This is a genomic window from Vibrio sp. SBT000027 (assembly GCF_963894355.1).
In the GTDB taxonomy this organism is placed as follows: Bacteria; Pseudomonadota; Gammaproteobacteria; order Enterobacterales; family Vibrionaceae; genus Vibrio; species Vibrio splendidus.
In genome coordinates this window covers 2,479,751-2,537,421 of the sequence record NZ_CAWQGD010000004.1, presented here as the reverse complement: position 1 = coordinate 2,537,421, position 57,671 = coordinate 2,479,751, and the positions used below count along the sequence as shown (strand labels likewise).

The 57,671-nt window shown below is 44.8% G+C and carries 50 protein-coding genes and 1 riboswitch (2 of these 51 running past the window's edge); of the genes, 25 read left to right on the top strand and 25 right to left on the bottom strand.

The window, feature by feature from the left end:
- Both purL and AACU28_RS21255 read left to right on the top strand, forming a co-directional pair.
- A protein-coding gene (gene purL, locus AACU28_RS21260; RefSeq protein WP_121603557.1) for a phosphoribosylformylglycinamidine synthase crosses the window boundary here: on the top strand, positions 1–1,845 show its end. The gene continues 2,070 nt to the left of window position 1, outside the view; 1,845 of the gene's 3,915 nt are visible here — the last part of the coding sequence; its start codon lies off the left edge, out of view; the stop codon is at positions 1,843–1,845.
- Positions 1,846–2,109: 264 nt separating this feature from the next.
- The gene (locus AACU28_RS21255) at positions 2,110–2,643 is read left to right on the top strand and encodes a DUF3332 domain-containing protein (protein WP_004735180.1); all 534 of its coding nucleotides are present in this window, start codon (positions 2,110–2,112) and stop codon (positions 2,641–2,643) included.
- Between the two features lie 83 nt (positions 2,644–2,726).
- Here the strand turns inward: AACU28_RS21255 and dapD are convergent, their stop codons facing one another.
- The 6 genes from dapD to AACU28_RS21225 all read right to left on the bottom strand — a co-directional run bounded on the left by dapD (position 2,727) and on the right by AACU28_RS21225 (position 8,275).
- The gene (dapD, locus tag AACU28_RS21250; RefSeq protein ID WP_121603556.1) at positions 2,727–3,758 is read right to left on the bottom strand and encodes a 2,3,4,5-tetrahydropyridine-2,6-dicarboxylate N-succinyltransferase; all 1,032 of its coding nucleotides are present in this window, start codon (positions 3,756–3,758) and stop codon (positions 2,727–2,729) included.
- A gap of 228 nt (positions 3,759–3,986) precedes the next feature.
- The gene (locus AACU28_RS21245; RefSeq protein WP_017079911.1) at positions 3,987–4,628 is read right to left on the bottom strand and encodes a MarC family protein; all 642 of its coding nucleotides are present in this window, start codon (positions 4,626–4,628) and stop codon (positions 3,987–3,989) included.
- Between the two features lie 228 nt (positions 4,629–4,856).
- The gene (locus AACU28_RS21240) at positions 4,857–5,846 is read right to left on the bottom strand and encodes a GGGtGRT protein (protein ID WP_102540266.1); all 990 of its coding nucleotides are present in this window, start codon (positions 5,844–5,846) and stop codon (positions 4,857–4,859) included.
- A 24-nt stretch (positions 5,847–5,870) separates the two neighbouring features.
- Positions 5,871–6,563: an iron-sulfur cluster assembly scaffold protein gene (locus AACU28_RS21235; RefSeq protein ID WP_065206889.1), complete on the bottom strand. Its 693-nt coding sequence runs from the start codon at positions 6,561–6,563 to the stop codon at positions 5,871–5,873.
- Positions 6,564–6,757: 194 nt separating this feature from the next.
- A riboswitch (Fluoride riboswitch) is annotated at positions 6,758–6,841 on the bottom strand.
- A gap of 155 nt (positions 6,842–6,996) precedes the next feature.
- Complete coding sequence (locus tag AACU28_RS21230) at positions 6,997–7,290, bottom strand: YebG family protein (protein ID WP_004735185.1); 294 nt, start codon at positions 7,288–7,290, stop codon at positions 6,997–6,999.
- An 88-nt stretch (positions 7,291–7,378) separates the two neighbouring features.
- On the bottom strand, positions 7,379–8,275 hold the full coding sequence (locus AACU28_RS21225; protein ID WP_076677890.1) for a LysR family transcriptional regulator: 897 nt from the start codon (positions 8,273–8,275) through the stop codon (positions 7,379–7,381).
- A gap of 163 nt (positions 8,276–8,438) precedes the next feature.
- Between AACU28_RS21225 and AACU28_RS21220 the strand changes: the two genes are divergently transcribed.
- The 5 genes from AACU28_RS21220 to recD all read left to right on the top strand — a co-directional run bounded on the left by AACU28_RS21220 (position 8,439) and on the right by recD (position 19,331).
- The gene (locus tag AACU28_RS21220; protein ID WP_183091205.1) at positions 8,439–9,434 is read left to right on the top strand and encodes a TDT family transporter; all 996 of its coding nucleotides are present in this window, start codon (positions 8,439–8,441) and stop codon (positions 9,432–9,434) included.
- Positions 9,435–9,561: 127 nt separating this feature from the next.
- Positions 9,562–13,038: an exodeoxyribonuclease V subunit gamma gene (recC, locus tag AACU28_RS21215; RefSeq protein ID WP_121603554.1), complete on the top strand. Its 3,477-nt coding sequence runs from the start codon at positions 9,562–9,564 to the stop codon at positions 13,036–13,038.
- A gap of 6 nt (positions 13,039–13,044) precedes the next feature.
- Positions 13,045–13,191, top strand: coding sequence for a hypothetical protein (locus AACU28_RS21210; RefSeq protein ID WP_175400154.1), 147 nt, complete (start codon positions 13,045–13,047; stop codon positions 13,189–13,191).
- A 240-nt stretch (positions 13,192–13,431) separates the two neighbouring features.
- On the top strand, positions 13,432–17,106 hold the full coding sequence (gene recB, locus AACU28_RS21205; protein WP_121603553.1) for an exodeoxyribonuclease V subunit beta: 3,675 nt from the start codon (positions 13,432–13,434) through the stop codon (positions 17,104–17,106).
- Positions 17,106–19,331, top strand: coding sequence for an exodeoxyribonuclease V subunit alpha (recD, locus tag AACU28_RS21200; RefSeq protein ID WP_121603552.1), 2,226 nt, complete (start codon positions 17,106–17,108; stop codon positions 19,329–19,331). The genes recB and recD overlap by 1 nt, the downstream gene beginning before the upstream one ends.
- An 81-nt stretch (positions 19,332–19,412) precedes the next feature.
- Here recD and AACU28_RS21195 read toward each other — a convergent pair whose 3' ends face one another.
- Positions 19,413–19,604 carry a hypothetical protein gene (locus AACU28_RS21195; protein WP_004735192.1) on the bottom strand — a complete coding sequence of 64 codons (192 nt, stop codon included), beginning with the start codon at positions 19,602–19,604 and terminating at the stop codon, positions 19,413–19,415.
- 283 nt (positions 19,605–19,887) lie between these two features.
- Positions 19,888–21,225, bottom strand: a complete 1,338-nt coding sequence (gene argA / locus AACU28_RS21190) for an amino-acid N-acetyltransferase (RefSeq protein ID WP_121603551.1) — start codon at positions 21,223–21,225, stop codon at positions 19,888–19,890.
- 163 nt (positions 21,226–21,388) lie between these two features.
- On the opposite strand from argA, the gene AACU28_RS21185 reads away from it, so the two are divergent.
- The 4 genes from AACU28_RS21185 to csdE all read left to right on the top strand — a co-directional run bounded on the left by AACU28_RS21185 (position 21,389) and on the right by csdE (position 24,481).
- The gene (locus AACU28_RS21185) at positions 21,389–21,862 is read left to right on the top strand and encodes a DUF2850 domain-containing protein (protein ID WP_004735194.1); all 474 of its coding nucleotides are present in this window, start codon (positions 21,389–21,391) and stop codon (positions 21,860–21,862) included.
- A gap of 81 nt (positions 21,863–21,943) precedes the next feature.
- Positions 21,944–23,056, top strand: coding sequence for a murein transglycosylase A (gene mltA / locus AACU28_RS21180; protein WP_017093429.1), 1,113 nt, complete (start codon positions 21,944–21,946; stop codon positions 23,054–23,056).
- 113 nt (positions 23,057–23,169) lie between these two features.
- Positions 23,170–23,979, top strand: coding sequence for a tRNA cyclic N6-threonylcarbamoyladenosine(37) synthase TcdA (tcdA, locus tag AACU28_RS21175; protein WP_004735196.1), 810 nt, complete (start codon positions 23,170–23,172; stop codon positions 23,977–23,979).
- Positions 23,980–24,052: 73 nt separating this feature from the next.
- Positions 24,053–24,481, top strand: a complete 429-nt coding sequence (csdE, locus tag AACU28_RS21170) for a cysteine desulfurase sulfur acceptor subunit CsdE (RefSeq protein ID WP_121603550.1) — start codon at positions 24,053–24,055, stop codon at positions 24,479–24,481.
- Positions 24,482–24,606: 125 nt separating this feature from the next.
- Here csdE and csdA read toward each other — a convergent pair whose 3' ends face one another.
- The 3 genes from csdA to AACU28_RS21155 form a co-directional block, all read right to left on the bottom strand.
- Positions 24,607–25,818, bottom strand: a complete 1,212-nt coding sequence (gene csdA, locus AACU28_RS21165; protein WP_121603549.1) for a cysteine desulfurase CsdA — start codon at positions 25,816–25,818, stop codon at positions 24,607–24,609.
- Between the two features lie 87 nt (positions 25,819–25,905).
- Positions 25,906–26,799 carry a 2-dehydropantoate 2-reductase gene (gene panE / locus AACU28_RS21160; RefSeq protein WP_121603548.1) on the bottom strand — a complete coding sequence of 298 codons (894 nt, stop codon included), beginning with the start codon at positions 26,797–26,799 and terminating at the stop codon, positions 25,906–25,908.
- Between the two features lie 110 nt (positions 26,800–26,909).
- The gene (locus AACU28_RS21155) at positions 26,910–27,710 is read right to left on the bottom strand and encodes a nucleoside-specific channel-forming Tsx family protein (protein WP_004735200.1); all 801 of its coding nucleotides are present in this window, start codon (positions 27,708–27,710) and stop codon (positions 26,910–26,912) included.
- A gap of 586 nt (positions 27,711–28,296) precedes the next feature.
- Here AACU28_RS21155 and AACU28_RS21150 point away from each other — a divergent pair.
- Positions 28,297–29,643: a DUF4397 domain-containing protein gene (locus tag AACU28_RS21150; protein ID WP_121603547.1), complete on the top strand. Its 1,347-nt coding sequence runs from the start codon at positions 28,297–28,299 to the stop codon at positions 29,641–29,643.
- A 76-nt stretch (positions 29,644–29,719) separates the two neighbouring features.
- On the opposite strand, the gene AACU28_RS21145 is transcribed toward AACU28_RS21150, so the two are convergent.
- The 4 genes from AACU28_RS21145 to AACU28_RS21130 all read right to left on the bottom strand — a co-directional run bounded on the left by AACU28_RS21145 (position 29,720) and on the right by AACU28_RS21130 (position 33,468).
- The gene (locus AACU28_RS21145; protein ID WP_121603546.1) at positions 29,720–31,078 is read right to left on the bottom strand and encodes an AmpG family muropeptide MFS transporter; all 1,359 of its coding nucleotides are present in this window, start codon (positions 31,076–31,078) and stop codon (positions 29,720–29,722) included.
- Between the two features lie 54 nt (positions 31,079–31,132).
- Entirely contained in the window at positions 31,133–31,681 is a 549-nt protein-coding gene (locus AACU28_RS21140; protein WP_017079928.1) for a peptidylprolyl isomerase, read from the bottom strand.
- On the bottom strand, positions 31,681–32,250 hold the full coding sequence (locus AACU28_RS21135) for a YajG family lipoprotein (RefSeq protein WP_004735204.1): 570 nt from the start codon (positions 32,248–32,250) through the stop codon (positions 31,681–31,683). Before AACU28_RS21135 ends, AACU28_RS21140 begins: the two co-directional genes overlap by 1 nt.
- Before the next feature lie 66 nt (positions 32,251–32,316).
- Positions 32,317–33,468, bottom strand: a complete 1,152-nt coding sequence (locus tag AACU28_RS21130) for a methyltransferase (RefSeq protein WP_121603545.1) — start codon at positions 33,466–33,468, stop codon at positions 32,317–32,319.
- A gap of 175 nt (positions 33,469–33,643) precedes the next feature.
- On the opposite strand from AACU28_RS21130, the gene bolA reads away from it, so the two are divergent.
- From bolA to nqrM, 9 genes are all read left to right on the top strand, one after another.
- Complete coding sequence (gene bolA / locus AACU28_RS21125; RefSeq protein ID WP_017079929.1) at positions 33,644–33,952, top strand: transcriptional regulator BolA; 309 nt, start codon at positions 33,644–33,646, stop codon at positions 33,950–33,952.
- 521 nt (positions 33,953–34,473) lie between these two features.
- Positions 34,474–35,814: a Na(+)-translocating NADH-quinone reductase subunit A gene (locus AACU28_RS21120; protein WP_017080319.1), complete on the top strand. Its 1,341-nt coding sequence runs from the start codon at positions 34,474–34,476 to the stop codon at positions 35,812–35,814.
- Positions 35,815–35,819: 5 nt separating this feature from the next.
- On the top strand, positions 35,820–37,064 hold the full coding sequence (locus tag AACU28_RS21115; protein ID WP_004735208.1) for an NADH:ubiquinone reductase (Na(+)-transporting) subunit B: 1,245 nt from the start codon (positions 35,820–35,822) through the stop codon (positions 37,062–37,064).
- Positions 37,054–37,821: a Na(+)-translocating NADH-quinone reductase subunit C gene (locus AACU28_RS21110; RefSeq protein WP_004735209.1), complete on the top strand. Its 768-nt coding sequence runs from the start codon at positions 37,054–37,056 to the stop codon at positions 37,819–37,821. Before AACU28_RS21115 ends, AACU28_RS21110 begins: the two co-directional genes overlap by 11 nt.
- Positions 37,821–38,453: an NADH:ubiquinone reductase (Na(+)-transporting) subunit D gene (locus AACU28_RS21105; protein ID WP_004735210.1), complete on the top strand. Its 633-nt coding sequence runs from the start codon at positions 37,821–37,823 to the stop codon at positions 38,451–38,453. Before AACU28_RS21110 ends, AACU28_RS21105 begins: the two co-directional genes overlap by 1 nt.
- Before the next feature lie 7 nt (positions 38,454–38,460).
- On the top strand, positions 38,461–39,057 hold the full coding sequence (gene nqrE, locus AACU28_RS21100; protein WP_004735211.1) for an NADH:ubiquinone reductase (Na(+)-transporting) subunit E: 597 nt from the start codon (positions 38,461–38,463) through the stop codon (positions 39,055–39,057).
- A 29-nt stretch (positions 39,058–39,086) separates the two neighbouring features.
- Positions 39,087–40,313 (top strand): NADH:ubiquinone reductase (Na(+)-transporting) subunit F, encoded by a 1,227-nt coding sequence (gene nqrF, locus AACU28_RS21095; protein ID WP_004735212.1) that lies wholly within the window; start codon positions 39,087–39,089, stop codon positions 40,311–40,313.
- Positions 40,314–40,487: 174 nt separating this feature from the next.
- Positions 40,488–41,492 (top strand): FAD:protein FMN transferase, encoded by a 1,005-nt coding sequence (locus tag AACU28_RS21090; RefSeq protein WP_004735213.1) that lies wholly within the window; start codon positions 40,488–40,490, stop codon positions 41,490–41,492.
- Between the two features lie 16 nt (positions 41,493–41,508).
- Positions 41,509–41,763, top strand: a complete 255-nt coding sequence (gene nqrM / locus AACU28_RS21085; protein ID WP_004735214.1) for a (Na+)-NQR maturation NqrM — start codon at positions 41,509–41,511, stop codon at positions 41,761–41,763.
- A 127-nt stretch (positions 41,764–41,890) separates the two neighbouring features.
- On the opposite strand, the gene AACU28_RS21080 is transcribed toward nqrM, so the two are convergent.
- Complete coding sequence (locus AACU28_RS21080) at positions 41,891–43,132, bottom strand: diguanylate cyclase (protein WP_017079932.1); 1,242 nt, start codon at positions 43,130–43,132, stop codon at positions 41,891–41,893.
- A gap of 163 nt (positions 43,133–43,295) precedes the next feature.
- On the opposite strand from AACU28_RS21080, the gene dinB reads away from it, so the two are divergent.
- Complete coding sequence (gene dinB, locus AACU28_RS21075; RefSeq protein ID WP_121603544.1) at positions 43,296–44,372, top strand: DNA polymerase IV; 1,077 nt, start codon at positions 43,296–43,298, stop codon at positions 44,370–44,372.
- Positions 44,373–44,516: 144 nt separating this feature from the next.
- Here the strand turns inward: dinB and AACU28_RS21070 are convergent, their stop codons facing one another.
- The gene (locus AACU28_RS21070) at positions 44,517–46,451 is read right to left on the bottom strand and encodes a RecQ family ATP-dependent DNA helicase (RefSeq protein WP_121603543.1); all 1,935 of its coding nucleotides are present in this window, start codon (positions 46,449–46,451) and stop codon (positions 44,517–44,519) included.
- A 145-nt stretch (positions 46,452–46,596) separates the two neighbouring features.
- On the opposite strand from AACU28_RS21070, the gene AACU28_RS21065 reads away from it, so the two are divergent.
- From AACU28_RS21065 to AACU28_RS21055, 3 genes are all read left to right on the top strand, one after another.
- Positions 46,597–47,070, top strand: a complete 474-nt coding sequence (locus tag AACU28_RS21065) for a GreA/GreB family elongation factor (RefSeq protein ID WP_017079935.1) — start codon at positions 46,597–46,599, stop codon at positions 47,068–47,070.
- 88 nt (positions 47,071–47,158) lie between these two features.
- A complete protein-coding gene (locus AACU28_RS21060) occupies positions 47,159–47,953 on the top strand; it encodes a YggN family protein (protein WP_121603542.1) in 795 nt (264 codons plus the stop codon).
- A gap of 346 nt (positions 47,954–48,299) precedes the next feature.
- Entirely contained in the window at positions 48,300–49,661 is a 1,362-nt protein-coding gene (locus tag AACU28_RS21055; RefSeq protein ID WP_121603541.1) for a sodium-dependent transporter, read from the top strand.
- 208 nt (positions 49,662–49,869) lie between these two features.
- Here the strand turns inward: AACU28_RS21055 and lipA are convergent, their stop codons facing one another.
- The 8 genes from lipA to rlmH all read right to left on the bottom strand — a co-directional run.
- The gene (lipA, locus tag AACU28_RS21050) at positions 49,870–50,835 is read right to left on the bottom strand and encodes a lipoyl synthase (protein ID WP_004735240.1); all 966 of its coding nucleotides are present in this window, start codon (positions 50,833–50,835) and stop codon (positions 49,870–49,872) included.
- Between the two features lie 4 nt (positions 50,836–50,839).
- The gene (gene lipB, locus AACU28_RS21045) at positions 50,840–51,499 is read right to left on the bottom strand and encodes a lipoyl(octanoyl) transferase LipB (protein WP_017079937.1); all 660 of its coding nucleotides are present in this window, start codon (positions 51,497–51,499) and stop codon (positions 50,840–50,842) included.
- Between the two features lie 195 nt (positions 51,500–51,694).
- On the bottom strand, positions 51,695–51,970 hold the full coding sequence (gene ybeD / locus AACU28_RS21040; RefSeq protein ID WP_017079938.1) for a DUF493 family protein YbeD: 276 nt from the start codon (positions 51,968–51,970) through the stop codon (positions 51,695–51,697).
- Between the two features lie 235 nt (positions 51,971–52,205).
- Complete coding sequence (locus AACU28_RS21035; protein ID WP_017079939.1) at positions 52,206–53,387, bottom strand: serine hydrolase; 1,182 nt, start codon at positions 53,385–53,387, stop codon at positions 52,206–52,208.
- A gap of 93 nt (positions 53,388–53,480) precedes the next feature.
- Positions 53,481–54,320 (bottom strand): septal ring lytic transglycosylase RlpA family protein, encoded by an 840-nt coding sequence (locus tag AACU28_RS21030; RefSeq protein WP_121603540.1) that lies wholly within the window; start codon positions 54,318–54,320, stop codon positions 53,481–53,483.
- A 3-nt stretch (positions 54,321–54,323) separates the two neighbouring features.
- Positions 54,324–55,445 (bottom strand): rod shape-determining protein RodA, encoded by a 1,122-nt coding sequence (gene rodA, locus AACU28_RS21025; protein ID WP_121603539.1) that lies wholly within the window; start codon positions 55,443–55,445, stop codon positions 54,324–54,326.
- A complete protein-coding gene (gene mrdA / locus AACU28_RS21020) occupies positions 55,445–57,337 on the bottom strand; it encodes a penicillin-binding protein 2 (protein ID WP_121603538.1) in 1,893 nt (630 codons plus the stop codon). The genes rodA and mrdA overlap by 1 nt, the downstream gene beginning before the upstream one ends.
- Positions 57,338–57,343: 6 nt before the next feature.
- Positions 57,344–57,671, bottom strand: the 3' portion of a protein-coding gene (gene rlmH, locus AACU28_RS21015) for a 23S rRNA (pseudouridine(1915)-N(3))-methyltransferase RlmH (protein ID WP_004735246.1). The gene runs 143 nt beyond the window's last position; the window shows 328 of its 471 coding nt (coding positions 144–471); its start codon lies off the right edge, out of view — the gene reads right to left on this strand; the stop codon is at positions 57,344–57,346.

Sequence of the window (57,671 nt, the reverse complement as noted above, 5' to 3'; positions counted from 1 at the left end):
TACCACGGTGAGGCAATGTCTCTTGGTGAGCGTACGCCAGTGGCACTACTAGACTTCGGAGCGTCAGCTCGTCTAGCGGTTGGTGAAGCAATTACTAACATCGCAGCGACTAACATCGGCGATATCAAACACATTAAACTGTCGGCTAACTGGATGTCTCCAGCAGGTCACCCTGGTGAAGACGCTGGTCTTTACGAAGCGGTTAAAGCGGTTGGTGAAGAACTATGTCCGGCACTTGGTCTTACTATCCCAGTAGGTAAAGACTCAATGTCGATGAAGACTAAGTGGGAAGAGAATGGCGAGCAGAAAGAAGTAACGTCTCCACTATCTCTTGTTATCACTGCGTTCGCACGTGTTGAAGATGTTCGTAAGACAATCACTCCTCAATTGCGCACTGACAAAGGTAATACAAGCCTAGTTCTTATCGACCTAGGTAACGGCAAAAACCGTATGGGTGCTACAGCGCTAGCGCAAGTTTACAAGCAGCTTGGTGACAAGCCAGCAGACGTAGACAATGCAGCACAACTAAAAGGTTTCTACGAAGGCGTTCAAGCGCTAGTAGCAAACGACCAAGTTGTCGCTTACCACGATAAAGGCGATGGCGGTCTATTCGTAACGCTAGCTGAAATGGCGTTCGCAGGTCACTGTGGTGTTAACGCTGATATTGCAGCGCTTTTATCTGCATCAGAGAACAGCGAAGATACGCTAGCAGCACTCTTCAACGAAGAGCTAGGTGCAGTTATCCAAGTTCGTAACGACGACCTAGACGCAGTTCTTTCTACTCTTGCAGCAAATGGCCTAGAAGCGTGTTCACACGTAATTGGTTCTGTTGAAGCATCAGATGAAGTCGTGATTAAGTCAGGCGCAGACGTTGTAATCCAGCGTAACCGTACTGAACTACGTACTATCTGGGCTGAGACGACGCACAAGATGCAAGGTCTACGTGATAACCCAATCTGTGCAGATCAAGAACATGAAGCGAAGAAAGACAACTCAGACCCTGGTCTGAACGTGAAACTAAGCTTCGACGTAAATGAAGACATTGCTGCTCCTTACATCAACACGGGCGCTAAGCCTAAGATGGCGATTCTACGTGAGCAGGGTGTTAACTCTCACGTTGAAATGGCAGCGGCATTTGACCGCGCAGGCTTCGAAGCGACTGATATTCACATGAGCGACATCCTAACGGGTCAAGCGGTACTAGAAGAGTACAACGGCCTTGTGGCATGTGGTGGCTTCTCTTACGGTGATGTACTGGGCGCTGGTGAAGGTTGGGCTAAGTCGGTTCTATTTAACGACTCTACGCGTGACCAATTTGAAAACTTCTTCAAGCGTGAAGATACTTTCTCTCTAGGTGTGTGTAACGGTTGTCAGATGCTGTCTAACTTACGTGAACTCATCCCTGGAGCTGAATACTGGCCGCGTTTCGTTCGCAACGAATCTGAGCGCTTTGAAGCACGTTTCAGCTTAGTTGAAGTTCAGAAGTCTGACTCAGTATTCTTCAACGGCATGGAAGGTTCTCGTATGCCAATCGCTGTTTCTCACGGTGAAGGCCGCGTAGAAGTACGTGATAACGACCACCTAAACGCGATTGAAAACTCAGGTACGGTTGCTCTACGTTACGTTGATAACAACGGTAACCAAACGCAGCAATACCCGAATAACCCGAACGGTTCGCCAAACGCTATCACAGGTCTAACAACGACCGATGGCCGCGTGACTATCATGATGCCGCACCCAGAGCGTGTATTCCGCACGGTTGCAAACTCTTGGTCTCCAGAAGGTTGGGGCGAGAACGGCGCTTGGATGCGTATGTTCCAAAACGCACGTAAGAATGTGGGTTAATCACTTTCTTACAGGTCGCGTTAATCTAGGCTAGGTTAAGCAAAAACGAAAAGCGCAGATCGAAAGGTCTGCGCTTTTTTATTGGCAACTCTTCAGGAACCAGAGCGAAACAAATTAGGTTTGCAGTTTGCTGTTCTAAAAATCTCCACTACGCTAAATGTTATGGAATCAATTTGTTAGGCCATCATTTCTTGTGTTCATACAAGAACAATTCAATTTGGCCGTTCAAAAACTGAATCAATCATCGTGGCATAAGAGGGATCTATGAAAACAACAATTACAAAAGCAGTTGCAGTGGCAGCGATTGTCATGTCGTTAGCTGGGTGTGTCGGTAGTAACGCCGTTACTGGGAAATTAATGAAGTTCAACGTTGAGGTTGTAGATAACCGTTACGCTCGTGCTGGGGTCAACTTCTTGCTTGCTCCAGTTTACGCTTTAACATTCGCAGCCGATTACATCGTATTTAACTCGATCGAATTCTGGGCAGGAAAAAACCCACTGACTGGCGCACCTCATATATTCGATAGTAAAGTCGATACTATGATTGATGTGAACGATAGCCTTGACGACTCACTGAAAGATGCCCCACTTGGGTTCAATAATCGCCATATTGAATGGGGTGAGATGCAACAGATCGATGAGAACACCATTCAAATGGATATCACCTATAACGATGGCCAGAAGGCTGTTCTGACGGGGGTTCGTGATGGTGACAAGGTCAGTTACTACATGGATGGAACATTGGTTTCAGAGACTTCGATTCAAGCTCTTGAACAGCTAGCAGCAGAAAAAGCATAACCTTCTCTGCTTTACCGCTATAAAAGAAAAGCCGCTGGATTTAACCCCAGCGGCTTCGTAGCATTTAGCATCTAGCGCGTAGATTAGTTGTTGCTGTGTAGCTCGCTGTTCAGTTCAACAGCTGACTTGTTCGCAAGACATTCAATTTGGCCAGTAATCGAGTTACGACGGAATAGAAGATCAGAAACACCAGCAAGGTCACGAGCTTTAATGATTTCTACTTCGTTGCCTTCTTTATCTAACATGCGAACCTTAGTACCCGCAGTCACGTAAAGACCAGACTCAACCGTACAACGGTCGCCCATTGGGAAGCCAAGACCAGCGTTTGCGCCTAGTAGGCAGTTTTCGCCGATAGAGATAACCATAGTACCGCCACCAGACAGAGTACCCATGATAGAAGCGCCGCCGCCGATGTCTGAACCGTTACCCACAACAACACCCGCAGAGATACGACCTTCAACCATGCTCACGCCAGTAGTACCCGCATTGAAGTTGATGAAACCTTCGTGCATTACCGTTGTGCCTTCGCCTACGTGTGCGCCAAGACGAACACGAGAAGTATCAGCAATACGAATACCTGTTGGTACTACGTAATCCACCATTTTAGGGAACTTGTCTACGCAATCTACAGACAGAGCGCGACCCGCAAGGCGAGCTTCGATTTGATGCTCTGGTAGCTCAGGAAGGTCGATTGGGCCTTCGTTAGTCCATGCGATGTTGTGCAGTAGACCGAAGATGCCGTCTAGTACTGTACCGTGTGGTTGTACTAGGCGGTTAGAGATAAGTTGTAGCTTTAGGAAGCCTTCAGCAACTGATGCTGGCTTCTCGTCAGTTGCAAGAACAACAAGAACAAGTGGCTGTTCAGACGCTGCCGCTTTTTCTGCGAAAGATGCGTTTGCTGCATCGTCGTTTGCTGCGAATGCTTTCGCTAGTTCTGCGCTTTGTGCAGCAGAGATTTCTATAGCTTGGTTGCCTTCAGCGTAACCTGACACTTCAGCTACAGCTGCTACAAGAGCGTCGCTTGGGTTTAGAAGTGGGTTAGGGAAGAACGCTTCAATGATTTTATTGTCGCGGTTTTTGGTTGCCGTACCGAAGGCTAGTGAAAAGTAAGCCATGTTGAATCTCCATGTGTTGAGTCTTGATTTTGCTATTCCATAACAGCGACTCGAATAACAAGCGCTGCCGTTAGCAAAGTTAATTTAATTGCGTTCATCATAAAGAGAGCGCCCTCGTTATGAAAGGGCGTATCGGGATAAAGTCTGTAAAATGATATTGCTTGTCTTTTGAGAGATAGTTTTCTGCAATGAGAAAATGATGCAGTTCAACGCAATTATGGTCGTACTCTAGATAAACAACGCCTTATAAGCCTGCTCAATCCCTTCAATCAACATCTGCATACCGATAACGGCGAGTATCAAGCCCATCATTCGAGTAATCACGTTTAGTGCACTTGGTCCGACAGCTTTAACGAAGCGTTCGCCGAATACAAATAAGACATAGGTTAGGGTGCAGAGGAGGCCAAATGCCACAATGGTAATGATGGTCTCGTAAATACCTTCGGTACTGGCGAAGTTCATCGCAGTGGCAATGGTGCCCGGTCCAGCCAGTATTGGCATAGCTAAAGGTGATACGGCGATACTTAGAGCTGCGTCTCGCTGGGCATCTGAGTTTACTTTCTCTTTTGCTTTTGAGTGTGTTGAATCACCTTGCAGCATGTGAAAGCCAATCAAAAAGACCAGAATGCCGCCAGTGATGCGCAGTGCGTATAGCGTGATACCAAAGAGGTCAAAGATCAGTTTGCCAGAGATTGCAAAAGTACTGACGATAACGAAGGCGATAAGCACCGATCGGAATGCGATAGATTTGACCGTTTCCCTGTCATTGTCACCGGTTAATCCAAGAAAGATTGGCGTATTAGCGATAGGGTTCATGATGGCAAAAAAGCCCATGAACACGGTAATGGTATGAATGATGAGCTCTTTCATATTATTCCTTTGAAAAGATGCAGTTAAATACCAATGGTTTGTGTATTTAATCTTAGATACAAATAATTATTAGAAATAGATAGTAGAGCAAGTGTGAATAAAAAACAGCCAGCATAAGGCTGGCTGTTTGGTTTTAGTGATAGGTGTAGAGTTTTGGTCATCCGTTATTGCTTGATTCTCAATTAACGGAATCAAGCAATGGATAGATTGCGGCGCTCAATTTTGTCGTTATGCGTTCAGAGATTCGCTCACTGCCACAGCCAATGCAACCGTCGCACCGACCATTGGGTTGTTACCCATACCGATGAAGCCCATCATTGCCACGTGAGCAGGGACAGAAGAGCTACCTGCGAACTGAGCATCAGCGTGCATTCTGCCCATGGTATCTGTCATGCCGTAAGACGCAGGACCTGCCGCTACGTTATCTGGGTGCAATGTTCGACCTGTACCGCCGCCTGAAGCAACTGAGAAGTATGGCAACCCTTGGCGAGTACGTTCTGCTTTGTAGATACCCGCTACTGGGTGCTGGAAGCGAGTTGGGTTGGTTGAGTTACCCGTAATACTCACATCCACTTCTTCTCTGTGCATAATCGCTACGCCTTCACGTACATCATCAGCGCCGTAACACAAGATGTCGCCACGAGGACCTTGTGAGAAACGGCGACGTTCTGCTTCAACAAGCTCACCTGTTTGGTAATCGTATTGAGTGCGCACGTAAGTGAAGCCGTTGATACGAGAGATGAGATAAGCCGCATCTTTACCTAGACCATTTAAGATCACTTTCAATGGGTTTTGACGCGATTTGTTGACGTTTAGCGCAATTTTAATCGCACCTTCAGCTGCAGCAAAAGACTCGTGACCAGCAAGAAAGGCGAAGCAGTGGCTCTCTTCATTGAGAAGACGAGCGGCTAGCGCACCATGTCCGATACCGACTTGGCGTTGTTCAGCAACACTGCCGGGTTTGGTAAATGCTTGGAGCCCTTCACCAATGATATTCGCTGCTTGTTCTGCGCTGGTGGCTTCGCGAAATATTGCTAGTGCTGAACCAAGGATATAAGCATCGGCAGCGCTTTCAAAAGCGATTGGTTGGGTATCCATCACCAAGGCTTTTGGATCAACGTTGTGGGCTTTACAGTATTGGTTCGCTTGCTCTAAAGAGTCGAAGTTCATTTCTGCCAATACGCGAGTTACTGATTCATTAAATTGAGTGTTCATCATATCTTTCCTCTAAATTGGCAAAAATTATTGTTGGCGTGGGTTAATGGTGGTTACGGCTTCATCGAAGCGACCGTAAGTTCCCATAGCAAGGTCTGCAGCTTCATTGGCTGACATACCTTGATTAATCGCCTTCATCATTTTGCCGAGGTTGAGATATTCGTAGCCAATCACTTCGCTATGGTCATCAAGTGCAAGCTTGGTCACGTAGCCCTCTGCAAGCTCTAGGTAACGAACGCCTTTCGCTGAGGTTGAATAGCTGGTACCTACTTGGCTACGTTGTGTTTGACCTAGGTCTTCCAATGCAGCGCCAATTTCTAGGCCGCCTTCAGAGAATGCAGATTGAGTTCGACCGTAAACAAATTGCAGAAAGATTTCGCGCATGGCTACGTTAATAGCGTCACACACTAAGTCAGTATTCAGAGCTTCAAGAATGGTTCTTCCGGTGAGGATTTCGGCTGCCATCGCGGCTGATTGAGTCATGCCTGAACAACCAATCGTTTCGATTAGTGCTTCTTCGATGATGCCGTTTTTTACGTTCAGCGTTAGTTTTGCTGCACCTTGTTGTGGTGCACAAGTGCCGACGCCATGGCTTAAGCCAGAAATAGCGATAACGTCTTTTGGACTAACCATAGCGCCTTCAACTGGAATTGGCGCTGAAGTGTGCAGATCACCCCTTTGAATAGGGCACATTGATTGAATTTCAGAAGAGTAGTGCATAATGTTTTCTCACAGTTAGAGTCATTGAAGACCTAGAGTGTTGAGAAAACAGGACGTGTTGGAAGAGGTGCGGCTAATTCACTACAGATCTTGAGTATCGATAATCCAAAGGTGTCATGAAGCTCGGTCTTAAGAGACTAAGCCCATTTCAAAATGGAGGAATAGCGATACATCCAACAGTATTACCTGTTTTCGATTCTGTAGGAGTCATTAGCACTGTTCGAAAGAACGGGCGGTTGAAGCAAAAGCTTAGGTGGAACCCCATCACCTGATGGCTATAGATTAGATCTTTATCACACTTTCATGCAAGCGAATGTTTAGAGCGATTTCGACTATAAACAGAGTTCATTATATTTCGATAAGTATAAAAAAACGCCAATAACGAGCTCTAATTAGAGGTGTCATTGACGTTTTCAACAGAGGTATCAGCTAGTTACGCTGCATCTTCTTCTGCGTCTTCAACAGCTTCAAGTTTCTTTTCTTTTTTCGGAGCTGGTTTGCGCTTAGCACCTAGTGCGTAAAGAACTTCTTCTTTATTCTTTGCTAGGTACATTGCAAGTTCTTCTTGCTTGCCTTCATCTTCAACTAAATCGCTTTTGCTTAACAGTTCAAAAAGCTCATCAGCCATATCTAGCATTTTGTCGTATGCGTCAGCTTCGGCTTTAGAGGTAAAAGTCATTTTCTCTTCTCCGTTGCGTTCGACCACGTACTTGACGATAACAGCCATGGTTAATCCTCTAAGTTTGATAAATTTTACTGGCTTTTTATACAGTTTCTGATGCAAAAAGTCCAGTTGATGACCTAACTATGCGGCCTCAATCTTGATGTGTAGCCCAGTCTTCACAATAACCCATGAAAGATTTCAGCAGCGGGCTCTGATATTTGTCTTTGTGCACCAGCATCCAGAATCGGCGTTTCATGTCGAGCGGGACATCGAGTGCTTTAACTCGGCCGGAATCAATTGCTCGTTGCGCCGCCAGTCGTGATAAACACGCGAATCCAAGATTGGCAGAAACTGAATTGATGATCGCCTCGGTGGTGTTGAGTTCAAAGGATTCATACCAGTGTTCGATACGCGGTGCGACTGCACGAAGGAAAAACTCGCGAGTCCCTGAGCCTGATTCACGTAGAATCCAGTGACTATCTTCTAAATCGCTTAAAGTCACTTTTTCTTTTGAAACGAGAGGATGTTGATTACTAACAATAATACACATTTCATCGCTGCTAAACTGACTCGAAATGAGTTCAGGGTGTAATGTTTTTCCTTCAATTAGCGCGATATCAAGTTCATAATCCACCAACTTTTGGCAGATCAGCGCACTGTTTGAAATGAACAAGCTTTGATCCTGATGTTGAGTTCGTTCACGAAAGCCAGACAGAATAAACGGTGCGACCTGATTACCAATTGTGTCACTCGCACCGACCTTTAGATTGCCACTTAAAGGCTGGTCGTCACGGAACAAAACATCAATACCAGCAGCACGATGTAATATCTCATCCGCCAAAGGAAGAAGCTTTTGTCCTTCTTGATTGAGAATTAATCGGTTATTAACCCGGTCAAATAGAGAGTGACCGAGTTGTTTCTCCATTTCGCCTAGCGCCATGCTGACAGCGGCCTTAGACAGAAACAGAGCCTCAGAGGCTGCGGTCAATGTCGAGTGCTGGGTAATAGTGACGAACACTTTGAGTTGTTTAATTGAAATATTAGCCATCAGATTCCTAGTTTTACTCTGCTGGTGAAAATGGATTCTGTTCAGTATTGATGAACACTTGTTATATATAATTGGATATTGTTTAACGAAGCGCAAGCGTATTATGGCTTCAACAAGCTGATGAGTTCACAAGTTTAGTGAATTAAGTTTAAGAGAGGCTGACATGATTCAACGTATTAAATATAGATTAACAGGAGCTCCAACACCCATGGCTGGGTTAGCACTCGCAATTGCAAGCTTAGGCTGGTGTTGGGATGGTGTTTTAGTCGCACAAGGTATCTTACACACACCGGGTTTGGTGCAGTGGATCAGTGCTGGCATTGCGGCGGTATTACTTCTTGTTTTAGCTGTGAAATTTTTGATTCACGGCCACTTATTACGTGAAGACCTTGCACATCCTGTTGTCGGCAGTGTTGTACCCACATTCGCGATGGGTTGTATGGTTGTTTCTGCTTCTTTGGCTCCAATTTCGACCTTCCTCAGCGAAAGTGTTTGGCTAGCATCTGTTGCATTACATGTTGTGTTCTTGGTGAGCTTTTTATACCACAGAGCAAAACAGTTTGAGATTCACCATATGGTTCCTAGCTGGTTTGTGCCACCAATCGGTATTATCGTGGCAGACGTTTCTTTTTCAGGTAACCCGATCTTAGAGCCCGTAGCTCACGCGACTTTAGTCTTTGGTTTATTGGTTTATGCGGTAATGCTACCTCTCATGATTTATCGTTTGATCTTCTCTCATGAAGTGCCAGATGCGGCGAAACCAACCATTGCGATTATGGCGGCACCAGCAAGTCTATCTCTAGCTGGCTACCTAACGGTGACGGCAAATCCTTCGCCAGTTATCATCGGTCTATTGTTTGGTATTGCAGTGCTAATGACGTTCATCATTTACGCAGCGTTCTTCAAACTACTTCGTCTGCCATTCAGCCCAGGCTATGCGGCGTTTACCTTCCCAATCGTGATTGGTGCAACGGCGTTATTCAAATTGGCGGCTTGGATGCAAACTGTTGGTGTGGAAGCTCACTATGTGGATCAAGTGTTCAACCTAGCGTATCTAGAATTGATTGTGGCAACGTTTGTAGTGGGTTATGTGGCGGTTCGTTATTACATGAATTACAAACCTCACCGTGTTCTAAGTGCGGTAGGTAGTAGATTGTAAGAAGCAATAGTTCAAAAGATAAACGGACCTTAAGTTTTCAGTATTTCATAAGCTTATATTCCTAATCCAAACACGGCACTTATGCTAATCTGGCTTTATATTGTGGCAAGATTAGCGTGAGTGCACTTTGTTTACTGTTTACCATTCCAATAAAGTTGATACTTTAAAAATCCTTCTCGTTCACTTAATCAAAAGTGATCCTTTAGCCAATCCTTTCGAAAAAGAGCAGATCTTGGTTCAGAGCCCAGGTATGTCTCAATGGCTTAAGATGGAACTCGCCAAAGAGTTTGGCGTAGCAGCAAATATCGATTTCCCACTTCCAGCAACCTTCATTTGGGATATGTTTACCCAAGTGCTTCCTGATGTACCTAAACGCAGTGCTTTTAACAAGGAAGCGATGACATGGAAGCTGATGAGTTTGCTACCCGCTAAGCTTGACCACCCTGATTTCTTGCCTCTGCAACGTTATCTTGAAAATGATGAAGATGACTCTAAGTTGTATCAATTGGCAGAGAAAATTGCCGATATCTTCGATGGTTACTTGGTGTATCGGCCTGAATGGATGGCGATGTGGGAGGCGGGAGAGCCCGTTGCTGAATTGGTCGATGATGAAGGGCAGCAAGAGCACCCTTGGCAACCGATTTTGTGGCAAGCACTCTATGAGCAAACCCTGTCTCAAGGCCAATCAAAATACCACCGTGGCAATTTGTACCACGACTTCATTGAAGCGTTAGCCAATCAACAAGGTCAACTGCAGCACCTACCTAAACGCTTGTTCGTGTTTGGTATTTCTTCGTTGCCTCCTCGTTATATGGATGCGCTGAAAGCACTCGGTGAACAGATCGATGTGCACTTGATGTTTACCAACCCTTGCCAACATTACTGGGGCGATATTCGCGACCGTAAATATTTGGCAAGAGTTGAAGCCCAGCGTCGCAAGCAGTTTGCGTTGGTTGATGGTTTACCTCAACTAGAAGGCGAAGTATCACCATTGAAAGATGGCATTGAAGCCAACGTTGAAGACGAACTGCATACCAGCCAAGCGGTCGGTAATAGCTTACTCGCATCTATGGGTAAATTAGGCAGAGATAACCTGTTCTTGCTATCTCAATCAGACAGCGAAGAGCATGAGTTCTTTATTGATGTTGAGAGGGATAACCTGCTTCATCAACTGCAAGCCGATATTCTCCAGTTAGAAGAACATCAAGACGACCACATATTAGATTCCAGCAACCATAAACAGGTGGTTGATCTTGGCGATCGCTCTCTGACCGTACATGCGTGTCACAGCCCTATGCGTGAGGTGGAAGTTCTTCATGATCAGCTGTTGGCGATGTTTGATGCCAACCCGACTCTGAAACCACGCGATATCATCGTGATGGTGTCCGACATTAATGCTTATAGCCCAGCGATTCAGGCAGTATTTGGTAATGCTCCGGGTGAGCGTTATATCCCTTACTCGATCTCTGATAGAACCGCAGATCAAGAAAGCCCCATTCTGACGGCCTTCATGCAGTTGGTCGCGCTACCGAATACGCGTTGTCTAGCCTCTGAGTTGCTAGAGCTGTTAGAAATTCCAGCGATGATGGCACGCTTTGGTATTGACGAGTTTCAATTCGAGCAAGCCAAGCAATGGGTTGAAGAGGCGGGCATTCGTTGGGGGGTTGATGCTTCAACTGCAACAGAATTTGATCTACCTGCGACCGAGCAAAATACTTGGCTATTCGGCATTCAGCGCATGCTATTGGGTTATGCGATGTCAGACTCTGCAGGTTTGTTTGAAACTGAACACTCTCCGATTGCCGCTTATAACGAAGTTCAAGGCATTAACGCCGAACTTGCAGGTAAGTTAGCGCACTTTATCGATCGTATTGCCCATTACCGCCAACGTTTAACTGAAACACAATCTATCGATATGTGGCGTGAAACCTTGCTGCAAATGATTGATGATTTCTTTGCAGTGGAGCTAGAAGGCGAGGTGGTGCTCAAATCGATTCGTGATGCACTTTCGCAACTGAACGAACAGCTTGATGATGCCTTGTACGAACAAGAACTGTCGCCAAGCATTATCTACCAGTACCTCAATAATAAGTTATCTGGCGCGCGTATTAGCCAGCGATTCTTAGCTGGCCAAGTTAACTTTTGTACCTTGATGCCGATGCGTTCTATTCCGTTCAAAACCGTCTGCTTGTTAGGTATGAATGATGGTGTTTACCCTCGCTCAATGCCGCCAGAAGGTTTTGATCTAATGAACGGACGCACACGACCGGGCGATCGTTCTCGTCGTGATGATGACCGCTATCTATTCTTAGAGGCGATGCTGTCGGCGCAAGAATGCTTGTACATCAGCTATGTCGGCCGTTCGATTCAAGATAATACTGAGCGAGTGCCATCGGTGCTCGTTTCAGAGTTGATAGAGTACTGCCAACAGAACTACTGTTTGAGTGAAGACCAAGCGCTACCAAGTGATGATTCAGGCATCAACCTGACTCAAGCGATTAGCTTTGAACACACCATGACACCGTTCAGCCCTGCTGCGTTTACTCAAGGTGATGCGAGCCATGTGCTGAGTTACGCCAAAGAGTGGCTTCCAGCGGCCAACCGTTCCGGTGAACGCAGTGGTGAATTTAATCGCGCCTTAGATGACTATTTGTTGGGTGCGACGTACCCGTTAGAACTCGATTTGGTTGAGTTACAGCGTTTTTGGCGTTTGCCAGTGCAGTACTTCTTTAATCGTCGTCTAAAAGTGGTGTTTGAGCCGCCACTTCCTGTTATGGAAGACGATGAGCCATTTGTACTTAATGGTTTAGAGAGTTTCCAACTTAAGGATGCTTTGCTGCAAGTGTTACTGGACCACCCTGAAGGCGCAGACGAAGCGGTTCGATTGTTTGTCTCTGAGCAAAAAGCACAGGGTCGTTTACCGGTCGGAGCCTTTGGTGATATCGAATTTGAAACCAACCGTGTTCAAGCGGAAGACTTAGCTAAAGAGATTCGATTTGTGAGCGGATCACCGCAACAAGATCTCGAAGTAAATATCGAATTTGATGTGTTAGGAGAAGGTAAGCCTGTTCGTTTGATGGGTTGGTTGACTCAAAACTATCAATCAGGTTTAGTGCGTTTTCGTAGCGGTAAAGTTCGTTCGCAAGATTACTTAGCCGCGTGGATCGATCACTTGTGTTGTGCCGTGATGGGCCATGGCAAAACGACCCATATTATTGGCTACGACAGAAAAGAGGGCGTTGTTCACCAAACGCTACAACCTATCGGCGATGCGCAGCAGGCGAAGAGTTTGCTGGCTGAATTAGTTCGACTGTTTTACCAAGGCATGACAGCCCCATTGCCGTATTTCCCGAAAACTGCCTTGGCTGGCGTTGAAGCGGGCTTTAGTCGTGGTAAATGGGTCGATGACGAAGAAAAGTCGCTTAAGAAAATGGCCGATACCTTTAATGACAGCTTCGCCTTCACGGGCGAGGGTAGAGATACCTACATCTCACGAATCTGGTCTAAATGGGACGATGAATTGGCTACTGAGTCGCGCATGTATTCAACGCTTGTGCTACAGGCGGCAAGGTTGGCTGCTGCCGATCTGGAAGATCAGGAGTAACTGGTTGTGATCGACAAGATCGATAACGAGTGTGCTGAATTAATGAAAAACGAAAGAGAGTTGCTGGTCAGCATTTGGGATGCTTGCTTTCAAGGTGAAGAGAAGCAAGGTACAGGAAATAAAGTGGCCGCCAGTAAATCATTATTAGTGTAGGGCGTTCGCTGTACGGCCACAGGTCAGAGGGACCATTATTCTGTGGTTCAAAGTAACGCATGAGTATAAAACTCGTAGGCGATCCTGAACTCGTGGGCGCATAGTAGCGAGGCGATCTGAATTGATCCGTGAGAGAGATCGCACTAACTATTAACAAAATGGCGTAGGACGTAAATTGAATGACATTTTCTACGCTAGGTCACATTTGTAACAAACTAATTTATCAGAAGGCAGTAAGGCATGACGACCACAAGCAGTGTTCAGGTAATCGCTCCACAGACACTCGATACGATGACGTTTCCACTTCATGGCGCGCGTTTAATTGAAGCATCAGCGGGTACGGGTAAAACATTTACTATTGCTGGCTTGTATTTGCGCTTACTGCTGGGGCACGGCACTGCTGCGCCGCTAGGCGATCTGACTGAAGCCACTCGACATCATGAGCCGCTAACCGTAGACCAAATTCTGGTGGTGACCTTTACTGAAGCGGCAACGGCTGAGCTGCGAGATCGTATCCGTGCTCGAATCCATGATGCGCGTATTGCGTTTGCACGTGGGCAAAGTGACGACCCAGTGATTGCGCCTTTGTTACAAGCAATCGATGATCATGCTGGCGCGGCAAAAACTCTTCTTAACGCTGAAAGACAAATGGATGAAGCAGCGGTCTACACCATTCACGGTTTCTGTCAGCGAATGTTGACTCAAAATGCCTTCGAGTCTGGAAGCCGCTTTGATAATGAATTTGTGACCGATGAAAGCCATCTGAAAGCGCAAGTGGTAGCCGACTATTGGCGTAAGCAGTTTTACCCGCTGCCAATTCGATTGGCTGGCGAAGTGCGAAATATTTGGGGATCTCCCGCTTCGTTATTGGCTGACGTAAATCGCTATCTGACGGGTTCTCCACTAAAGCTAACCGTGGAAGCAATGTCGGGTGACTTGCAAACTCTACACGACCAAAACCTAGATAAAGTTAAGCAACTTAAGGCGTTGTGGTGCGAATCCGAAGCGGACTTTTTGGCTTTGATCTCAGGTTCAGATGTGAACAAGCGCAGCTACACCAAGAAGTCTTTGCCTACTTGGTTAGAAGCCGTCACAGCATGGGCGCAGAGCGACACTCATGATTACCAGTTTCCAGATAAACTAGAGAAGTTCTCACAAGCAACGTTAATTGAAAAAACACCGAAAGGCACTGCACCTCAGCACGCCGTTTTCGAAGCGATTGAGGACTTCTTAAATTCTCCAGCAGATCTAAAAGCTCCATTGCTGGCGCATGCGATTACTCATTGTCGAACCATGTTAGCTAAGGCTAAACAGCAGAAGCAGTGGTTATCGTTTGATGATTTGCTGACCCAGTTATCCGCGTCCATTGATGTGGATGAGCAATCACTGCTGGTGGAGAGAATCCGCACCTTATACCCAGTGGCGATGATTGATGAATTCCAAGATACCGATCCGCTGCAATACAGTATTTTTAGCCGAATCTATCTCGATAATCCGCAGTGTGGCTTGTTTATGATCGGTGACCCGAAGCAGGCTATCTATGGTTTCCGCGGTGCAGATATCTTTACCTATATCAAGGCGAGAAACCAAGTTAGTGCTCACTACACGCTAGGGACTAACTGGCGTTCAAGCGCCGACATGGTCAGTGCGGTAAACCAAGTATTTATGAATTCGGATAGCCCGTTTATCTACGACCAAGACATTCCATTTTTGCCCGTCGCAGCGAGCCCATCGGCTGATAAACGCCAATGGGTAATGAACGGAGAAACTCAGCACGCACTGACCTTTTGGCTGCAAGATGCTGAAGATAAGCCATTACCAAAAGGCGAATATCACAAAGCCATGGCTGAGGCGACGGCGAGTCAAATTCAAACTATTCTGACTGCTTCTCAAAATCAACAAGCCTATTTTGATAACGGCAAAAAACAACATGCCGTGAATGCGGGTGATATTGCTGTCTTGGTTCGAACCGGTAGTGAAGGTCGCCTAATTAAAAATGCGTTGTCGGAACAAGGCATTGCGAGCGTGTACTTGTCTAACCGAGACAGTGTATTCACCAGCTTGGTCGCGCAAGATATTCAACGCCTATTGCAGGCGGTGTTGACACCGGAAAATGACCGTGCGTTGCGCGCCAGTTTAGCCTCCGAGTTGTTTGCTCTGGATGCGGCTTCATTGGATGAACTCAACAACGATGAAGTAGTGTGGGAAAACGTCGTTAACGAATTTCGAGAATACCGCAAGCTGTGGATACAGCGCGGTGTGTTACCAATGCTGCGCAGTGTGATCAGTAAACGACATCTCGCGGAACGCTTACTGGAAGAAGAAAATGGTGAGCGCTCACTCACTGATTTGATGCACATTGGCGAATTGCTACAACAAGCAAGGCAGGAACTCGACAGTGACTATGGCTTACTGCGTTGGTTGGCGGAAGCGATATCAGATGCACAAAATGGTTTAGGTGGCAGTGACGACGACATTCAACGCCTTGAATCAGAAAGAAACTTGGTTCAAATCGTTACAATTCATAAGTCGAAAGGTTTGGAATATGACTTAGTATTCCTGCCGTTTGTCGCAAGTTACCGAGAAGCGAGTGAAGGCAAGTTCTACGACCATGATTCCGATACCACAGTGCTTGATATTACCGGTAGCGACAGTGCTTTAGCGCAAGCCGACAAAGAGCGATTGGCGGAAGACTTACGTTTGATTTACGTGGCGCTGACTCGTGCTGTTTATGGATGTTTCATTGGCATGGCACCGCTACGTAAAGGGCGTTCAACTAAAGAGCCAACTGGCGTTCACTTAAGTGCGATGGGCTACTTGGTTCAAAACGGACAAGAACAAGGCATTGCTGAGTTGAATCAAGCTTTGTCAGCGATTGAGAGTAAGAATTCAAGCGTATTACTGTCTGAAACGCCTACCGCGCACGAGCACGTTTTTGTACAGACAGAGCAAGTGAGTGAAGACTTACATGCTAGTGAATTGAAGGCTTCAATTGACCGAGCTTGGCGAATCACCAGTTACTCGGGGCTTATAAAACAAGGCAGTCACGGCGCAAGTCATGATGCCACGATTGAGGTGTCTGGCTTTGATATTGATTCGGCGGATGAACAAGACGAGTCTGAGTTGATAGAACCTGAACGTTCTATATTCACGTTCCCTCGTGGCGCTCGTCCGGGAACCTTCTTACATACCTTGTTTGAGGATGTTGAATTTACCGAGCCAGCAACCAGCGAGCATAACACGCAAGTAATCACTCACTTATTAGAGTCAGAGCAATACGAACTAGAGTGGTTACCTGTGCTTCAACTACTGGTCGATACCGTTCTTAATACAGCATTGGACGGTAAAAACTTAAAGCTAAGCGAGAAAGATTCGACGCAACGTTTAGTTGAGATGGAGTTCTTATTGCCGATCGAAGTGTTGGCTGCATCTGAGCTCAATCAAACCATTCAGTATCATGATCCCTTGTCGGCAAAAGCGGGTGACCTAGGTTTTCAAACTGTACAAGGCATGCTGAAAGGCTTTATCGATTTGGTGTTTGAGCATCAAGGTAAATACTATGTACTCGACTGGAAATCGAACCATCTAGGTGATGACGTTGCCGTCTACCATGGTGAAGCATTGAAATCGGCGATGGCCGACCACCGCTACGATCTGCAATATCAAATCTATGCGCTGGCACTGCACCGCTTCTTACGCAGTCGCGTTGCAGATTACAGTTATGAACAACATTTCGGTGGGGTTTATTACTTGTTCCTAAGAGGAATGGATGGCCAATCACAACAAGGTGTTTTCTCGGCTAAACCCACATTGGCTTTGCTCGATGAAATGGATCAATTGATTGACGGTAAAGTGATAGACAGACGTTCAGCGCAATTGAATGACGATGAAACTGGACAGATGGGGCTTCTATAATGACAACAACGACCAATAATACCGGTATGGAAACTGCGAACTCTGTAAAGCCAGTTTCACTTATCCCTGAACAGCTCATGGATGTACTCAAGTTCCTTGCGGATAAGGGCTCAATTCGTCAACTGGATTATCAGTTTGCCCGTTTTATTGCGCAGCAAGCGACGAGTCACTCTCAAGAGATCGGTTTTCTCGCTGGGGTGGTGAGCCATGAGTTGGGCAAGGGTCATATTTGTACTCAGCTTATACAGCAGCATACGGTAGGCCCTGAACAAACGGCAGAACTTGCTCAGTTACTTGGTTTGTATGGTGAGACGGCACTGCAACTGAACCAAAAATTGCTAGGTATTGATTGGGCTACTGTTCTGCAATCATCTAACTTAGTGGGTACGACCAATGATTGTGTTAAGCCGCTAATGTTCGATGGGCAACGTGTCTACTTACAGCGTTACTGGAACTATGAGGTTGTGTTGGCTGAGACCTTAAACCGTTTAAGTAAGCCTGTAGAGTTCAACACTGAGCAGAAAAAAGCGCTAACCGAAACGTTGAATCAGTTATTCGCACGCAGTTACCATTTTCTGTTTAATGCCTTAGCCAAGGCTGAAGCAAACCAACAAACGTCTCAGGTATTACGCCAACAACTGGTGTGTGACCATCTAGATATTGTGAATGAGCAGGTTCTAGATTGGGGCGCGATAGACCAAGCGATTGTTCAAGCCAAGCAAGTGACAGATTTAGATGCGCTGGATAGCCTCGTGCCGTTATCTGTCTGTTTGAACTGGCAAAAGGTCGCGGCAGCGGTGGCGTTAAGTCGACGTTTTGCTGTTATTTCTGGCGGACCGGGCACCGGTAAAACGACCACGGTAACTAAGTTACTGTCGGCGATGGTCGAGCAATCGCTAAGCCAAGGTAAAACACCGACGATCAAGCTAGTGGCACCGACAGGTAAAGCAGCGGCGCGTTTAACCGAGTCGATTGGTAAAGCGATTGAGCAGCTGCCATTAGCACCTGAAGTAAAGGCCAACATACCGACTGAATCCAGTACTTTACATAGGTTACTCGGCGCGATTCCTAATCGAGCGGAATTTAGACATAACCGACGTAATCCACTTCACCTTGATATATTGGTAGTGGATGAAGCTTCTATGGTTGATCTGTCGATGATGTATAAGCTGGTGGATGCACTTCCTGAGCACGCAAGGCTCATCTTATTGGGTGATAAAGACCAACTCGCTTCAGTAGAGGCAGGTGCTGTGCTCGGTGATATCTGTTCGTTCAACTCTGCAGGGTACAGCACAGCGCAAGGCAATTTGATTGCAGAGATGACAGGTTTTGACGCGATAGCTAAACCAAGGCAAGACAAAGCTGGATCGGTGAATCCGCCTGCGATTGCAGATAGCTTGTGTATGCTGCAGAAGAGTTATCGTTTCGATGCGCGTTCAGGTATCGGCCAACTGGCAAAAGCGATCAATAACGGCTCGGCGAGTCAAGTAGACCAAGTCTTTGCCAAAGGGTTTGATGACATCGAAAACCATCCCTTGTCGAGTGACAGCTATAACTTGATGCTGCGAACTTTGGTCAATGAATATGGTGCGTATCTGAATCGAATGAATGTGCCGTTAGAAGAATTAGAAACCCAAGAAGCGAGAGCGAAATCTGTGCTCGATTTGTTCAGCCAATGTCGATTGCTGTGTTCTATTCGTGAAGGGGACTTTGGTGTTAAAGGCCTCAACCACAGAATCGAAAGGGCGCTTGCCGCAAGACGTTTGGTGAGCCCTCATAATGATGAGCTGTGGTATCACGGGCGACCAGTCATGGTGACGCGTAATGATCATGGTTTAGGTTTGTACAATGGTGATATTGGTATCTGTATGCTCGAAGCCGATTCAACGACTTTAGAGTCAAATAGTGCGAATTCCACACCTCGACTGAAGGTGTATTTTGAGTTGCCAGATGGCAGTGTGAAAGCCGTGCTTCCAAGCCGAGTACCCGATCATGAGACCGCTTATGCGATGACGATACACAAATCTCAAGGCAGTGAGTTTGATCTGACCTTAATGATCTTGCCGCCTGATTTCAGCCCTATTTTAACGCGGGAGCTTATCTATACCGGTATTACACGTGCGAAGAAACGACTGATGATGTTCAGCGATACCAACGTGTTGAAGCGTGGGATTAAGGTGAAAACAGAGCGAGTGAGTGGTTTAGGCAGTCGCTTAACGAATTAGTCGTTAATGGCCGCTAGAAAAGGGCTTGAACTTAGAGCTAGATAAACACAAAGCAACCATCCCTGGTTGCTTTGAACGTTATTAAGACTCTTTGCTTAAAAACGCTCGAGTAAACGATATATGGTTTATCTTGTACTTTGCTTGGCAATTCAAAATAAACTCTTTTAGATTCTCGCTAACAGGGAACACGCAGTGTACGTCTAGCCCTTCTAAGAATTGGTTATCAGCCATATCCCAAAAACTTTGCAGCGAGTTACAAACAATGGTTCTCATATCAATGTTGCTCTTTTTGCTGTTTATATTAACGAGCAGAGCTAATGGTTAGCATGCTGACCGTCAACGGGTATAGCAATCCGTGCAGTGACCATCTCAATGAGTTCGATATGACTATCGAGATGGCAATTCCAATAAAAACATTTGTTAATATTATAAAGCGCCTAAATTCTATACAATTATTCGTGTGAGTGAAAGTGCATATTTGATAAATCTCATATAGTAAACGATTACATTTGCAATTATTTTTCCATTAAATTGAGATTCCGCTCCAAAACTTTATTTATACGTTTAGCGCTAAGATTTTTGAGTTTCTCTGATAGTTGTATAGCCCTTGTTTTTCCATCGGTAACTCGTCCACGCCTATCTCGTAAAACCCCTGCTCACGGAACCAGTGAAGGCTGTGCGTAGTAAGGACAAAGATCTGGTCGATATCACGAGATTTTGATTGGTGGCGCATGTAATCCAGAAGTAACTGTCCACGGTTTCCATCGCGATAGTCTGGGTGGATAGCAACACAGGCCATCTCTGCCATGTGGTCTTCTGGATACGCGTATAGCGCAGCGCAACCAATAATTAGGCCGTCTTTTTCGATAATGGTAAAGCGATAGATCTCTTGCTCTAACTGCTCTCTTGAACGGCGAACTAAGATGCCTTGTTCTTCCAGTGGACGAATGAGGTGAAAGATGCCACCGATATCATCAATCTGAGCTTGTCTTACTTGCTCGGCACTTGCCATGACCACTTGGGTGCCAATACCATCAAAAGAGAATAGCTCTTGAATTAATGCGCCATCCACTTTGTAGCTGATTAGATGACAACGAGGCACCCCAGCACGACAAGCAGAGATAGCACCTTTTAAGAAGCGTAATGTACCAGTGCTCATATCTTCTTTAGGGTTCTGAGATTCCGTTAAGCGTTCTAGAATTTGCTTGGCGTCTTTAGGGAAGAGTTCAGCGAGCACATTACCGCTTTCATCGGTTACCCCTTGCTCTGAGCAAAAACCAATCAGCTTGTCGGCCTTTAAACGAATAGCAACTTGGGTTGCGACCTCTTCAGAAAGCAGATTAAAGCTTTCGCCAGTCACGGAGCTAGCAATAGGCCCAAGAAGGACGATAGAACCTTGGTCAAGTGTGCGATTAATCCCTTCGATGTCTATTCTACGAATACGCCCGCTGTGGCAATAATCCGTACCATCATCGACACCTAGCGGCTGAGCGGTAATGAAGTTACCACTCATTACATTGAGTTGAGTGCCTGCCATCGGGGTGTTGTTTAGACTCATTGAAAGTCGAGCTGTGATGGCAAGTTGTAGTTGGCCAGCAGCCTGCATCGCGACACCTAAAGAATATTCGTCAGTAACTCTAATATTCTTATGGTAAGGCGTGTGGCAATCTTGCCTTGCTAATAGTTGGTTGATCTGTGGTCTTGCTCCGTGAACGAGAACAATTTTTACCCCAAGGCTGTGGAGTAAGGCTATATCGCTAATTATGTTGCCAAAGTTTCTATCGGCAACGGCTTCGCCACCAAGCATAATAACCATGGTTTTGCCACGGTGAGCGTTCACGTAAGGGGTTGATTGTCTGAAACCTTTTACTAGCGCTGTACTTCTTAATTTCACAGAACAAGTCCATTTGTGTTTATTTATTCGCTAATTTAGCATTTAAATTCAAATATAAACAACACCTTTTTTGGAATAAAGCGCAAACTATTCTCATCTAGGGTTCATTATATAAACTGTCTCAGTGTAGAATGCATATAGCATCTTTATGAGTCGTAACCGAATGCAACAAGCTCCAGCAACAAAGAACAAAATCGATGAGATTACCCAAGGCCTCTACAGTGAAGTTGAGCAACGCAATCAATCTAAGTTGAAGCGTAAGATTATTGAACGCTGTTTAATGGTTTTAGCTTTGGTGGGATCGTTTGCTGTGGTTTCCTTATTCGGTGATGTGCTTTCCCGAGTACAAGATGCGGCAACGCCCGACAATCTGATATACGGTACGTGGGTAGAGCAGGACGTTGCACATTATGCGACAGACGAATTTCGACTAAATGCTAATGGCGTGTCAGTGCGTGGGTCTGTTGTTTCGACGAGTTTTGACTTTGATGGTAACTACTTCGAATATAAAGCGGGTGATAAAACCTATCGCTTCCGCATGACCAATTCTGACAACACAGAAATGGTGCTCGATTCTGATAATCACTACAATCCCGTCTTCCGCCTTAAAGGCCATATCGAGAACTCAGTCCGATAGGTTATCTTATTGTAAACTCTTACAATCTACGATTGTGTTATCTGACTGTTTTTGTCATCCTCGATGCATAGAATTTTTAGGATGACTCTTGTGATTAAAAAATGGCTTCCCCTTGTCGCTGCCTCTTTCTTATTTGGCTGTGCTCAACCGACTGATCTTGCTCAACAACACCTTGATGACGAATTTCCCCGCACCTTAAATAAGGTCGATCAGGTTGAATCCAATAAACCAAGAGACTACACCGCATTTGCAGAGCAAGCTGAAATGGTGGTTTCTAAATCCCCTTCGATGGCTAAAATCTATGAGCCGCTTTATCAGCAACTCAATGAGTGGGCGATGCAAAGTGGAGATCCAAGCGAGCTCGCTAACTTTGGCGTTCAAACTGCTCAATTGGGTGGTGGTGATAAGCAAGGCAACGTTTTGTTCACGGGGTACTTTTCTCCCGTAATGGAGCTACGCCACGAAGCGAGTGAAGAATACCGTTTCCCTGTTTATGGACTTCCAGAGTGCGATAAAGAGTGTCCAACCCGCGAAGAGATCTACAACGGTGCATTAGAAGGCCAGGGCCTTGAGTTAGGTTACTCGGCGAACCGCATCGATCCATTTATGATGGAAGTGCAGGGCAGTGGATTCGTGCATTTCGGTGATGACGATACGTTGCAGTATTTCGCATACGCGGGTAAGAACAATAAAGCTTACGTGAGCATTGGCCGTGTTTTGATCGAGCGAGGCTTAGTTCCACGCGAAAAAATGTCACTGAAAGCAATCAAAGAGTGGGTATTGGCAAACGATCCTGAAGTAGTCAAAGAGCTGCTTGAGCAAAACCCATCTTTCGTGTTTTTTGAAGCGAGAGACGACCTATCAGTAATGGGCAGCGCGGGCATCCCTCTATTACCTATGGCGGCAGTCGCGGGCGATCGCTCTATATTGCCTATGGGGACGCCAATCCTGGCTGAGGTTCCATTATTGAATGCAGACGGTACTTGGAGCGGCGCTCATCAACTAAGACTGTTACTTGTTTTGGATACCGGTGGCGCAGTTAAGCAGAACCATTTGGATCTCTACCACGGTATGGGGCCAAGAGCAGGAACTGAAGCGGGTCATTACAAGCATTTTGGTCGTGTATGGAAGCTTGGCTTAGATGGCAGTGCAACCGAAGCGCCTTGGGCTTTGCCTCCTGAAAAGGTCGAGTAAACAACAATAAAATAGGGCATTGAAAGCGAATCGCTAATCCCCTAGACTTTTAATTCAAGAGTGCGTATAAAACGCACTCTTTTCTTTTTCTCAGAAATAAATTGGCGGCAACAATGCGTGAATTGACCACTCCAGCTTCAGAAAACTATGACCAACGATTTGGTGGCACTCGTCGCTTATATGGCAATAGTGAAGTCGACATACTTAGAGCAGCACACGTGTGTGTGATCGGTATTGGCGGTGTCGGTTCATGGGCTGTTGAAGCGCTCGCTCGTACCGGTTTAGGTGAGCTGACTTTGATCGATATGGATGATGTGTGTGTGACTAACATCAACCGTCAAATCCACGCGATGTCGGGCACGGTTGGTAAAAGCAAAATCGAAGTGATGGCCGAGCGCGTTAAGCTGATTAACCCTGAGTGTAAAGTGAACCTGATTGACGACTTTATTGGCCCTGATAATCAGGCTGAATACCTATCGAAAGAGTTCGACTTTGTGTTAGATGCGATTGATAGTATGAAAGCTAAGGCTTCACTGTTGGCATATTGTCGTAGCAACAAAATCAAGGTGATCACCACCGGTGGTGCTGGTGGGCAAGTCGACCCGACTCAAATCAAAGTGGCTGATCTGACTAAGACGATTCAAGATCCGCTCGCGAAGAAGCTAAAAGATACCCTTCGTCGTCATCATAATTTCCCTATGAACCCTGCGCGTAAGTTTGGTATCGATTGTGTGTTCTCGACTGAGCAACTGAAATACCCTCAAGCCGACGGCAGTGTATGTGCTGCGAAAGCAACCGCAGAAGGTCCAAAGCGCATGGATTGTGCGACGGGTTTTGGCGCTGCGACAGTGGTCACCGCGACTTTTGGTTTTGTGGCTGTTTCACGTATTGTTGAAAAGCTGATTCAAAAGCACTCTAAGTAGTTCTCTATTATTTGCTTGAGAACACTAAACCATTGTTACCTTTACATTTAGTCATAATCTATTGGATATTAAAATGATGTCATTCCCAAGCTCTCCATTCGGCACTGAAATTACCAGTGATGATATTGTCGCGAAGATGCAGACATTCAGCGGCTGGGAAGATCGTTATCGCCAAGTGATTCAATGGGGTAAGAAATTACCTAGCATGCCTGATGAGCTGAAGAGTGAGCAGGTTGTAGTTTCTGGTTGTGAAAGCCAAGTCTGGCTAGTTTCTCAGAACATCGACGGTGTTTGGTGTTTTTTTGCTGATTCTGATGCTCGTATCGTGCGCGGTCTGATTGCATTAGTGATGGCTGCGTATGATGGAAAAACATCAGAGCAGGTTCAAGCGTTCGATATTGATGGTTACTTTGAACAAATCGGTTTAATTACCCACCTTAGCCCATCTCGCGGTAATGGATTAAAAGCGATCGTTGAGCAAATCCAAGAGCTAAGTGCTTAATATCTCTTAGATACACAGAAACAAAAAGGGTTGACGCTAAACGGCAACCCTACATAATTTCGCTACTCGCTACTCGCTACTCGCTACTCGCTACTCGCTACTCGCTACTCGCTACTCGCTATCCCCTAAAGCATATCAACCGCTTTTTCTATCGCCGCTACGAGCTTTTCAACGTCATCCATGTTGTTGTAAATACCAAATGAAATTCGAACCGTGCCTTTTACATTAAGCGCATCCATCAATGGGTGAGCACAATGATGCCCTGCACGTACCGCGATCCCTTGCTGATCCAACAGTGTCGCTATATCTTGATGGTGAACGCCATCCATCACAAAAGTAATCACGCTTGCGTTGGGCTGATACCCCAAAACCTGTATATCATCCAGTTTACTGAGTGCACGGTAGGTCTCGTGCTGTAGCTGGTGGATATGATTTTCGACATCTTGCTGTGCAAAACCACTTAACCATTCTATTGCAGTACTTAATGCTATCGCTCCGGCCACATTTGGCGTACCCGCTTCAAACTTCCCAGGCAGCTGTGAAAAAGTAGTGCCAGAAAAAGAGACGCGCTCAACCATTTTTCCACCACCGTGCCAAGGTGGCATCGCTTCGAGCAATTCAAGCTTGCCGTAAAGCACACCGATACCCGCAGGGGCATAGAGTTTGTGCCCAGAGAATACGTAGAAATCCGCACCTAAAGTAGCAACATCAATAGGCTCATGAACGATCCCTTGCGCGCCATCGACCACAACAATCGCATTCATCTTGTGTGCTTTTTCTATGACAGCTTCAATTGGCTGACGAGAACCCGTCACGTTGGTTATCTGAGCCAATGCAACAATCTTGGTTCGTTCAGTTAAAAGCGTATCAAACGCGACTAGGTCAAATTCGCAATCTGATGTCATCGGTACTTTAACGACTTTAGCGCCGGTTTGTTCTGCCACAATTTGCCAAGGCACAATGTTGGCGTGATGCTCCATTTCGCTAACCAAGATCTCATCGCCAGGCTGAAGGGTACTTCTTGCGTAGGTTTGAGCGATCAGGTTAAGTGCTTCGGTGGCACCGCGAGTCCAAATAATCTCTTTTGACGATCTAGCGCCGATAAACTGAGCGACCTTGCCTCTTGCCGCTTCAAACTGACTGGTCGCGTTCGCTGTTAAGCTATGACTACCACGGTGAACATTGGCATTTTGTTTGGAGTAATATTGGCTAATGGCATCAATAACCACCTGAGGTTTTTGTGTCGTTGCCGCGCTGTCTAAATAAATCAACGGCTGTTGATTGATGGTTTGTGATAGCGCAGGAAACTGCTCTCGGATGTGATTGATATCAAGCATCTATTCTTACCTAAAATCTTGGGAATTGGTGCTAGCGTTGTGCTTAGCGGTATTGTTATTTTATCGCGACTTGTTGACCGTTGCTGACTAATCTTGATGATTCCAGCTATTTTCTTGCTCTTTGACTTGAGCGAACAGTCTTTGGTTAACGGGAACGTCTATATGATGCTTGAGTGCAGTCTTAATAAGGTAGCCGTTAATGAAGTCGATCTCGGTCTTACGTTGGTAAAACATATCTTGCTTCATGGATGAATTGTTCTGTGCCGTGGCTTGGATAACCTGTTTGACGCTTGCTTCCAATTCATCGAATGAACAAACGATCCTTTCGGCTTGCATAACCTGCGTGATCTCTTTAACGATAGAACTAAAAATATCCTCAAACCTTTTATCTGCAAGCTTGCCATTCTTGATCTGTTCAAGGCCCGTGAGTGGATTGATCGCACAATTGATGGCGAGCTTAGTCCAAAGTGCAGTTTCTATTTGTGGGTTCCAACGCACAGCAGGGAGAGCATCATCTAAGACATCAACTAAAAACGTACACTGTTGGCCAGTTTGGTTGAAAGCACCCAATTGAGTTTGGCCCAATCCAGTATGAGACACATTGTTGCGGTCGGGTTTGAATGCAGCTTGAGTAGTCGTCGCCAATATTATTGGGTAAGCATCAATTTGAGTAGCTATCTCATCAACCGCGCCCATTCCGTTATGCATGAACATGAGAATGGTGTCGGGATCGAGATGTTGAAGCAGTGGAGTGGTTGCTTCTTCTACTTGCCAAGCTTTGACCGTGAAAATAACCAAGTCACTCGCTGATAGCTTTTCGATATTGTTGTTACTGAAGGAAAGGGAAGCTTGTCCATAAAGTGATAAGTCAATTGAGTTATCAGTGGAACGACTCCACAAAGACACATTATGACCAGCTTGAAGTAGTTTTATTGCCCATAAAGAGCCGATGGCCCCTGGCCCAACAATAGTGATGTTCACAGCAATACCGAGATAAGAAAGTGATGCTGCAAGGATAGCGAGGCATTAAATGAAAGCAATAAAAAATGGCACCCGAGGGTGCCATTTAGGAAACTTTCTTAGAAGTTCAATTAGAACTTGTAAGTTACTGCTACGTAGTGACCGAAGCCTGAAGACTTAAGCGCATCGCTATCTTTGATGCCGTATACATCTTTGTAGCCTTTAAGGCCGTAACCTACTGCGAATTGATCTGAGTGCCAGTAGATACCGTTGTACATTGCACCACCGTTGCTAGCTGAAACGTATTCGTCTTTCATGCCAAATTGGTAGTCGATGTAACCTTGGTAAGAGATGAATGAACCGTTCTCGAAGAAGTAGAATGGTTTGAACCAGTTCATAGAAACTTGGTAGCCGTTCCAGTCTTTACGGTTGCCATCGTAAGTACCGTAAAGGTTAACGCCAACTTTACCAAACCATGGAACCATTACGTCAGAACCAAGACCGATTTTCTGGTTGTTTACAGAGAATGGGTTAGTTTTGTAATCAGTACCGTCCCACTCCATTAATGAAGCAACGTATAGCTCTTGTACTGGACCGAAAGATAGGTCTTTTCCTGTTAGGCCATCAATAGACATACGTGGAGCAAACTTCATGAAGATCTTAGGATCACCAACTTTATCGCTACCTTTGTCTGATGTTAGGTTGAAAACATCAACATAACCGTAAAGGTCAAAGATTCCCGAACGGCCGCCGAATTCCATCTCTAGGTAATCATGTGATGATTCACCTGGAAGCTCATCAAATGCACCCATAAGGTTGAATTGAAGCCATTTGTAATCGTTCTTGTGAGTATCGCCGTCAGAATAATCAGCTGCCATTACTGGAGCAGATACTGCTGCAAGTAGGCCAAGAGTTAAAAGTGATTTACGCATAATGGAACTCTCTATGTTTGAAATAAGTAACCCGCTAATCCGTGCGTGTTTATGATGTCCGAATGCCGAGCATAATAGCGATTTTGTTCTCAAATAAAAGTGAGACGGAGTGAAAATTGCAATTATTAAGGTGAGATTGATCACACTAATGATCTAAATGATGGAACTTTAATGTATCAATGCATCTTGATGCACCTCTAATTCTATTGATTTTGTGAAATTAGATTATTTTGCGGATAAATAGGTGAAATACTGTGCTAAGCAAACGATTCTACTAATTAGAGTGACATGCATATCAAAATCAACAGTATTCCTTTCTAAGCGTTTTCTCTTTAAAAATGACTAATTCAAACCTCCTTTCAATCTTGTCTTTGATCTATTTTTGACCAACTGCGTAATGATGTTGGAATCAATTGATGAACAACTCATGTGATGACTGACTAGGAATTTCAACCTAGCTACTTTTTGAATCACGGAGAATTAAAGACAGTTCACTGCACTAGGTTTTGAGACAATTTTTAAAGATTAGTTATTGGACTAATCATTTGTGTGACGAACTGGTCTAACTTTTTTGGAGAGAAGACCGATGAAATATTCACCAGTACTCGCGGTAGCGATGTCAGCCCTGTTCATTGTGGGGTGTGATGATGACGATGAACCAACAACTCAACTTCAAGCTGTACATGCATCCCCAGATGCTCCGTTGGCTAATGTCTTAGTAAATAGTCAGGCTCGTTGGAGCGGTGTCGATTATGCTCAAGCATCCGGATATGCCTCATTAGATCAAGGACAGACAACCCTGCAAGTAGATGTCCAACTCCCAGGTGACGCAGTAGCGACTGTGATTCCGCCAAGCCAATTCGATTTGAGCGGTGATCTAGATTACACCGTGATAGTGGTCGGCGATGCTGATGGTTCGAATAACCCGGTTGAAGCTTTAGTTGTTACAAGGCCTGCTGAGGGAACGGCAACAAGTTCAAGTTTAGATGTGCAAGTTGTTCACGCGGCAACAGGGGTTGGAGATGTGAACTTATATGTAACGGCACCGAATGATCCATTGGGCGCTCCGCTTGGTACTCTCGGTTATAAGGACTTTACTGACGTACTCAATATCCCAGCAGGGCAATACCGTGTGAGATTAGAAACCGTGAGCGGCAGTGCTATTGCTTTTGACTCTGGAGAAATCACTCTTTCTGGCGGTAGCGAGCTAACGATTGCGGCGGTGCCAAGAGCTGATTCAAACAGTGCATCTCCGGTGAAGTTGATGGTGATGGATGGTAGCGGTTCATCTTTAATCTACGACATGGCAGAAACGGCAGAAGTAAGAGTGGGGCATTTGGTTGATGGTGCGCCGGATGTCGACCCATTTGTCAACGGTTCTGCATTTGCTCCACTTGCTGATTTAATGTTTAAAGAGATCCGTGGATTTTTAGATTTAGCAGCAGGGACTTACGATATTGACATCTTTGCCGATGGCACAACGACCAATGCATTGATTGATGCTGACGGGGTGGCTGTATTTGCCGGAATGGATTACAGCATTTATGCAGTGGGTACGTTAAGTCCACTCAATTTGGAACCACTAGTTGTCCCTGAAAACCGTCGCCCGGTTGCGACCAGTGCGGTCTTAAACATTACTCATGCGGCGGCAAACCCAGTTGCAGCATCGGTTGATATCTACTTGACTGAGAACGTGGGAATATCTGGTAGCACTCCGGCACTAAGTGATGTGAAGTTCAAAGATTACGCGAATGGTATTTATGTTGCAGCGGGATCTTACTACGTGACGATTACTGTAGCAGGAGACCCAACTACTGTTGCCATTGACTCTGCGCCTGCAACTTTGGCTGACGGTGTTGTTTATCAAGTCGTCGCGATTGATGACTCGACGGGAACTGGTTTTAACTTGATAGTAAGTGATACAACAGATTAGCGTTTAATTCTCTGCTGGCAGAAAGTAAAAGAGGGTAGCACTGGGCTACCCTCTTCTCTTTTGTTTTCTTTTACTCTTATTCGTGGTTGTTTTTGGCTTTTTCTAATAAATCAGTGAAAAAGTGGCGTAACGAGTAGAGCATGATCAAACTTGGAATCACCATTAATGACGTTAGTATAAAGAAGGTTGACCAGTCATTGAGGAAGTCGACCAGCTCACCGCTAAATGAAGCCAGAGTTGTACGACCGAAATTTCCCAATGATGCTAGCAAGGCGTATTGCGTTGCCGAGAAAGCTTGCCCAGTTAGTAGCGTTAAGAAGGAAACGAATGCCACTGTCGAAAAGGCGGTTGTGAAGTTATCGACAATAATCGTTGCAAGGAATAAGTTTTCATTGGGTCCTACTTGAGCAATCCATGCAAACATTAGGTTGCTGGCTGCCATGGCTACGCCGCCAATCATTAGCCCACGTACAATACCAAATTTCACATTGAAGACACTGCCTAGCAAGGTGAAGAATATGGTTGCTCCCCAGCCAATTAACTTGGAGTAGTGGCCGATTTGTTCATTGCTAAAGCCAATCTCTTTATAGAAGGGAATCGACATTCTGCCTAAGAAGGCTTCACCTATCTTAAACAGGAATACGAACAACAGAAGCGTAATAGCGACTTGAACACCGTTTCGCTTAAAGAAATCGTAGAAAGGTTCCAACACTGTAACGCTTAACCAGGCCAAAACTTTAGAGCCAACAACTTTATTATGGCGCTGTTGTGCTTCTTTTTGTAATGCTTCACGTTGTGTTGTTGGTTCTCCGACAAACAGTGTGAATAGCATCAGAATGATAACGACACAGGCCATACCGTAATAAACACCATTCCAACCTATTGTATCGGCATTGATAAATGCGAGATAACCAGGAAGAGAGTAGCCTGTCCACCATCCCATCACTGCCATTGCGGATGCTTGCGGTAATTTGGTGGATTCAGATTTAGGAAATGAATCAATACGGAAGGCATCAATGGCTATATCTTGGGTTGCCGACGCAATCGCAATTCCGAGAGCCAGCATTGAGGTGAACATCAAGTCATTGGCAGGGTTAACCCCAGCAATGAACAGCGTGCAGATCAATACAAAGCTTTGGCATAGAAATATCCAACTGCGTCGTTGTCCCAATATCGCATGTAGAATCGGCAGTTTGACTCGGTCTACCAGTGGTGCCCAAAGAAAGTTAATCGCATAGACGGCGAACACACTACCGAAATAACCGATAGCAGCACGAGTTAATCCTGCATCTTTTAGCCAGCCTGACATGTTAGAGCCGATAAGAACCCAAGGAAAGCCACTCGAACAACCCAACATAAACACCCAAAGTAGACGTTTATCTAGGTAGCTACGGAAGGTCTGCATCCAAGAAAGAGAGGGAGTGCCAGATGACATGGGGCGTCCTTGTATAGAAAAACGCCCTTAAGAGGTTAAGGGCGCTGTATGAGATTACTTAAGAAGTGTTACTTTGTTGATGATGATAGGGTCGGCTGGGATATCTGACATGCGGCCCATTCGCTTAGTCGGAATGGTTGCCATCTTTTGTACGACATCAAACCCTTCAGTTACCGTGCCAAAAACAGCGTAGCCCGGGTTACCACCTTTTGCATTCAAGAAGTCGTTATCCGAAAAGTTGATAAAGAACTGACGAGTCGCAGAGTCTGGCGCGTTAGTGCGAGCCATTGCGATCGTTGCTGTATCATTCTTTAGACCGTTACTGCCTTCATTTTTGATTGGGGCATAAGTCGCTTGTTGATTCATGTCTTGATCGAAGCCGCCACCTTGCGCCATAAAGCCAGGAATAACACGGTGGAAGATAGTGCCTTCGTAGCTGCCGTCTGCCACGTATTTTAGGAAGTTTTCAGTACTAACCGGAGCTTGCTCTTGGTTTAGCTCAATCGTGAAGTCACCTAATGTTGTTTCAACGTTCACTTTAGGGCCTGCCCAAACGCTCACGCTCACCAGCATTAATGCAATAGAAGTTAGAATACGGCTCATTAGAAACGTTCCTTCATGTAGTTTTGTAGTTCAGGGTCGTTCGCGATTTCAGTAAGAACCAAGTTGATCACATCGTTAAGAACCATTGAGATGTCGTCGTTTGAAGCACTTAGCGCTCCAGTACGAGTTGCGGTACCGTTGAATGTTTTAACGAGCTTACCTTCAGGTGTCTCGGCTGTTACTTCAAGCGTTACTTTACCGTCCATTTTGTTTTCCATAATGGTGTGTTCTACGGTAACAAGTGCTTCTTGAATCTCTAAAACAATAGAGTTTTCACTGTTTACGCTTGCTCGGAAACCTTGAGACTCTAACTGTTGAGCTACTGCGTTCTCTAGCGAAATACGCATGTTTTGTTTAGCGTGAATTGGCTGAATGTTTGAACGGCCACTATCAACCAAGGCTACATATTGAGCGGCACGAACATCTTTACTGGTTAGTGTGTATGTTTTGCCTTGTACAAGGTTGCTTGAGCTTAGTGAAGCTTCTGGCATAACATTGATCTGTTCTTGCTGAGGGGCAGAACATGCTGTCAATGCCATAATAGAAGCAGCCAAAATCAGTTTTTTCATTCCTTTATCCTTTCTAAATTCACACCAGAAGCTCGGTATCTTAAATTCTTGTGAAGTCGTTTCTGCTTATTTATTAAAATTCGCAGGCTCTCTTGTTGCTTGTAATATCTCAAATTTTTGGTTTAGTTCAAGCGTTTCAACGTTAGCTTCACCAAATAGTCTTGCTAGTTTGACATCGTATCCGAGGTGTCGGTTGCCAATAACAATTAATTTGCCTCCGTTGCTAAGAACATGCTTTGCATCACAGAACATTTGCCATGCAATGTGGTCTGTAATCGCTTGTTGCTGGTGGAACGGAGGATTACACATAACTAAGTAAGTGCTGTTCTTCTTGAAGCCATCTAAACAGTTGTTGGCGATGAACTGGAAGTTGCCTTCTTCACCAAGGTTATCCTTGACGTTTTGGCGCGCCGATTCCACCGCCATAAAGCTTTCATCCACACAGGTGATACGAGCTTGTGGGTTCAATTGCCCTGCTTTTACACTCAATACACCGTTGCCACAGCCTAAGTCGATGATATGACGTAGTTCAGGATCTTGAGGGATGTGCTCTAGCATATAACGAGCGCCTTGATCGAGTGCTTCCCCTGAGTAAACATTTGGTAAATTTTTCAGGCGGATATCTTCACCGTCTACGTCCCATTCAACATAAGGCTCTACTGTTTGAATCGGTTGGCAGTTTGGAGAAGAGAACACAAGGCGGTGCTTTTTCTTAGCCAGAGAGGTTTTGGTTTCACCGAGATATTTTTCAAACAGGTTCAGTGTTGAAGTGTGAATCTCTTTTACTTTATTCACACCAATCACTTGGCAGCCTTCAGACAATGCTTGGCGCAACTGGCTCAATTGCCATATTAGGTGGCGGTTGGTTTTTGGCAATTGCATGATCACAAGGTCGATACCGTGTGGGATATCATCCATCGTGTTCAAGAAGTTCACTCGATTACTTTGATTGCGCTGTAAGTTTTTTAGCGTTCCGCGATGAGAAATGAAAGAGTCACTCATCATGGTCACGTCATGATCTTTGGAGAACCAAGCGGATAGGGCACCAAAACTGTCGTTCATGATCAGGATGTGTTTACCAGGTTCAAGATTCATCTCTTCAACATGGCTAATCAGATATTCGTCGCCGGCATCCCAAGCTTGAAGGGTTTCATTTGAACGGTTGGGGAAACGATTTAGGGTTAAAGTTCTATCGTGAAGGGTAAGTTCAGTTTTCATTGCTTGAGATACTTATGTAAGAAATAACAAAGATATTGTCTCAAATGCAGCCTGAACAAGATATAAAAAACTCGACTAAACCCCTCGAGTCAGCGATGAAATACTCAGACAGTCGGTTAGTTAGGGTTTATACTGGAGCGACAGATAATGCCAATACGCTATTTAAGGAATCACAATGATCCAAGAAGTTATCGAAACAAAATTGCACAATGAGTTTTCACCAAGTCATTTAAACGTGGTGAATGAGAGCTATATGCACAATGTTCCGGCTGGTTCTGAGAGTCATTTTAAAGTGATTGTTGTCAGCGATGTGTTTGAAGGTTTGCGTCTTATTGCTCGTCATAGAGCGGTAAATAAAGCACTATCAGAAGAGTTAGCGAATAATATTCACGCACTATCCATTCACACTTATACAAAAGATGAATGGATGAAGCAGCTAAATAACGTGCCAGATAGCCCGATGTGTATGGGTGGTGGTAAGTAAGATAATTAACCCATATAGAAGAGGCGGCTAGGCTGCCTCTTTTGTCTCAAAATCTATCTGTTTTCTGTTGTTATATCACTCAAGCTGATGGTAAATTGACCGACCAAAAATACCTACAATGAGTAATGTTTTTATTAACAGTGTTTCAACATAACACGTAAAATATTAGTTTGTGACAGAGTATTAATCTCTTGTTTAAAACACGTTCTAAAAGCCATTCTATCTGTGCGGCTCGTCAAATTTATACATATTTGAGAGTCCATATGCTTCAAATCTCACCAAATAAAGGCCGTATTCAAGTTATTGGTCATGGCATCAAGTTGTCAAAAAATGCTAGAATATGGCACCTGATAAATCTCACATAATTCTTGTGATGAGTTTATTAATGTATTGTTGCGATTTTGGTATCTCAAATTTACCAAAACCGGACACTGTAATGTCGTGTCTAAGGGCGATTTTAAAACGTCCTGAATTTACGCAATTAAAAGAATCTTTTTCCCGATAAAGTAGTGCAAGTGCGTATGATTACAATAAAGAAGGGTTTGGATCTTCCTATCGCAGGAACTCCATCCCAGGTGATTAATGATGGTAAGTCCATCACTAAAGTCGCCTTGCTTGGCGAAGAGTACGTTGGTATGCGTCCTACGATGCATGCTCGCGTTGGTGATGAAGTGAAGAAAGGCCAAGTTCTTTTTGCAGATAAAAAGAACCCAGGTGTTGTATTTACTTCTCCAGCAAGCGGTAAAGTTATTGAAGTGAACCGTGGTGCTAAGCGTGTTCTTCAATCAGTAGTGATTGAAGTAGCAGGCAATGAGCAAATCACGTTCAATAGCTATGAAGCTAACCAACTAGTAGGCCTTGACCGTGAAACGGTTAAAGCTCAATTAGTTGAGTCTGGCGCATGGACCGCTTTGCGAACTCGTCCGTTCAGCAAGGTTCCAGCAGTTGATTCTGAAACTCAGGCTATTTTTGTTACTGCTATGGATACTAATCCGCTAGCAGCTGAGCCAGAATTAATCATTAACGAGCAGTCTGATGCTTTCGTTGCTGGTTTAGATCTTCTTTCAACTCTGACTAACGGTAAAGTGTACGTTTGTAAAAAAGGTACTAGCTTACCTCGTTCAGCTCAGTCTAACGTTGAAGAACATGTTTTTGATGGCCCACACCCTGCAGGTCTTGCAGGCACGCATATGCATTACCTGTATCCGGTAAATGCACAAAATGTAGCGTGGAGCATTAACTACCAAGACGTGATCGCATTCGGTAAGCTTTTCCTTACTGGTGAGATTTACTCTGAGCGCGTTGTTTCTCTGGCTGGTCCAGTAGTTAACAACCCTCGTCTAGTTCGTACTCAAATTGGTGCTAGCCTTGAAGAGTTGACGGACAGCGAGTTGATGCCAGGTGAAGTTCGCCTGATCTCAGGTTCAGTGCTATCTGGTGTTCACGCTTCAGGTCCACATGCTTACCTTGGCCGTTACCATCAACAAGTTTCGGTTCTTCGTGAAGGTCGTGATAAAGAGCTATTCGGCTGGGCTATGCCTGGTAAGAACAAGTTCTCTGTTACTCGTTCATTCCTTGGTCACGTGTTTAAAGGTCAGTTGTTCAACATGACAACGACAACGAACGGTAGTGATCGCTCTATGGTTCCAATTGGTAACTACGAGAAAGTAATGCCATTAGATATGGAGCCTACTTTGCTGCTTCGCGATCTATGCGCTGGCGACGTTGATAGTGCACAAGCACTTGGTGCGCTAGAGCTAGATGAAGAAGATTTAGCACTGTGTACCTTTGTATGTCCTGGTAAGTACGAGTACGGTCAGTTACTTCGTGAATGCCTAGATACAATTGTGAAGGAAGGGTAATTTTCATGGGCCTTAAAAAGTTTATTGAAGACATCGAGCATCATTTTGAACCAGGTGGTAAACACGAAACGTGGTTTGCGCTTTACGAAGCAGCAGCAACACTTTTCTACACACCAGGTACTGTTACAAAGAAAAGCTCGCATGTCCGTGATAGCGTTGATTTAAAACGTATCATGATCATGGTTTGGCTTGCGGTATTCCCAGCAATGTTCTGGGGTATGTACAACGCAGGTGGTCAGGCTATCGCAGCACTAAACCACATGTATTCAGGTGCAGAACTAGTTTCTATCATTGATGGTAACTGGCACTACTGGCTAACCGAAATGCTTGGAGCCTCCTTAGGGGCCGATGCAGGTTGGGGCAGTAAGATGCTCTTGGGTGCGACTTACTTCTTACCTATCTACGCAACGGTATTTATCGTTGGTGGTTTCTGGGAAGTACTGTTCTGTATGGTGCGTAAGCACGAAGTCAACGAAGGTTTCTTTGTTACTTCTATCTTATTTGCGCTTATCGTTCCGCCAACGCTTCCTCTATGGCAAGCAGCACTAGGTATTACCTTTGGTGTTGTTGTTGCGAAAGAGATCTTCGGTGGTACGGGTCGTAACTTCTTGAACCCTGCTCTTGCTGGTCGTGCGTTCCTGTTCTTTGCATACCCTGCACAGATTTCAGGTGACGTAGTTTGGACTGCTGCAGATGGCTTCTCTGGTGCAACTGCTCTTAGCCAATGGGCTCAAGGCGGCGGTAGTGCACTAATGAACGTAACATCAGGTGAAGCAATCACTTGGATGGACGCATTCATTGGTAACATTCCAGGTTCTATCGGTGAAGTTTCAACGCTTGCACTTATGATTGGTGCAGCAATGATTGTTTACATGGGCATTGCCTCATGGCGCATCATTGCGGGTGTAATGATCGGTATGGTTGCAGTATCAACACTATTTAACGTGATTGGTTCTGACACTAATGCAATGTTCAGCATGCCTTGGCATTGGCACCTAGTTCTAGGTGGTTTCGCATTCGGTATGTTCTTCATGGCGACTGACCCGGTATCAGCTTCATTTACCAATAAAGGTAAGTGGTGGTACGGCATCCTAATCGGCGCAATGTGTGTAATGATTCGTGTAGTTAACCCTGCATACCCAGAAGGCATGATGCTTGCGATTCTATTCGCAAACCTATTTGCTCCTCTGTTTGACCACGTTGTAATCGAGAAGAACATTAAGCGGAGACTAGCGCGCTATGGCAAGTAATAACGATAGCATTAAAAAGACGCTGTTTGTTGTTATCGCATTGAGCCTAGTGTGCTCAATCATCGTTTCAACAGCTGCAGTTGTTCTTAAACCTAAGCAACAAGCTAACGCAGTTCTGGATCAGCAAACTAAGATCCTTGAAGTTGCGGGCATTGAACTTGCGGGTAATATCCCAGCACTGTACGCAGAGAACATCGAACCTCGTCTAGTTGATTTCGCTACTGGCGATTTCGTTGACGGCGACGCTGCTGCATACGACCAACGTAAAGCGGCAAAAGATCCGGCTCAGTCAATCAAGCTTTCAGCTGAAGATGACATCGCTAAGATCATTCGTCGTGCTAACACGGGTACGGTATACCTAGTGAAAGATGGCGCTGAAACTTCTAAAGTTATCATCCCTGTTCACGGTAACGGTCTATGGTCAATGATGTACGCATTCGTTGCGGTAGAAACTGATGGCAACACAGTTTCTGGTATCACTTACTACGAGCAAGGTGAAACTCCTGGACTTGGTGGTGAAGTTGAGAACCCAACTTGGCGCGCTCAATTCGTTGGTAAGAAATTATTCGACGAAAACCACAAACCTGCTATCCAGGTTGTTAAAGGTGGCGCTCCTCAAGGTTCTGAGCACGGTGTAGATGGCCTTTCTGGTGCAACACTGACCAGCGTTGGTGTTCAACATACATTTGACTTCTGGTTAGGTGATATGGGCTTTGGTCCGTTCCTAGCAAAAGTTCGTGACGGAGGTCTGAACTAATGTCTAGTGCAAAAGAAATTAAAAAGAGCATCTTAGCGCCGGTGTTGGATAACAACCCAATCGCGCTACAAGTTCTTGGTGTGTGTTCTGCTCTTGCGGTAACCACTAAGCTAGAAACTGCATTTGTTATGACTATCGCGGTAATGTTCGTTACTGCTCTGTCTAACTTCTTCGTTTCTTTGATCCGTAACCACATTCCTAACAGTGTGCGTATCATCGTTCAGATGGCAATTATCGCATCATTAGTAATCGTGGTAGACCAAGTGCTTAAAGCATACTTATACGATATCTCTAAGCAGCTATCTGTATTCGTTGGCCTAATCATTACTAACTGTATTGTAATGGGTCGTGCTGAAGCATTCGCAATGAAGTCTGCGCCAATCCCATCTTTCATCGATGGTCTTGGTAACGGTCTTGGTTACGGTTTCGTTCTTATCACTGTTGGTTTCTTCCGTGAGCTTCTAGGCTCTGGCAAACTATTTGGTATGGAAGTACTACCTCTAGTGAGCAACGGTGGTTGGTATCAGCCAAACGGCTTGATGCTTCTAGCACCTTCTGCATTCTTCCTAATTGGTTTCTTGATTTGGGCAATTCGTGTGTTCAAACCAGAACAAGTAGAAGCGAAGGGGTAAGGTAGTCATGGAACATTATATTAGTCTGCTAGTTAAATCGATTTTCATCGAAAACATGGCGCTTTCTTTCTTCCTAGGTATGTGTACATTCCTAGCGGTTTCTAAGAAAGTTAAAACTTCTTTTGGTCTTGGTGTTGCGGTAGTTGTAGTACTTACAATCGCTGTTCCTGTAAACAACCTTGTTTACACACACATCCTAAAAGAAAATGCACTTGTTGCCGGTGTCGATTTAAGTTTCCTTAACTTCATCGCATTCATCGGTGTTATCGCTGCACTTGTACAAATCCTAGAGATGGTTCTAGACCGTTTCTTCCCACCTTTGTACAACGCACTAGGTATCTTCCTTCCATTGATCACAGTTAACTGTGCAATCTTTGGTGGTGTATCTTTCATGGTAACTCGTGACTACAACTTTGCTGAATCTGTTGTTTACGGCTTCGGTTCTGGTGTGGGTTGGATGTTAGCTATCGTTGCTCTTGCGGGTATCCGTGAGAAGATGAAGTACTCTGACGTACCTCCAGGTCTACGTGGCCTTGGTATCACGTTCATTACTGTTGGTCTGATGGCGTTAGGCTTTATGTCTTTCTCTGGTGTTCAACTGTAGGGTAAGCACCCAGTAATAAGGAATAACAAATGCAAAGCATTATTCTTGGCGTAGCGATGTTTACCATTATTGTATTGGCTCTAGTACTAGTGATTCTTTTCGCTAAGTCTAAGCTAGTACCATCAGGTGACATCACTATTGCTGTAAACGGCGACCCTGAAAAGGCGATCGTTACTCAACCTGGTAGCAAGCTACTTGGTGCCCTAGCTGGCGCTGGTATCTTCGTATCGTCTGCTTGTGGTGGCGGTGGCTCTTGTGGTCAGTGTCGTGTAAAAGTTAAGTCTGGTGGTGGCGACATCCTACCAACTGAACTTGATCACATCACCAAAGGCGAAGCTCGCGAAGGCGAACGTCTTGCATGTCAAGTTGCTATGAAAACTGACATGGAGATTGAGCTAGACGAAGACATCTTTGGTGTTAAGAAGTGGGAATGTACAGTTATCTCTAATGATAACGAAGCTACTTTCATCAAAGAGCTAGCACTTGCTATCCCTGAAGGTGAAGAAGTTCCATTCCGCGCGGGTGGTTATATTCAGATTGAAGCTGAACCACATCACGTGAAATACGCAGATTACGATATTCCTGACGAATACCGTGGTGACTGGGATAAGTTCAACTTGTTCCGTTACGAGTCTATTGTTAAAGAGCATTCGATTCGTGCTTACTCTATGGCTTCATACCCAGAAGAGAAAGGCATCATCAAGCTTAACGTGCGTATCGCAACTCCGCCGCCAAACAACCCTGACGTAGCTCCTGGTGTGATGTCTTCATACATCTGGTCTCTTAAAGAAGGCGACAAATGTACTATTTCTGGTCCATTTGGTGAGTTCTTTGCTAAAGACACAGACAATGAAATGGTATTCATCGGTGGTGGTGCAGGTATGGCGCCAATGCGTTCACATATCTTCGACCAACTTAAGCGTCTTAACTCTACTCGTAAGATGTCTTACTGGTACGGTGCACGTTCTAAGCGTGAGATGTTCTACATTGAAGATTTCGATGGCCTAGCGGCTGCAAACGAGAACTTCGTGTGGCACTGTGCACTGTCTGATCCTCAACCAGAGGACAACTGGGATGGTTACACAGGTTTCATCCACAACGTATTGTACGAAAACTACCTGAAGGATCATGAAGCTCCTGAAGACTGTGAGTACTACATGTGTGGTCCACCAATGATGAACGCGGCTGTTATCGGCATGCTGAAAGATCTTGGTGTAGAAGATGAAAACATTCTACTAGATGACTTCGGTGGTTAATCCATTTAAGTGATTGATATTATGGCTGACTCTTACGAGTCAGCCATTTGTTTTTCTAAGACTACTCGTGACAACAAACTGGCTTATATAAGAAAGAGTAAGGCATTCAAAATACCTATTTTTTACTCTTATTTTTCCTTATATAAATCCTTAACCTTAAACAGGAGTAAGCAAGTGAGAATTTGGCTTGTTGCATTAACTTCTTTGATTTTTCTTGCGGGCTGTGATCAGGCAAGAGAGCAAGTGCATTTAAGTGGCCCTACAATGGGTACCAGTTACAATATCAAGTACATCAATGGTGATGAATTTCCTGAGTCTAACGAAGTTCATACCGAGATCGACCGTCTGCTTGAAGAAGTGAATGATCAAATGTCGACCTACCGTGAAGACTCAGAACTGAGCCGTTTTAACCAGCATAAAGGTGCCGATGCATTCGAAGTATCTGAACAAACAGCTACTGTTGTGAAAGAAGCGATTCGTTTGAACGGTCTTACTGAAGGTGCATTGGATGTTACGGTTGGACCATTGGTTAACCTTTGGGGTTTTGGTCCTGAAGCGCGTCCTGAAGTGGTTCCATCAGATGAAGAGCTTGCGGCTCGCAAGGCTAAGGTTGGTATTCATCACTTGAGCGTTGAAGGTAATAAGTTAAGCAAAGACTTGCCTAACTTGTATGTTGACCTTTCAACTATCGCAAAAGGTTGGGGTGTGGATGTCGTTGCTGATTACCTTGATTCAATTGGTATTCATAATTACATGGTTGAAGTAGGTGGTGAAATCCGCTTGAAGGGTTTAAACCGTGAAAGTGTGGGTTGGCGTATCGCCATAGAGAAGCCAACTGTCGACGAGCGTAACATTCAAGAGATCATCGAGCCGGGTGATATGGCGATCGCAACATCTGGTGACTACCGTAACTATTTTGAGCGCGATGGTGTTCGTTACTCACACATCATTAACCCTGAAACAGGCAAGCCGCTTCATCATAAAGTGGTTTCTGTAACCGTTTTAAACCCGTCTTCAATGACTGCAGATGGCTTATCTACAGGCCTTATGGTCTTAGGTGAAGAAAAAGGACTGGAAGTCGCGAACCAACATAACATCCCTGTGTTCATGGTGGTAAAAACAGCAGATGGCTTTAAAGAAATTGCTTCTGAAGCATTTAAGCCATACTTAGGTAAATAAGGTAAGCGAGATAATTATGAATACATTTCTGATTACATTTGGTGTTTTTCTTGCAGTAATCGCAGCGATGTCTATTGGCTATATTATCCAAAAGAAAGTTGTGAAGGGTAGCTGTGGTGGCTTAGGCGCTGTTGGTATTGATAAAGTATGTAACTGCCCTGAACCTTGTGATGCGCGCAAAAAGCGTGAAGCACGTGAAGCATACCGCGAAGAGAAACTGGCTGAGCGTCAGCAAAAAGAAGCTTCTTGGAATAAAGATCGTATTGCTTAATTGCGATTAGCAGTAATAACGATTAGGAGCGAAACCTGCTCCTGAAAAAACAAAGAGCCCAAGGTTAACACCTTGGGCTCTTTTCATTTTAAATACTGACTCGGTTCGTGCTCTAGGAAAGCAGGAGTTACTCATTAACGCGTTGAAGGTTATTACGAGCGCATATCAACTGGTTTCGACCTTGCTTTTTCGCGGTATAAAGTAGCTCGTCTGCTGCTTTGATTTGCTCGTCTAAAGAGCCTTCTTGGTCGGTCACGCCAATGCTCATGCTCACTTTAATCACATGTGAATCATGCTGCACTTCATGATTTTCAATTGCGACTCGCATCGATTCCAAGGTCTCTATAAAATCTTCAAATGGTTCGCATGACTGAATGCAAAACTCTTCGCCACCGAAGCGAACCGCTAAATCATCTTTAAAGTGCTCTTTGATGATTTTACCAACCTCAATTAATACCGCGTCACCACCATCGTGGCCGTAGGTATCATTCACCTTTTTAAAAAAGTCGATATCCATCATAGCGATACTGCGATGTTCACAGCCTTTGCATGTTTGATTGAAAAGGTAGCGACGGTTCCAAAGCCCAGTCAGAGCATCCTCATTGGCATGACGAAACAGTTCATTGGTCGCTTCTTTCATGTCGAGCAATTGGTGAATACGGCAGAAAAATTCTTCTTGGTTAAATGGCTTATAAAGGAAGTCGTTGGCGCCAGCTTTAAGGAAGCGAGCGGTCATTGTGCGATCATCACTGCCAGATAGGCCGAGAATAGCGAGTTGATTACGATCGTGTTGGACTCGAATATCACGGGTCATCGAAATGCCATCTTTATTCGGCATGTCATGGTCGGTAACGACAAAAGTGATATCAGGATCGTTTTGGAGGAGCTCTAGTGCTTGCTCTCCATCTACCGCTTGAATCGTTTGAATATATTGATGCTCAAGAAGTTGGACAACATATCGACGAACCACAGCAGAATCATCAACTACTAAGGCTTTATGGTATCGGTTATTCGAGATTCGATTAACCAGAGGAAGTAAGTAACTGACTGACGACATGCTGTCTTTAAGGATGTAATCAAGCACACCTTTTGCGAGTACTTGCTCTCGAAGTGTGTTGTTGAACATACCCGTGAGCACAATGATTTTTTGTTGATAGCCGAGTACCAAATCAATGATCTCACCATCTTGGCCATCGGGTAAGCAGTAATCGAGCACCGCACACAAGAAATCCGTCTCTTGCTCTAAGATAGCTTTGGCTTCTGCTACTGATTCAGCCAGTGAAACATCATAGCCATCATTTTTAAATTGCTGGTACAGGTAGTTTCTGAATGCACGACTGTCTTCTACTACTAGTATTTTCTCACTCAAAAGCTATCCCTACTTATAGACTAAATACTCCTTAACAATACTATCAGAATAGTAGGCGGCTATTGAAGAGAAACCTGTTGAGCTGGACTCCAGATCATTTTAAATCTGAGAATAATTGATTATACTGTTCATAGATACAGTTGTGAGGTTGAGTTATTCCTAAATGTGTAGTGCGGGCGAAGAGAAAGTTAGAAAAATAATCCATGTTGATATGGATTGTTTTTACGCAGCTGTAGAAATGCGAGATAACCCATCTTATAGAAATCGACCGCTCGCAGTCGGGGGACATGAAAAACAGCGCGGGGTTTTGAGTACATGTAATTATGAAGCTCGCAAGTTTGGTATTCGTTCTGCAATGCCAACAGGAAAAGCGTTGCAGCTTTGCCCCAACCTGTTGGTTGTTCCTGGGAGAATGTCGGTCTACGTCGAGATATCGAAAAAGATCCGCGAAATTTTTTCTCGATACACATCCATCATTGAACCTCTTTCTTTGGATGAAGCTTTCCTTGATGTCACCGATTCCAAGCAATGTCATGGTTCGGCCACACTGATTGCAGAGGCGATTCGTCACGATATCTGGAATGAACTCAACTTGACCGCTTCGGCTGGCATCGCTCCAATAAAGTTTCTAGCGAAAGTAGCGTCAGATATGAACAAACCTAACGGACAGTTTGTGATTCCTCCACAAGACGTACAAGCTGTGATTGATGACCTCCCACTCGAAAAGATTCCCGGTGTTGGCAAGGTCAGTATCGAAAAACTGCATCAAGCAGGCTTCTTTACTTGTAAGGATATTAAGGAGTCTGACTATCGCGATCTATTGCTCAGGTTTGGCCGTCAAGGTGCATCACTATGGAAGCGCAGTCATGGAGTTGATGACCGAGAAGTTATCATCGAACGTGAACGAAAATCGGTAGGTGTGGAGCGCACCTTTACTCAAAACATTTCTACCTACGAGGAATGTTGGCTGGTGATCGAAGACAAGCTGTTTCCTGAACTCGAAACTCGCTTAGAAAAAGCTAGCCCAAGCAAAGCGATCATCAAGCAGGGCATTAAGCTCAAGTTCGCCGACTTTCAACAAACTACTATTGAGCACATCCACGCCTCTCTCGATCGCGAACACTTCAAAGAACTGTTAAGTGAAATACTGAAAAGACAACAAGGGCGAGAAATACGCCTGCTTGGTTTGAGCGTGATGCTACAACCCAAGGATCAAATGCGTCAGCTGAGTTTCTTTTAGGCTGTCTTGTATTAGAGAGCAATAAGAATAGAGGATAGGTGAGGATAGAGGATAAGTGGGAATAGAGAGTAATGAGATGCACACTGATAAGCACCGACTAGACTTCATAGCCTAGCCAGTTTCTATATCAATACGTGAGATGCCTTATCTAGGAAGCTGTTTAACTCGCGCTAAGGTATCACTGAATGGTTGCTGCTCTAGCTTGCCGTAACCAACCATTTTGCTGGCTTTAAGCTTGGTTGAAAGCGGGGTTGCAATTCCGCATAGAAAACGCGTAATGGCTTCGTCGGTGATCAATTGTTGGCTCTTAGATACAAATTCATGAATCCATGTCATTACGGTTTCGTCGTCAACGGGTTCAACATCGACGGTTGGTAATATTGCTACCTCACCACGGCATACCGAGCAATGACCACAGTTTGTTGGTGCCTTATCATCGGCAAAGTAGCTCGCTAGGCGTGAGCTTAGGCAAGTGTCTGCCTCAAAGAAGCTCAGCATTTGGTTAAGACGGTTTATTTCACTGTTCTCTTTTTCCTTAAACAATTCGGTTAGACGTTCCGATAACTGCATCATATCTTCAGAGGTATTGTGGATAGCATACACATCTGTGATCTGCTTACTTTCCAACTCAATCCAACCTTGTTCATTGAAATAATCGATTGCCGCAATCACACGCTGACGATCTGTCTGGAAGTGTGTCCACAGCGCATCGAAATCAACTTGGCACCAGACTCTGGCTTGAGGCGAGCACTGGAAAATCGCTTCGACAAAATGACGACGTTCGCCTTGGAACTGTTCGGTGATCTGCTGTTTCGGGCGAACGAACTTAAATTTGTAGTCAGCGAAATAGCTGTACTTCGGCTCAATCACGCCTTCAATTTCGAGATACACCAGTAGCGTTTTTAGCGGCAGCTGACGAATGTTGGATTCACGTGATAGCTGGTTAAGCATAATCTCCCATTGATTCGAGCCAGCAGCGCCAATGTTTTGATTTTCGTAGATTTCCTTCAATACTGCTTGGATCGATATGTTGTCTGGCGTATCGCCAAATACGAAGTTCTCTAGTGTACTGAGGCCGTACTTGTTGGCGAGAAGAATACATTCTGAAGGCTGGCCATCTCGGCCTGCTCGACCGATCTCTTGCGAGTAGTTCTCTATCGATTTTGGTAAATCAAAGTGAATGACTCGGCGAATGTTGGATTTATCGACGCCCATACCAAACGCAATGGTGGCCACGATACAGTTCACGTCATCATTCATGAATTGATGTTGAATTACATCTCTGTTTTCTGGCTTAAGACCTGCATGATAAGCCACAGCATTAACGCCAGCGTTACGAAGTTGCTGAGCCACCATCTCTGCTGTTTGTTGAAGGGTGACATAAACAATAGTCGGAGCAAGAGAAGCTTGATTAACGACGTTGCACAAGGTTTCTAGTTTGCTGGTTTGTTCGCAAGGTTGAATAGACAGATCGAGGTTTTGACGATAGAAACCCGTAACCACAACACGTTCCTCATCGATATCAAACTTAGACTTCATATCTTGGATAACTGATGTGGTCGCGGTGGCTGTCAGTAGCAGTACCTGAGGAATATTGAGCTGTTTTTGGTACTGGGGAAGCTTTAGGTAGTCTGGTCTAAAGTTATGTCCCCACTCTGAAATACAGTGCGCTTCATCGACCACCAGTAACGAGATAGGCACTTGGGAGATAAACTGGCGAAAGCGCTCGTTCTTCAAGCGTTCAACGGAGATCATGAGGATCTTGGTGTCTCCGTTACGTACCGACTGCATCACTTGTTGGGTGGTTTGTCTGTCTTGGCTTGATTCGATTGCAGCTGCGCTAATGCCTTTGCTGTGCAAGAAGCTGAGCTGGTCTTTCATTAAAGCTAACAGTGGCGATATTACTAAGGTTAAATGTGGCAATGCTAGCGCTGGCAATTGATAGCAAAGCGACTTACCTGAGCCTGTTGGGAATATGGCCGCCGTCGAATGACCAGATAGAACATTATCAATGACTTGCTTTTGCCCATTACGCAGTGAGTCGAATCCGAATACTTGTTTTAACTTCTGCTCAATCATTTATGTTCTACCTGAATTATTAAGTGTCGTATTGATGATAAAGCGAGCGTCCATTCATGATCGCGTCGCTTGATGAATCAAATGTCTTGCACCTGATTGTACCTAATTCTATTCTGTAGCTCCTATAGAAAAGCACCCCAATAGTATGAATAAGTCAGAGCTTCGCCAAATAATCTTAGAGCAACTCGAATCCCGACTACGTATCGCCCAATCTGCGACTCAGCGTGCGATTGATGCTGCGACCGATGAAGAGACTGTGCCTGAACATAAGTACGATACATTGGCATTAGAAGCTTCGTATCTTGCTCATGGCCAAGCCGTAAGAGTGCAAGAGTGTGAAGACGACATTCAGTGTTATCGTAACTTAGTGTTGCGCGACAGTGAGCGAATTACGGTGAGCAGCTACGTTGTGGTCATTGACGAGCATGATCAATATAAACACTTTTTTATGGGGCCGAGAGTCGGCGGACTTTCCGTCACGTGGAATGATAATGAGATTGCCATCGTGACGGCGAATGCACCTTTTGGCCAAGCTCTAATGGGTAAAGAAGTCGGTGATGAAATTGAGTTTAAGGTCGCAGATAAACAGTTTTGCTATGAAGTAATATCTATCGACTAACTAAGTAACGGATATATATAAAACGTTTCTCTGACAAAGAAGCATATACCAAGGGTATAGTAATCGGTCAGATTGATGAGAGGATGTTATGAAAAACAATGTATTTATGAAAAACAAAATATTTATTAAAAACAATGTATTAATCGCATCGTTAACAGCGGTAATCTCTTTTGTGAGCCTGCCAACTTTTGCTGCTCAGTGTCGAGTTGATTTGAAAAATGAATTGCGAATCGATGACCAAAAAGTCGAAATCCATCAAGTGGATGGTGATACTGCCGTTTTCGATGGCAACAACGACTTATATATCCATGGTGAGAAGGTTGAGCTTGATGCCGACCAACAAGCGGCGATTGAAAAATACCGCGAAAGCATGAGTGAGTACTTACCACGAGCGAAACAAATGGCGAACGATAGCCTAGCGTTAGCGAATGACGTGATTGATGATATTGCGGCTAGCCTAGATTCACCGGAATCATTTGATAATGTAAAAGAATCAATGAAAACCTACTTTGCTGAACTGGAAGCTCGTTACTACAAAGATGGCGAGTTAGTGTTACCAGCTGAAAGCTTTGATTCGATGGCCAATGGTTGGTCTGAAGATTTCGAGAAGGCGAAAGAAATCTTTAATCAAGAATTTATCTCCAGCGCTTTTAATGCGATGTCAGAAAAAATGAAACAAGATGGTGGTTTAAACCTTACCGAGTTGGCTGATAGCATGGCTGAATTAAAGCTTAAAGTTGAAGAGCGAATGAAAGAACACTCTCAACAAGTGCAAGAGGAAGCGAATGAGTTCTGTGACTCACTTGATGAGATGGCAGAACAAGAGCAAGAGCTGCATGAAATCATTCCGAACCTAAAAGACTATCAAGTATTCACGATCTAATCTGAATTGACTGATGAATCACAAGAGCACCGTTTGGTGCTCTTTTTGTATGTGCTTATGGATGTAGGTGTTTATGGATCTATGGATTCAGCTGCACGAGCATTTAACCCGATATACTTTCTTCGTTTCTTCGTTTCTTCGTTTCTTCGTTTCTTCGCTTTCCTAGGTCTACATCTTGACTGGTTGTTATTTGGTAAACGATAACACCAGTAGGTTGTTAACTTTGTGGTTATAAATAGCGCATTGATTGTAAAAATTAGAGAATTGTTCATTTATTGGTTGTGCCTATCATTGCTTTTTATTACTGTACTTACCAACTAGTTCGCTGATTTTTGATACGGGCAATATGAACCAACAATCTTCCTCTTCAAGAGAGCACTTTAGCTCTCGTTTAGGCTTTATTTTAGCAGCGGCTGGTGCAGCGGTTGGCTTGGGTAATATTTGGGGTTTCCCAACTCAAGTTGCCAGTAACGGTGGTGGCGCTTTTCTCTTAGTCTATTTGATCATGATCCTCGTGGTCGCTTTCCCAATGCTGGTGGTTGAGATGGCTATTGGTCGTCACGGTCAAGCAAACCCTGTCGATAGCATGCGTTCTTTGACGACGAACCCTTTGGGTAAGAAAGTCGGTGAGTTTGTCGGTTGGGTCGGATTGAGTGTGCCAAGCGCCGTGTTGGCATTTTATAGTATCGTTGGTGGTTGGTTGATCTGCTTCCTAATTGGTGCAGTCGCGGATCTTATCGGCCTAGAAGCGATTGCTGATTGGTTTAAAGGCTTCAGTGTTGAGCGCAACGTATTTGGTACCGTCGCATTTTATGTACTGACTATCTTGATTGTGCAGGGCGGTGTTAAGCAAGGCATCGAGAAATGGTCGACTCGTTTGATGCCTGCGCTATTTGTTTTATTTGGCTTATTGTTTGTTTACATCATGACGCAATCTGGTGCGATGGAAGGCCTAAAACACTACTTGGTTCCGGATTTTGAAAAAGTTTGGGATAGAAAATTGATTTTGGCAGCAATGGGGCAAGGCTTTTTCTCGCTAACCATTGGTGGTTGCTCGATGTTGGTTTATGGCTCTTACTTGAGTAAGAAAGAGAACCTGCCCAAAATGGCAATGAACGTTACCTTAGTTGATACCGCTGTCGCTTTTATTGCGGGTTTAGTCGTGATGCCTGCAATGTTTGTTGCGATGCAGAAAGGGGTACAAATCTATGCGGAAGATGGTTCACTATTAAGTTCTGATACGCTTGTATTTACGGTTCTGCCTTTGATGTTTGATAGCTTAGGCGTGCTTGGTCAGATCTTCGCGATTGTTTTCTTCTTATTGCTAACGATTGCCGCACTGACTTCATCGATTTCGATGCTTGAAGGCCCTGTAGCACTAGTGAGCGAGCGTTTTAACACTAGACGAACGCCTACGAGCTGGGTAATTGGTGGTGTTATCGCGTTGTTTAGTGTGGTGATTGTTTACAACTTTGCCGCGATGTTTGGCATGGTTGCGATGATAGCGACTCAGTACCTTCAACCGGTCGCAGCACTGATGTTCTGCGTGTTTGGTGGTTGGGTGTGGAGCCGAGCTTCAAAAGTGAAAGAGCTTGAGCAAGGTTGCCCTGATTTCCAATTAGGTTGGTTTGGTAAGGTTTGGCCAATGTATGTGAAGTTTGTGTGCCCAATCCTAGTCGCAACGGTTATCTGGGCATCTTTCGGCTAACGCTGAACCCTATCGGGACTCTCTGAACCTAAACCCTCAGAAGAACTTGAAACGTTAAGCACAGAGCCACTCATAATGAAGTGGCTTTGTTGTTTTTATATAAAGCTATAGTGGCATGAAATATAAAGCTTAGCGGCACGAACAGGATAGAAAAAAGGCGCTGAACATAATAGTCAGCGCCTTCGCGTTTCTAGTTAAGCAATCGTGATTACTTAATTTCCATACCTTGAGCCTGTAAGTCTGCATGGTAAGAAGAACGTACAAACGGACCACAAGCTGCGTGAGTGAAGCCTAGCTCTAGAGCAATCTCTTTCAGCTCATCGAACTCAGAAGGCGGTACGTAGCGTTCTACTGGTAAGTGGTGACGGCTTGGTGCTAGGTATTGGCCTAGTGTCAGCATCGTTACGCCATGTTCGCGAAGATCTTTCAGTACTTGAACGATCTCTTCTTTCGTCTCACCAAGGCCCATCATCACCCCTGATTTTGTTGGGATAGTTGGGTGCTGTTCTTTGAATTTCTTCAATAGATCAAGAGACCATTTGTAGTTCGCACCTGGACGCGCTTTGCGGTATAGACGCGGCGCTGTCTCTAGGTTGTGGTTGAAAACATCTGGCGGATTGTCTTTCATTAGATCAAGCGCAACGTCCATACGACCACGGAAGTCTGGTACCAGGGTTTCAATGCGAATGTTTGGATTCTGTTCGCGAATTTCACGGTTACAATCAGCAAAGTGTTGAGCACCGCCGTCACGCAAGTCATCACGGTCAACTGAAGTGATTACTACGTACTTCAGTTTCATGTCTTTAATCGTCTTAGCCAGTTTCTTCGGCTCTTCTGCTTCAGGAGCAACAGGGCGACCATGGGCAACATCACAGAACGGGCAGCGACGAGTACAGATAGCGCCAAGAATCATAAACGTTGCCGTGCCGTGGTTAAAACACTCGGCTAGGTTAGGGCAAGACGCTTCTTCACAAACTGAGTGCAGGTTGTTCTTGCGCATTGCTGATTTGATTTCTTGAATACGATGGCTGTCTGAAGGAAGTTTAATCTTCATCCATGCAGGCTTACGTAGAACTTCTTTCTGTTCAGCAGGCATATTCTTTACGGGAATTAATGCCATTTTGTCAGCGTCACGATATTTAACGCCTTTTTCCATTTGGATTGGTTTGCTCATGATTTTATGCTTCTGCTGTAATGTTACTGGTGGCTTGAATGTCTACTTGGTCATAGCCGAGTAGCTCTACGAGCTCTTGTATTAACTGTTGCTCAACGTTTTCTAGTTCACTTGGCCCGCCTAGCTGGCTTACTTGTGCCATTTCCATACCTTGATAACCACATGGGTTAATACGTAGGAATGGAGACAGGTCCATATCGACGTTGAGTGCTAACCCGTGGAACGAGCAGCCACGTCGAATACGTAATCCGAGTGAACAGATTTTCTTGCCATCGACATAAACACCAGGAGCGTCAGGTCGGGCAGTTGAATTTATATTGTAAGCTTTCAGAGTGTTGATTACGAGGTTCTCGATATGAGTCACTAAATCACGTACTCCGAATTTTTTGCGGCGGATGTTAATCAAAAAGTAAGCGACTAACTGACCTGGGCCATGGTAAGTCACTTGGCCACCGCGATCGCTTTGAATTACAGGGATGTCACCAGCATTTAATACATGCTCGGCTTTGCCTGCTTGTCCTTGAGTGAAGACAGGGTTGTGTTCAACCAACCAAACTTGGTCTACGTCTTCTTCTGTGCGTTCGTCTGTGAACTTATGCATGGCTTTCCATACAGGTTCGTAATCCTGACGGCCTAATTTTTTTACGATTAGCTTATTTTGCAAAGCTGCACTCCCTCAAGGATTAATAAAGTGAACGCATTATAAACGCGAAACAGGTTTCTAACTACAGACGGACTGCAAGGTTTTTCAACTTTCTTTGTATTTATTGAAAATTAAGTTGAATGAATTTGACCTAGATAGGGTGCTTCAAACAAAAACAGCGGCAATAAGCCGCTGTTTTTCATGTGTAATCGGAGATTACAGAACCATACGAACGATTTCGATCTCGCCCAGTTCTTTATATAGCGTTTCTACTTGCTCAATTGAAGTCGCTGTAATATTGATAGAAACAGAGTGGTAGTTACCTTTCGCACTCGGTTTTAGCGTTGGGCTGTAGTCACCAGGAGCATGACGCTGGATCACTTCTAGCACTAGCTCAGTAAGTTCTGGCTTAGCATAGCCCATTACTTTGTAAGTGAATGAACAAGGGAACTCTAAGAGATCTTTTAGTTTTGCATCAGAATTGATGTTCATGAATAGCTCCAAAAGGCTAGACTCTCGCAAATTGGCGAAATGTCGATAAAAAGCGTGTTCGGTCAACAGACACGAGTAATAGGGCGGAATATTACGTGTAAATATCGCTGAACTCAAGATCAACAAAAGCCGCACATGGCGGCTTTTAGTTCGTCAATGAGTAAATAATGAACTTACTCATTGAGTTAGCTTTGCACTGAGCTTGTGTATTGCTTAGAGCAAAGCTTTGACTGGTTTAGAATAAACCCTTAAACAGCAATACTAGGTAGTCCCATAGACGGCTAAATAAGCTGCCTTGGTCTACATCTTCAAGTGCAAGTAGTGGGTATTCAGCAACGTCTTCACCATCAACTTGGTAGAATAGTTTACCGACAACATCACCTTTGCTAATTGGTGCTTCCAGTTCTTTTTCAAGAACGAAGCTTGCCTTTAGGTTCTTCGCTTGGCCACGAGGTAGGGTAACGAAAGTATCTTCGTCGACACCTAGTGCAACTGTATCTTTGCTACCCATCCAGATCTTCTCTTCTACGAAGGTTTCACCGGCTGTGTGTGGCGCCACTGTTTCGAAGAAACGGAAGCCATAGCTAAGCAGCTTTTTGCTTTCTGTTTTACGAGCGTTAGCATTCTTGGTGCCCATCACAACAGCAACTAGGCGCATTTTGCCTTCGGTTGCTGAGCTTACTAGGCTATAACCTGCCTTGCTTGTATGGCCCGTTTTGATGCCATCAACGTTCATGCTCTTATCCCATAACAGACCGTTACGGTTGTACTGGGTGATGCCGTTGTAAGTGAATTTTTTCTCTGAGTAGATACGGTACTCATCAGGAACATCGCGAATCAGCGCCTGACCAAGTAGCGCCATATCATAAGGTGTTGAGTATAGATTTGGGTTGTCTAGACCGTGCACGTTAGCAAAGTGCGTGTCTTTCATGCCGATAGAGCTTGCCCATGCGTTCATTAGGTCAACGAATGCATCTTCAGAACCAGCAATATGCTCAGCCATTGCAACAGTAGCATCGTTGCCTGATTGAATGATGATGCCACGGTTCAGTTCTTCCACTTTAACCGTTGTGCCCACTTCAATGAACATTTTCGATGAATCTGGGAAGTTTTTAGCCCAAGCATTTTCACTGATTACAACATCGTCGTTTAGATTGATGTTGCCACGTTCTAGCTCTTGGCCGATCACGTAGCTCGTCATCATCTTGGTTAAACTTGCTGGAGAAAGTTGAGTATTCATCTCTTTCTCTGCTAGTACTTTGCCTGAATGGTAATCCATCAGAACAAAACCTTTAGCGGCGATTTGCGGTGCATCAGGGACTACAATTGGAGCGGCGAATGACGATGTAGCTATCGTTGCAGAAAGAGCAACAGAAGTAGCAAAAATCGATTTAACAAGTTTATTAGATTTAATCATTTTGAATGCAATTATTTGGTGAACTATTCATATATTAACAGAATCACTCTGTCACACCAGAGCGCTGATTACCAGAAGTAACTGTTAGATTAATTAGCGGGTTAGTGTGTGTTTTTTTATATAAGCTGACGGGTAACCCATTAGCTTAACTTGTTCTAATTTCTCTTGAGTCAGAGCATAGTCATGAAATGGCCCAATCATCAGACGGTAGTTGTCATCATTTGGCTGCAAGAACGTTGCTACTTCTAGCTTTTCGCCTAGATCTTTCGCTAACTTCTCTGTTCTATCTTCATGCGGAGATGTCGCGACTTGAATAATAAATTGCGGTAAAGCAGCCTTTTTATTTGCGTCGGTTGGCATAGCCACAGTAATGACTTCAATCTCAACATTTGCTGTGCCGGTTCTCAACACATCGAGCTTGTAAGCTGCCGCATAACTAAGGTCAATGATTCGGCCTTCATGGAATGGGCCGCGGTCATTGATACGAACAATTGTCGTTTTGTTATTGTCGGTATTCGTCACTTTTACATAGCTTGGAATTGGCAATGTTTTGTGCGCCGCAGACATCGAATACATGTCGTAGATCTCGCCGTTAGACGTTAAGTGACCATGGAATTTCTTACCGTACCAAGAGGCTTTGCCTTTCTCGGTAAACCCTTCGGTTCTTTTTATGATCTTGTAGTCTTCGCCACGCAAAGTGTAATCCGTGTTACCACCTAAACTATAAGGTTCATACTGAGGGTGAGCATCCTCGAGATGCTCTACTGAGATAGGTGCATCTGGTGCAATATCTGAATCAATATCGTAGCGGCCGGCTGGCTTTTGTGAAGAACAGCCGTTGATTAAAATCGCTAAGCCTAGGATAGAGGCTATTTTTTTGATTGGCAGCTCATCAACCAAAGATGCTTTTCTTTGAAGTATTGCAATAGACATCGATTAGGTCGCCTTTGAGAATGCTTTTCTGTGTGTATGGATCGACATTAAAATGCCAAAACCAGCCATAAGGGTAACCATTGAAGTACCGCCATAGCTTACGAGAGGTAGAGGAACACCAACCACGGGTAGAATACCGCTTACCATGCCAATGTTTACAAAGATATAAACGAAGAAGCTCAGTACAATACTGCCACCCATCATTCGACCAAATGCCGTTTGAGCTTGGCTCGCGAGCACTAAACCCCGTCCAATAATGAATAGGTAGATAGCAAGCAAGAACAAAATACCAATCATGCCCCATTCTTCGGCAATTACCGCAAAAATGAAGTCAGTGTGGCGCTCTGGAATAAATTCTAATTGAGATTGAGTACCTTGTAGCCAACCTTTTCCTGATACACCACCAGAACCTATCGCAATCTTACTTTGAATGATGTGGTAGCCCGCACCTAATGGATCTGATTCAGGATCAAAAAGGGTTCTTACTCGTACTTTTTGATATTCACGCATCAAGAAGAACCATAATATTGGGATAAATGCCCCTAACGCTATGGCGGCACTGGCAATGATTTTCCAACTTATACCAGCCAAGAATATTACGAAGATACCGGATGCGGCGATAAGAATGGATGTACCCAAGTCGGGTTGCTTAGCGATTAAAATGGTAGGTACAAACACCATCACTAGCGAGATCGCTAATGTTTGAAAGGTTGGCGGCAGTGATCGCTTACCGATAAATCGAGCCAGCATCAAAGGTACCGCAAGCTTTAATAGTTCAGAGGGTTGGAATCGAACAAAACCGAAATTTAACCAACGTTGGGCACCCTTAGATGCCTCACCAAAGAACAACACGCCCAAGAGTAAGATGACACCGCCTGCAAATAACAGCGGGGCCAAGGTTTCATAGGTACGAGGCGAAAGTTGCGCTAAGAAGATCATGACACCTAAAGACAGCATCATACGCATTGCTTGGCGATCCATCATCGCAAGGCTTTGTCCGCTGGCGCTGTACATGATCAATAAGGCAAAGCCCATCAACACCAGAATACCTAGCAGTAATGGGAGATCGATATGGAGCCTTTCAAACAAGGCTCTATTTCGTCCAGTAGAAGGATCAAGTTTCATTATTTTGTTGCCTTACTTTCATCTTCTTCAGCGAGAATAATATGGTCTAATATTTTTCTAACGACAGGGCCGCCATTTGATGAGCCACCACCTGCGTTTTCTAATACGATAGTCACAACAGCTTCTGGATCTTCAAAAGGAGCATAACCAGTAAAGAGTGCATGATCGCGTAAATGCTCTGCGATTTCGTCCGCGTTGTATTCTTCGTCTTCTTTGAGACCGAATACTTGCGCAGTTCCTGATTTACCAGCGGTTTGGTAAGACATCTTTTGGAATGAACGTCTTGCTGTACCTTTCTTTCCGTGGTTTACCAGTCTCATGCCTTCTTGCGCGATATCCCAGTATTTCTGCTTAACACCAGTGATTGGAGGATAAGTTTCGATCTCTGATACCGTTTGGTCATCGAATGGCTGACCATTATCGATCGTCGCACGTAATAGGTGAGGCGCTGTTACTTCACCTTCGTTGACCAATACAGACGTGGCTTTTGCGATTTGCATCGGTGTTGCCGTCCAATAGCCTTGTCCGATACCAACAGGGATGGTGTCACCTTGGTACCAAGGCACACGGTGTCTTGCCATTTTCCATTCGCGAGTTGGCATGTTGGCTTTACTTTCTTCGTAAATATCAATGCCTGTATAGTCACCAAAGCCGAATAGCATCATCCATTGAGATAAACGGTCGATACCTAGATCAAAGGAGATTTGGTAGAAGAAGGTATCAACTGATTCTTCAATCGCTTTCTCTATATCAACAACACCGTGTCCCCAACGTAACCAGTCGCGAAACGGCTTGGTTTTAGAGTTAGGTATTTTCCAATAGCCTGGATCATTACGCGTTGTATTCGGTGTAATCACACCTTCTTGTAGAGCAGCAACGGCAATAAACGGTTTGATCGTTGAAGCTGGTGGATAAATGCCCAATGTGGCACGGTTAACCAAAGGTCGATCTTTATTTTGTAGTAGGGCGTTATAACCTTTAGAGGAGATACCATGCACAAATGCATTCGGGTCGTAGCTTGGGCTAGACACCATCGCTAACACGCCATTGTCTTTCGGATCGAGAACGACGGCAGAGCCACGGCGTCCATCGAGCAGTTTGTGCACATATAGTTGAAGATTGATATCTAAGTTAAGTACGATATCTTTGCCCGGAACCGAAGGGACAAATTTTAGAGTGCGGATTACTCGTCCTCGGCTGTTCACTTCGACTTCTTGATAGCCAGCGGTACCGTGAAGCATGTCTTCGTAGTAGCGCTCAATACCAAGTTTACCGATGTCGCGAGTGGCTTGATAATTGGCGTCTTTCTCTTCGCGTACTAAGCGCTGTATATCGCGATCGTTGATACGTGATACATAGCCAATAACGTGAGTCAGTACATCACCATACGGATAAAAACGTTTTAATGTGCCTGTTACCTCAACACCCGGAAATTTATGCTGGTTTACAGAGAATACTGCAACTTGCTCTTCGGTGAGCTGATTCAGAATAGGCACTGACTTGAAGCGTCGTGAATTGCGTCGATCACGATTAAAACGCTCGATACGTTCAGGTGGAATCTCGATTAACGTTTGTAGACGGGCGAGCGTGTCATCCATATCTTTGATTTTTTCGGGCGTAATTTCTAGGTTGAAAACGGGGCGGTTTTCGGCAAGAAGTACACCGTTGCGATCGTAAATCAAACCACGGTTAGGCGCGATGGGAACGACCTTGATACGGTTGTCGTTAGAGCGGGTTTTATAGTCCTGATATTGGTTGACCTGAATGTTGTATAGGTTAACAACCAACATCGACATCATGACTATGATCCCCGCAAACGCAACAAAAGCACGACTAGTAAATAGTCGTGCTTCTGCTTTGTAATCACGGATTTGGCTACGTTTACGTAACATTAACGCTTATTCTCGATGATAAGGGTGGTTAGCAGTGATGCTCCAAGCTCTATACAAGCTTTCAGCCATGATAACGCGTACTAATGGGTGAGGGAGAGTAAGCGCCGATAGAGACCAGCTTTGGTCTGCAGCCGCTTTACACGCAGGTGCTAATCCTTCAGGCCCGCCAATAAGGATAGAAACGTCGCGTCCATCCAACTTCCAACTTTCCAATTGTTCTGCCAGTTGTGGGGTATCCCACTTTTTACCTGGGATATCAAGCGTGACAATGCGGTTGCCTTTTGGCACTGCTGCCAACATTGCTTCGCCTTCTTTTTGAAGAATACGTGCAATA

Bases quoted from the DNA above. Each gene is read 5' to 3' on its own strand.
- AACU28_RS21240 (WP_102540266.1), bottom strand. From the start codon at position 5,846: ATGATGAACACTCAATTTAATGAATCAGTAACTCGCGTATTGGCAGAA.
- AACU28_RS21070 (WP_121603543.1), bottom strand. From the start codon at position 46,451: ATGATTGAGCAGAAGTTAAAACAAGTATTCGGATTCGACTCACTGCGT.
- mrdA (WP_121603538.1), bottom strand. From the start codon at position 57,337: ATGTTACGTAAACGTAGCCAAATCCGTGATTACAAAGCAGAAGCACGA.
- AACU28_RS21035 (WP_017079939.1), bottom strand. From the start codon at position 53,387: ATGATTAAATCTAATAAACTTGTTAAATCGATTTTTGCTACTTCTGTT.
- AACU28_RS21065 (WP_017079935.1), top strand. From the start codon at position 46,597: ATGAATAAGTCAGAGCTTCGCCAAATAATCTTAGAGCAACTCGAATCC.
- AACU28_RS21255 (WP_004735180.1), top strand. From the start codon at position 2,110: ATGAAAACAACAATTACAAAAGCAGTTGCAGTGGCAGCGATTGTCATG.
- dinB (WP_121603544.1), top strand. From the start codon at position 43,296: ATGTGTAGTGCGGGCGAAGAGAAAGTTAGAAAAATAATCCATGTTGAT.
- AACU28_RS21055 (WP_121603541.1), top strand. From the start codon at position 48,300: ATGAACCAACAATCTTCCTCTTCAAGAGAGCACTTTAGCTCTCGTTTA.
- bolA (WP_017079929.1), top strand. From the start codon at position 33,644: ATGATCCAAGAAGTTATCGAAACAAAATTGCACAATGAGTTTTCACCA.
- AACU28_RS21060 (WP_121603542.1), top strand. From the start codon at position 47,159: ATGAAAAACAATGTATTTATGAAAAACAAAATATTTATTAAAAACAAT.
- mltA (WP_017093429.1), top strand. From the start codon at position 21,944: ATGACTCTTGTGATTAAAAAATGGCTTCCCCTTGTCGCTGCCTCTTTC.
- AACU28_RS21135 (WP_004735204.1), bottom strand. From the start codon at position 32,250: ATGAAAAAACTGATTTTGGCTGCTTCTATTATGGCATTGACAGCATGT.
- recD (WP_121603552.1), top strand. From the start codon at position 17,106: ATGACAACAACGACCAATAATACCGGTATGGAAACTGCGAACTCTGTA.
- AACU28_RS21235 (WP_065206889.1), bottom strand. From the start codon at position 6,563: ATGCACTACTCTTCTGAAATTCAATCAATGTGCCCTATTCAAAGGGGT.
- AACU28_RS21195 (WP_004735192.1), bottom strand. From the start codon at position 19,604: ATGAGAACCATTGTTTGTAACTCGCTGCAAAGTTTTTGGGATATGGCT.
- csdE (WP_121603550.1), top strand. From the start codon at position 24,053: ATGATGTCATTCCCAAGCTCTCCATTCGGCACTGAAATTACCAGTGAT.
- nqrE (WP_004735211.1), top strand. From the start codon at position 38,461: ATGGAACATTATATTAGTCTGCTAGTTAAATCGATTTTCATCGAAAAC.
- AACU28_RS21140 (WP_017079928.1), bottom strand. From the start codon at position 31,681: ATGAGCCGTATTCTAACTTCTATTGCATTAATGCTGGTGAGCGTGAGC.
- AACU28_RS21155 (WP_004735200.1), bottom strand. From the start codon at position 27,710: ATGCGTAAATCACTTTTAACTCTTGGCCTACTTGCAGCAGTATCTGCT.
- AACU28_RS21185 (WP_004735194.1), top strand. From the start codon at position 21,389: ATGCAACAAGCTCCAGCAACAAAGAACAAAATCGATGAGATTACCCAA.
- tcdA (WP_004735196.1), top strand. From the start codon at position 23,170: ATGCGTGAATTGACCACTCCAGCTTCAGAAAACTATGACCAACGATTT.
- AACU28_RS21030 (WP_121603540.1), bottom strand. From the start codon at position 54,320: ATGTCTATTGCAATACTTCAAAGAAAAGCATCTTTGGTTGATGAGCTG.
- AACU28_RS21230 (WP_004735185.1), bottom strand. From the start codon at position 7,290: ATGGCTGTTATCGTCAAGTACGTGGTCGAACGCAACGGAGAAGAGAAA.
- AACU28_RS21220 (WP_183091205.1), top strand. From the start codon at position 8,439: ATGATTCAACGTATTAAATATAGATTAACAGGAGCTCCAACACCCATG.
- AACU28_RS21245 (WP_017079911.1), bottom strand. From the start codon at position 4,628: ATGAAAGAGCTCATCATTCATACCATTACCGTGTTCATGGGCTTTTTT.
- AACU28_RS21115 (WP_004735208.1), top strand. From the start codon at position 35,820: ATGGGCCTTAAAAAGTTTATTGAAGACATCGAGCATCATTTTGAACCA.
- AACU28_RS21225 (WP_076677890.1), bottom strand. From the start codon at position 8,275: ATGGCTAATATTTCAATTAAACAACTCAAAGTGTTCGTCACTATTACC.
- AACU28_RS21130 (WP_121603545.1), bottom strand. From the start codon at position 33,468: ATGAAAACTGAACTTACCCTTCACGATAGAACTTTAACCCTAAATCGT.
- nqrM (WP_004735214.1), top strand. From the start codon at position 41,509: ATGAATACATTTCTGATTACATTTGGTGTTTTTCTTGCAGTAATCGCA.
- AACU28_RS21110 (WP_004735209.1), top strand. From the start codon at position 37,054: ATGGCAAGTAATAACGATAGCATTAAAAAGACGCTGTTTGTTGTTATC.
- AACU28_RS21150 (WP_121603547.1), top strand. From the start codon at position 28,297: ATGAAATATTCACCAGTACTCGCGGTAGCGATGTCAGCCCTGTTCATT.
- dapD (WP_121603556.1), bottom strand. From the start codon at position 3,758: ATGGCTTACTTTTCACTAGCCTTCGGTACGGCAACCAAAAACCGCGAC.
- AACU28_RS21120 (WP_017080319.1), top strand. From the start codon at position 34,474: ATGATTACAATAAAGAAGGGTTTGGATCTTCCTATCGCAGGAACTCCA.
- ybeD (WP_017079938.1), bottom strand. From the start codon at position 51,970: ATGAACATCAATTCTGATGCAAAACTAAAAGATCTCTTAGAGTTCCCT.
- lipA (WP_004735240.1), bottom strand. From the start codon at position 50,835: ATGAGCAAACCAATCCAAATGGAAAAAGGCGTTAAATATCGTGACGCT.
- csdA (WP_121603549.1), bottom strand. From the start codon at position 25,818: ATGCTTGATATCAATCACATCCGAGAGCAGTTTCCTGCGCTATCACAA.
- rodA (WP_121603539.1), bottom strand. From the start codon at position 55,445: ATGAAACTTGATCCTTCTACTGGACGAAATAGAGCCTTGTTTGAAAGG.
- AACU28_RS21145 (WP_121603546.1), bottom strand. From the start codon at position 31,078: ATGTCATCTGGCACTCCCTCTCTTTCTTGGATGCAGACCTTCCGTAGC.
- nqrF (WP_004735212.1), top strand. From the start codon at position 39,087: ATGCAAAGCATTATTCTTGGCGTAGCGATGTTTACCATTATTGTATTG.
- recB (WP_121603553.1), top strand. From the start codon at position 13,432: ATGACGACCACAAGCAGTGTTCAGGTAATCGCTCCACAGACACTCGAT.
- AACU28_RS21105 (WP_004735210.1), top strand. From the start codon at position 37,821: ATGTCTAGTGCAAAAGAAATTAAAAAGAGCATCTTAGCGCCGGTGTTG.